The following is a 55,712-nucleotide window of genomic DNA, read 5'->3' on the forward strand; positions in this document are numbered from 1 at the left end:
GTCTTTAAAGGCTATAATCGCAATTTTTGCCCAATTGTATACCATCTTGACACCGGTAATTACTTGCATAACCGTACTTTCAACAACAACAAAGGCGTTTACAGCGATAACGGCTGCTACAATGGCTCCCGCGAATTTGACTGCTGTTGTAATAGCATCTTGATGCGCCTGGATAAAATCATGCGCAATCTTTACGACTGGCAATAATTCAGCCGTTAATGCTTTTAAAGTCGGAAGCATAGCGTCACCAATAGCTATAGATGTTGCCGTTCCAGCATTTTTAAGCAGCTCCATAGAGTTCTTGGCTGTCTTGGACCGCGCTGCATATTCCTTTAGCATAGACCCGGAATATTGACTGGAGTCGCCAACCATGCTGAAGTTTTTCTGAAGTCCTTCTAGATTTGAAAGAAGTGGAGCAATGGCCCCAATGCTCTCTTTGCCGAACAAATCAGAAAGTACATTCGCCTGCTGATCTTTATCCAGCCCCTTTAATGCCGTAAGGACTTCAATAATAGCCCCTTTGGCATCCGTCTGCATCTTTTTGGCCATATCAACAGAACTAAGTCCCAATGCTTCAAACGCCGCCGCCTGTGATTTCGTGACTCCAGCCCCGGCTGTCATGCCCAAAATCAAATTCTTAATACCAGTAGCAGCCACCTCACTTTGTACCCCAGAGCCAACCATGGACGCGCCTAATGCTGCAATCTCACCGGATGCCATACCTCCAACTTCCCCTAGCGGCCCAATACGAGTAACCACATCAGAAATCTGGGCAGCTGTCGATGCGGTATTATTGCTCAGGTGGTTAATCTTATCTGCCAACGCAACAACATCCGACTGCCCCATCTTAAATGCTGTACGCCACTTAGCCATCATGTCGCCAGCTTGTTCCGCTGTTATATCAAAGGCAACACCCATTTTGGCAGCGTCTTCAGCAAAAGTTAGTAGTTCGGGTTTTGCAATGCCCGCTTGTCCGGCAGAAGCTACGATGGACGCAATCCCTTTGGCCGACATCGGAATACGCGTAGACATTTCTACAATACTGTTCTTCATGTCAGCAAATTCATCATCTGTCATGTCTACAACCTTGGCCACATCAGACATACTGGATTCCATTTCAACCGCGTCACGAAGTGGTACACTCATGGCATAAGCAGCTGCTCCCGCCTTCATGATGTTTCCCACAGCCCGGTTCCGTTTCTGCCCATAGGCTTTAAACTTTCCTTCCAAAGTTTTTTGTTTGGCAATAGCCGCCTGCGCGGCCTTCACCTTATCCATCTGTGCAGTCAACTGTGCTAGGGCCTCTTTATGGTGTTCGATAGAGATTTGCCCCTTTTCCCAGATTCGGTTAAGGATTTTACTCTGCTCCGCCAGCTCTTTTTCTTTGGCATGGGCATTGGCTGCTACGCTTGCCAACATTTTTGTTTCAGACGCTGCCGCTTTGAACGCTCCCATAAAACTAGCAGCTAACGTAGCCCCAATAACGAATGACATGGACATATTATCAGCCATTTACTTTCCTCCTTTCTTTTCCATTTCTTTATACAATTCCAGCAGAGCTTCTGCCCATTCATCCAGTTCCCAAAGCGGCAGGAGCAAATAGAACTCAACCGGGCTCCGGGTCCCTTTCGCCAATAGGATGGTGCACTTTCGGAGGCTTTTTAACGTCAGCCCTGTTTGGTTAAAAAATTGAGTATCTTGTTTGTAATTTTGGAAAAATCAACTGCATTCATGTCCATCATTTCGTCATATGTAATACCAATCATGCGGGCTGCCAAAGATGCCTGGTATTTCAGAGAAAAGGTCAGCATGGGCGTTACTTCTCCATCTGCCCGTGCCTCTGCTTCAGCTTTAATCAGATCTCTCCCAGTAAGCTGAGAAAAGTCCAGCGTTACGCTGGTTACATCCTGCCCCTTTACAGATAATTTATTTTCCAATTTAATTGGCTTTACACTCATTTCAATTTCCTCCATTCATGATATAATTAAGAAAAAGGTACGCCAAACGAGAAAGGAAGTGCTCGATATGAAATCAACGAACCTCTCATTTGTATCCGCCATCGCATCCGCAGCCGGAAGCCTTATCATGGTTATTTCCCTGCTACCTGTTTTGCTTCTGGCAACCGCTTTTGCTGCATTCGTTACATGGTTCTGCTGCGCACTTCTACTTCCAGCAAACTACGCACTTCCCATTACTGCCCTCATAACGATGCTTGTTTTGGTTGGATCCGCCTTGTATGGTTGGTACACCACACCATAAGAAAATGAGTAATCCCCTTCTTTTTCGGAAGGGGATCTTTTTTATTGCTATGGATACGGTATTACAGACCTAATGCGCTACGTACATCCGTCAGGAAGTCCGTGCCATCAATGGCTGCAATATAATTCAACTTGTCAATTTCGGCTTTCACCTTTCCGCCAATGGTGAGCTTCAGGTACATCGTTTCCAGTGTAAGAGAACTGTCTGTCCCGGCACCCATTTCAAATTTGCCAAGCTCCGTAGATTTCGGCATCCCTTTGACCACCAATTTTACCGGGACCACTTTCATTTCACAGGCGGCTTTATCGTACACCTCCTGAGCGCCCCGGATATCCAACTGCTGGCCTTTGCTCGCACTGAGTTTCAAGGCGTTTTTATCTACCGTTCTAAAGCTCAGCTTAGTTTCCATGCTGGAGTAATGCCCGATGACCGGCATATCAATTTCACCGGCCACGCCAGCACCTTTCAGTGTTTCTGTCATAGCCTCCAGCTTCGGAAGTTCTACATCGGCCACGCCGATCATATCATTACTGCCTCCGTCATATACACGGAAATTCACAAGTAGGCTGGGTAATTCTGCCATATCTCTTTACCTCCTTTCTTATGCAGTCATAAGAGCTGCATACTGTTCAGAATCAAATTCATAAACCACATCAATCTCACGGTTCGGAACTGGAGGGATAAAAGTCTTATGAATATGGGAAATACCATCTACAATAGACGTAGCCGGATTATCTGCTTCACGATATTCACAGGATCCCGCCAGAATCACTCCGGCAGATACCAATCCGTTCATGCGGATGTTTTCAGAATCCACAATGGACTGGATATATCTTTTCATCATCGGCTGGTCTACGTCAGTCCAATACGTCCGGATAAACGTCTGCTGGTCCCAGTTAAACATAGCCCTCACGCAGAAGAATCTGTCTTTCGGATCCGTATTCGTCGGGTAGCAGGCTGTATTGTTGCCCCAGAGCTTCCAGCCACCAAACAGATTGATAGCCGTTACAATGCCATTACCGTTCAGATAGTTGGCAGAAGACAGCCCCAATTCTACCGGCGTGCCGTCTTCCAGGCAAAGGCCATCCATCTGTGCGGTCTTGTTGGATGGAGATTTGTAAGGGATGTCGTCGTTTTCATAGGTCAGGAGCGCCTGTGTCGCCATGAAAATCGTAGACAGATGCAGCTTTTTCGTTCCCATAGTTGCCATAGGCCAGCAAACTACCTGATACTTGTTGGTGATATTTGCTTTATTCTTCCAGGCATATACATCCGTATACTTCTTCGCAGCCGTGGTGCTACCGTCAATAATGGCCACCGCCTTAAACAAACCGGAAACGCTGGCAGCCTTGGAAGCCATGACAGCCGCCACCTCTGCATTATCACTATAACCAGGCGCGCCAATCATGCCGGGAACAACACCCAGCTTCGTGAAAATGGTATTGATGACTTCCATCCCTTTTTCCTTGCCGGTCTCCAGGTCAATACCACCAATGATATCCTCATTGATTACTTTGCTAGGATCTACCTTATCATAGGAGACGGTCAGCGCTGCATCATCATAATGACTGCCGGAGGCGGACAGGGAAATGACAACGGCCCCACTATCATCAAATGCAGCAGTGTAGTCAGTGTCTACCTGCAGCGTGGCTGCGCCATCTGAAGACTTAACAACCAATGTGTCCATAAGCACATCTTCCTTGATGAAACCCACGTGGTCTGCAATAGTCACCTGTTCGCTTGCTACCGCCGTTTTATGTTTTGTTTTATCCAGGACATTGATAAAAATTACTGGAGATACTCCGTATAGGGAAAAGAAAGTATAAATAGCTTCTGCAATACCATATTTCCCAAAATCTGGTTTATAGCCAAATGCGGCTACCGCATCTGACATCTGATGGCAAAGTACCGGAGTGTTGGGTTCTGCCGGATCAGTTGCCAGGTGAATGGGTGCTGCCCCCACAATAACCGGCAAGCATCCCTCTGTATTGACCGCAGGTTTAATCGCTGTGGTCTGCTCAGAAGTCTTAATACCATGATAATAGCTCATCCGTTAATCTCCTTTCTGACAGTGATACCGTCCATATAAAATTTATTGTAAGCTGTTCCCTTTGTCTCAATCTCTGCCATGGCCGTGTTCAGCTGAGAAATGGGAATAAAAAGCCTTACCAATTTAGCTTTTTGCTCCTCTGTTACTGCATCAGAGAAAGCTGGGATGCCGCCTCTGTATACCTGGTATTGGGTAAGACCCAGTTTAGGAATATTCGGCCCAATATAAGATACAAGCACTGCAAGGCTCTCTTTCTTTTCTGCTACGGCCGCTGTTTTTGTATCCGCTGCTTTTGCTGCATTTCCTGCTGCTTTTGTATCAGCCATATGTTATCCTCCTTTATTCACGCAAAAAAGGCATCCGCTGGAAATCATCCAGGTGCCCCACATAATACTCTACTTCAATATATCCACTGTAATATGGCCGGTTAGGTTCATTATCAATGCCCCATTTCAGCGGCTTTTTAAGTGGGAATTTTTTACCTACCGTTCCTGTGGTCAGCAAAATTTGCCGAATCTGTTCAATCAGATTGGCTGCGCCCAAATAGCCAGCTGCTGCTTCTTCGTCCCGGACGCAAGCTACAATCACACACTTTGCTGTACTGTTTTCCATACCATCTTCACCAGAAACCGGGCGAATCACGATATACGGAGCTGCTTCTTCGCTCCCTGGCTGCTTATCATCCAGATAATATGTATACGTAGTGATCCTCCTTGTTTTTCCAGTAGAATCCGTGTAGGTATATGCTGCCAGTTTCTCATCCAGTAAAGTTTTTAAGGCCTTAGCTAGCATAACAGCGATCATGGCATTCCCCCCTTTGCAATGCGGGCCAGTTGCCGGTTCAACTCTTTATTGAGCTTTTCTGCCGTGGTTTTCTCTAGTTCCTGCTGAATTTCTTCATTCTTTAGCATAGAAGGGACAGACGGCCCAAATAATTTGTAAACAGGATACTTCGTGTCCCAATTTCTCTCGAAAACACCCACACTGCTACCATCTTTTTTGCCGATAGCCATAATGAACGCTCGGTCCAGTGTTGCGCCGCCGCCATTACGCTTGACTTGGACGTGAACCTTTTTATTCCTACGCCCTTTATGCTGGACCATTTTTGGGGAAACCCTGAAATGCGCAAGAGAACTAGGATGTCCTCTACTGACAAGTTCTGCCTTTAAACCGTCGCCGCCGGCTTTCCTGATATAAATAGTATCTCTGGCTTCGCCAACTTTTACAAAATATCTTTTATTGACTTCTCTTGCCATTTGTGTGCGGGCGGAACGGGCAATCTTATTGACGCTCATGCTGATTGCCCATTTCGCTTTCTCCGGCGTATCTGTCAGCGTTTGGATAAGTAGGGAAGCCCCTTCACACCGCACATCAATATCAATCATGTTTCATTCACCGCCCATGTGATAGTCAGTACGCCTTCATCATCCTTACAAAGGACGACCTGCCCATATTTCCCGTCTAACCGGAAAGTATCCCCCGTTTCAGGTACATAGGGCAAGTCGGATTTCTTTACGTTGATCACGCATCCGCTTCCATACATAGCATCGGTATATTTGGCGGCAGCAGCGATTTCCGTCGTCAAATCGTCATTGATGACCACCTCTTGTACAATGGCTGTGCATTCCGTTCCATTCAAGTTATGCGTATCGGCAAACTCTTCCATGTTCAGGAACACATCAGAGATGTCATCATGAGCGATTGACTTGAAGCTAGCCAATGCGAACTACTACGGTAGCGGCATCACTGGCAGCGTCTTTCAATGCGATCCCGGCTGCCACCGTTTTCTCAGCAGATGCTGCCACAATGGCATTTTTCGTAGTGTCGTAAAAGACAGCAGCTCCAGCCTTAATAGCCCCTGTTGCTTTCGGCATTTCATAGGCTCCTGCGATCGAAACGGTACCGTAGTCCCCTTTAGGAATATCCATTTCAGCCACACCAACGCAGCTATCGAATGGAATAATATCCAGATAGGCTACGTTACTGGTAGCCTTGTAATCAATCACGTTCCCCTTGCGGGCAAATACTGCTTTAGCCATCGTTCAATTCCTCCTTTCTTTTATTTCCCAGCGTTCTTGTACAGGCCTTTGGTATCCAGGACGGTGACGCCATAATCCATGTAAATACGATAACGAATGCCCAGCGTATCAAAAGCGATCTGACTTTCAATCGTCGGTGTCTGCTGGCCATTCAGGTAAGTTACTTCAATGGTATCCATCAGCATCGGATCTGCTGCCATATACCATGCTGCATTGTCGATAGCATCCAGTTCGGCATCAGAAATAACCTGCATGGAATTCATCAGTGGGTTGACTACACCACTGTTGTTGCCATCCGGATCAGAAGTAGAAGTCAGCATCTGGCGAGCCTTGAATTCCAGTTCCGCTGGAACAATCAGAAATTTCGGTACGATGTTCAACATGGCTTTCCCACGAAGATTTTTCTGCTTACGCATCGCTACACGTCCAGCATTAATAGTATCCAGGGACAGTGCACTACCAGTGGCTGCTACGTTGCCATTTTTAGTGGAGTAGTTGCCGGAAGCGGTCAGTTGCTGATATACAAGGCGGTTAATGCCACGTTTGGCAGCGGCTGCATAGAGCGCCGGGATACGGGTCAGTGCTCCCAGGTCATCATTGATGATCATCTGGCGGGTAAAGGTAAAGGAGCGGCCAAAGGTCAGCACTTTCTTCTTTGCGCTTCCCTCCGTCAGTTCATCATGCTCAAATTCGCCATTTTCTTTAACTTCCACCAGTTCACCGGCTTCAGACAGTCTGTACTGGCTGGCTTCCTTGAAATCTACATTGGAGCCCGTAGAAGTGAAATACTGGAACGTAGTCGGGGCTTCTGCATACGCCTTTGCCATCGTTTTATTAGCTACATTGGACAGAATGCCAGGAAGTGCACCGGTCCCGGTCAGGGCGGCGCGGACCAGTTCATCATCGTCCATGCGCTGTACGTGGGCCACACCTTCGCGTTCCAGTACATCGCACATTAAAGAACGCAGACGCATAGTGCGCAGTTCATTTGCCCCTGCTGCTGGCTTATCTACCTGTACACCGGCACGCATCAAAAGCGCATCCGTTGCAGCCGCGCGGTATTTGTCGGCTTCATCTTCTTTGACCTCCAGATTTGCTGCCGGAGCACTATCTTTGGCTGCCTTCGCCAGCACCTGTGCCTGCACATCAGCCAGGCTCATTCCCTTTTCAATAAACTCATTAGGATCCACGTCAAAATGGCGGCAAAGCGCAGTAATATTTTCGCATCTTTCCCGTTCTTCCTGGATAGCTGCACGCAGTGCTTCACCCTGATCTGCCGGCGGAACCGGATTGACCGGATTCACCGGCTTTTTCTGTTCTTCACTCATGTTCTTTTCTTCCTCCTTCGGTTTTACTACTTTTACAATACGATGGAACGCCTCTTCCTGAGCGCGTCCCACTCCTACCGTGGCATCAGCAGGTACGGATACAATAGAGATTTCCATTGCTTCCCACTTAGTGGCCACATAACAAGGTCCTTGGATAGTTCCGTTCGGGGTAGCCAGAGATACGTTTTCTTTAACTTCCGTATACTCGTTTACGACATACCCAACAGATACGCCCTTCAATGTCCCGGATTTCACCTTCTGATACACCTTCTCCGATTCTTCATCCTCATCAAAGGTAATATCTGCATAGGCCCTACCATTTTCCATCCATACCCGGTTAATTTTCCCAATAACGGCATCACGGTTATGGTTGTACAGCACACAGCCAAGCCCGTTATTAAATCGAGACACATCCAAGGCGGTTTCATCTACTTGTAGGACTTCCGGGCCAAACCAGCGTTCATACGGTTCCTCGCTGGCAAAGGACACTGTCATAGTCCGTTCGTTGTCCTTGTTTTCTGTAGTTCGGATTTCCCCATCTCGCTGAAACAGACCCACGGAGTCATTTGGTAATACTGTTTTTTCTTGTTCCTGCTGTTTCATCCGCAGCGCTTCCTCCTCCCTGTAACGAAATACCATACGACGTTTCCAGCTTTTTCTTGTAAGCTTCTTCCATAGCACGTTGTTCCAACACTTCTTTCCAGTCCACGCCAGACCGCGCACAGATAGTCGCCATCGTTTCCTGATTGGTTTCTAAAGCAATCTTATTAGCTGTGACTTCCTTCACCGGATCGACCCAGTCCCACCCAGATGAATTCCAGCTATGTTTGAGATACCGTTCCTTGTGTTTCCAGAAATCCGGAATGCTTAGTGTTTTAGCGGTAACAGCTGAAATCACGACTTCTTCATACACCGTATCCAGAAAATGATCTATCAAAAAACGCTGAATGCGCTCGTATGTCCGTTTATCTTCCAGTAACCCCTGGCGAGCCGAAGAATAGGTTACCTGACTCATGTCACGACTGATTGCTTCATAGGAAAGCCCTAGCCCGGAGCCAATTAATCGAATCATAATAGACAGCATGTCCTTGGCATTAGACGCCTGACCGGCAGGAATAACGGCCTGCGCTTCATCGCCTGGCTGAAGCTCCTGAATCATTCCCGGCGTCACTGTCTTTTTGGGAATCCCTGTTTTGTGGTCAATATTATTTAACCCACGGCCAAGGCCGCCAGATGGAAGAGCCCTCTTGATAAATACACCAAAGCAGGCCAGAATCTTTTCTTTCAAGCTAATGGTATCCAGATAATCTTCTGCATCTGCAATGCGGGTAATGGCCTGAGACATGGGAGACATTTCGCGGATCTGGCTGGGGCTTTTCTTTTCCCACAAAGCAATCACCTTATCCGCTGGAATGCGCTTGGTATCAAGCGTACTCAAACCGTCCGGTGTTTCCTGTTTAATCCAGTATGCCAGCGGTTTTCCGTAGTCGTTCACTTCAATACTACCCACTACAGACTTGCCGTTATGCCTGTAGGAAACTACGCTGTCTCCGTCTAAATCACTAACTTCCCGTGCTTGGAGCTGAAATGGGCATTTTTCATTTCCGCCATACGTTTTGAGCAATAAAATACCGCCATCAATTTTTAGACGGCGGACAATCATATTACACATTTCATTAAAACTCTGTGTTCCTGAAATATCGCAATTTTGGGGTTTACTCCATTCCCGGAAAACATGCTCAATCTGGTTGTTCAATTCTTCGTCCCCGGTATCTGCCTGTGGGACAAAGCCGGATCCAACCACATTACGTTCAAATGCGGATAGCAGCGAATTCATGATGTCGCTGTTTCGTTCTAAATCTCGTGCCTTTCTGCGCACCATATCCCGGGACATTGCATTAAGGCGTTCTGTATTCCCTTCGATGGGCATCCAGCCGCCCTGTCTTCTATGAGTTTCGCCGGCGCTGTACGCCTGCCTGAAGGCTATACGCTTATATGCTTTTTCCGGACTAAAAAAGCCAATCAGCCGATCAAGCCAATTAGTCCCGGATGAAACTTCCGACATAGCAGCCACCTCCTGTTTCCAATGAGGCAATTTCCTGCCGGAGTGTTCGTCGTTCTTTATATAAAGCCGACAAGCTCCCTCTGGTCAGGCTACGATTTCCGATAGTGTAGGACTGTGCACCCGCCTCAATCTTTTCTATTGCCTGATTAAGCTGCGCCAGTTCAGCTTTTAAATCATCTATCAGCATTACTCCAGCCATCCTTCCTGTACATGAATAAATTCTTCGTCATCAGCATTTCCCTGTTGTCGCCCGCTTACCCCTGGCTGCACATCAGCTGCTTCTTTCTTTTCATCCAGATAGCGTACCTGTAACAGGTCAGCCGCACAGGCTGCATATACTTCAGCGTCCAGATAATGGTTTTGCGCGTGGGCCGTTTTGGGGACCCATGATTCCATCCTTCGGCCACCTTTTACCGTGGCGATTTTATGTTCCGATGTAATTTGTTCCGCATAATCAATATCTGAGCCGTCATACACCATCCAGCAGCCGCGACCTAATGGCCTGCGCAACCGGCTGGCTATCAAATCCTTGTAGGAATCGCCATTGACGATATATAAGGCCTGCCCATGATACTGTTTGCCTACGGCATCAATGGAAGAACGGCTGAACCGTCCGACTTTTTGCGTGGTAACGCCCTTTACAGGCACGCACCATTCTGCATTTTGCAGGCAGAAATCATATACATCTTCCGTGTCATATCCAGAATCTATGGCACAAAGATTGACCTGCCAGCGCAGCTCTCCCTCCTCATCTGGCCACACCTTATTCATGATAGCTTCAATTTCTTCAAACGATTCCGCCCAGCCATGAGCAATATTTTGGCTGGTCAGCCGATATCCCCATGCCCGGATAGTCCAATAGAAGCCATTTTTTTGAACGTCTACACCTCCAGTAATGAGCTGGGTCCAGTTGGGAACCATCCCTTCCGGGATATCCGTCTGGCGTTCCTGCACGGCATCACTTTCCATAGTCGCCGCCTTATCTTCCCAAGGTTCACCCAGCCATGAATTAACAAAGTTCATCAGCATTTCCGGATCATCTTTTGAGGTAAGGAATTCAACGGCTACTGTTCCAAAAGTCAACCAAGGGGAATAGATGGAGTTGATTTGAAAGCCAACAGAACGCGGCCGCCCTTGTACTTTATTAACGGGTACCCATTGTCCCTGCTTAAGCATCTGGAGTTTCTGCCTGTCATCAATGCGGCCGTGGCAATGCTCACATTCATAATAGGCCTGGTATTGAACTATCGTGGTATCTGCCTCTCCATATTCGTTCTTAGGCCACTTCACCTGGCTAAATTTGAAGATAAGCGGTTTCCCACAATGTGGGCAAGGCATCTCATACTGATATTTCACATCTGTGCCTTCATATGCCTTGTATATAGCTCCCGTCTTTAATGTTGGAGTAGATATCTTGACAATTTTAGCAACCGGCCAATTCTTGGTTCGTTCCTCCGCCAGTTTGATAGGACTAGCCTCATTGCCGGACCAGACCGGATATTTGTCAATTTCATCCAATAGTACAATAGGGACTGACCAGGACGCGAGTTCGGAAGGTGACCTGGCAGAAGCAACGGCAACAAAACCGCCTTTGAACTTCAAAAACTTGGCATCACTCTTCATATTCACCTTACTGGCAAATACTTCTTTATTACTGCGAAACATTCGTTTTAATCGGTTGTCAGAGAATTTAATGCACAAGTCATCATCGGGCAGCACGTAGTAGATTCGGCTAGGCTTCTGATCAATGGTGTATCCCACCATATTGATCATGCATTCTGATCCGCCAATCTGCGTACTTTTCAACAATACGATTTCCCTAATAGTCTCATTTGAGAAGCAGTCCATAATGAATTTCATGTAAGGGACAGAAGAAGTATCCCACATCCCAGGCCGGCTCGTTTCCTCCTTACTAAGCATCCTGTATTTATCCGCCCATTGAGATACGGTCAGCTTTTCAGGGGGCTCAAACACCTTTAATGAATCCTGAATAGCCGCATGGAGCGTTTCTTTAACGTTTTCTCCCGGCTGCTTTCTTTCCGTTTGCAAGTGTCTTCAACCCCCTTTCCACTTCATCTTCTACCAAATTGGCTACATCAAACGCACAATCTGGATAGGTTGTATAGAGCCGTTGCAGCACTTTTGCCTTGATATTCAGCATGGTCTGTTGCACCTGGCTAAAGACATCGGAGAGTTCTGCTTTAATATCTTCCACTGCAACGTACTCTCCAATCATGACCTTGCGCTTCATTTCTTCCATATCCGCCCGGCTTTCCCGGTAGCGAACATCGGCTTTCAACTTCTGCGCTTCCAGGCTTTCCGGTTTATTCTCTGCAGCATATCGCCATTCAATAACATCCCGCAGGTTATAAGTATCTTTCGCTACTTTGGGGCAGCCTTTGCGAGCCCAGTCGTTTATTGTCCGGACAGTAACGCCAAAAATCATGGCGCACACTTTAGCCTTTACAATAACCTGGTCGTCTTTGATTTCGACAGGGTCCCGAATCCTTGGCATCCCATTTCGCGCCTCCTTTCACCCGCTTTGCGGAATCAAAATTTGCTAAAATTTTTGAGAGAAATTCCGGGCGTCGCATGCACCCGCAATCCACGCCCCTCCCCAGAAGGACCCGCCGCCCTCATAACTCCGGACTTTTTTCAAAAAATAAAGTAACGAAGACAAAAACAGCAAAACAAAAAGCCGCGCTGGTATGCGTGGCTGTCTGCGTTCTGTTCAGTTTTCGATGGTATTAGTATAGCACACCTTTCCTGCTTTTTCTGTACACAAATCGTACATGAATCAGTCATGTTTCTGCTCAAATCTGTCACGAAAGTGTCACGGCAAAAAAGTTATCCACAATCACAGATTCTTTTTGAAGAATACCAGCGACGTTTGAAACGGGATGGCGTCAGGCCCAAACATCATGCTGGTCAGCATCTTCAGAGCTTCTCTCGCCCTCTTGCGGCAGAAGCCAACACTGCAGCAGGTATGACGTGCCGTACTTTCCCAAGACGCCCCGTCTATATATCTATCCCGCACTATCACAGCATCTGTCTCATTGATGGATGCCAGGGATGTCATGGACCGGTCCAGTCTATTTATCAGAGGTTCAATCTGTTGCAAATCTGCCTGGTACTTCCTGATTTTCTCCTTCAAGGCTTCCCGCTGCATATAGATCCGTTCTTCCTGGCTAATAGTTTCTCCGCCTCCGCAACCGCCAGTTGGGGAGAGTGATGATGCAGCCGGTGCCGCCTCCTGCTGAAGCAGCGCCTCACATTCTGTAATATCCGTTTTCACATTGATTACATATTGTGAAAATTCCCGGTACCTCCGCAGATATTCTTTTACTGCATCCACATAATCATTATGATGCATTCTTTCTCCTCCCATCTATAAAACACGGAAAACAAGGCTGGAGTTTTTACGCTCCGCCTTGCCCGTATCAAGCCTTTACTTCTCGTACGCTTATTTTCAAAAAGCCGGTACTCTGTGAATACCACTTCCGGCAGATTACCTCTACGACCTGCTTGTCATCTTCGTAGGCCACTCCATTCAGCGCATCCAGCACAGCTTTTAACGAGTTGTCTATATCAGGCTTCTTGGCCGGCCTGTTGATGTTGTGCTGACAAGCCAGGCGCTTCCCTTTGGTGTATGACTTCGGGACCCTGAAGTAAGCATCTACAGTAACACCAACATAGCAATCTGCAGGAATAACTTCCCCGCCTGCTGCTACAAAAGCTTTTCTGATCTGTTTTTCGTACTTCGCCGTTTTGGATGGTGTGTAAACCGTTCCCGTTTTATGGCTGAATCGTGGTCTTGCCTTTCCTTGTGGATCTCCCTCAACTATAAATTCCATCAACTCACCTCAAGACTTCATGAATACCAGAAAAATGCTTTTTCCTCTTCGATTTCCAAATAGCGGACGCACAGGCAATACCTGAAGCACGTCTTTCGTGCTGATCTGGTCACTGCTCCATTTCATAACCAACACGCCATCTTTCTTCAATACTCGCATGCACTCATTGAATCCCTTCCGGATTGTTTCCTTCCAGTCTCCTTCTATTACTCCGTACTTTAATGCCAGCCAGCTGTTTTTTCCTGCATGAATCAGATGTGGAGGGTCAAATACTACCAAGTTAAAACGATTTGCCTTGTAAGGGATGTCAGTGAAGTCTCCAACAACATCTGGGCACACTACCAGTTTTCTACCATCGCAAAGGGTAGTGTTGAGTTTTCGTTTATCCATGAACACAACATTTTCGTTGTGTTTATCAAACCAGAACATCCTGGACCCGCAACAAGCATCTAAAATCCGTCTCATGGGTTCATCACCTTTCCAATCTTCTACTTCTGTATCAACAGCCATTCCAGGAATGTCATGTGCTCCTTCAGCTGACCCGTATCATACACATACCATTCAATCCCTAATCCTATAGCTGCCAGAAGCAGCACCAAGGCAACGCCTATAAAAAGAAGTTCCCTTCCACAGTAAGCACAACGGTAGCAGGCGTCCCGCTTTACATTCAGCTCCTGTTCTAATTCATGCAACCACAGTTTACGTTCCGGCTGTCTCCGTTTGTTTTTTCGTCCCATGATGCAGCTACCCCACTCCTTAAAATGGTATTTCCGTCTGTTCCATCCACTGCGGGTCTTCTACGACCGTCCCCATTTGCTCAAATCCGCCCGCAGGCGCGTTTTGATTGCCTTCGTGATAGTTTCCTTGCGTAGAGCTTTCAGAACGCTTCTCGACGAACTCAGAGCGATTTACGGCAATTTCTGTGGTGTATCTTGTCTCACCGTTTTTGTCGGTATAGTGTCCCGTCTGTATCCTCCCCTCTACAAGGAGCCTCTGCCCTTTATAAACGTAGTTGCCAATGGCTTCCGCCGTTTTGCCGAATGCTACGCAGCTGATAAAGTCAGCTTCCTGCTTTTGGTCTTTCTTATACCCACGATTGACGGCCAATGTAAAACGAGCAATGGTCATACCACTTTTGGATACCTTGATGTCCGGGTCACGAGTCAGGCGCCCGAGGATGATCGCTGTATTCATATCGTTTCCCTCCGAATTTTCTAAAATTGCTTTAAATACCGTTTATAGGCGTTTTATTTTTGTCAATGATAAAAATTTCCTTGTACAGATGCTATTAAAACCGTCAGCGGTCAAATTTCGCGCTTCTGGACATGGTTTCATGTTTAAGGTTCACCGCGTAAATAGTCCACGAAGGAATTTCATGTATTCCTCTGCTTTCATCAGATCACTTACCAGTGTTTCTTTCTTCGGATACCGGTACAGATATTTGATGATGTTCCCCATGTAGTAGGCTTCTGCACCAGAAAGCCCGTGTGTCATGATTTCAATCACTTTCTTGCACTCAGTCCCCTTCCAGGTGTAATGATCCGGATGATGGATCTCATCGTTTTTCGGCGGGCTGGGTGGATTTGTATACTCTGCAGTGCGCATGTTCATTGCAATTCCTCCTCAATCAATAATCACTACATTCGCATGGCTGATATGGATAGTTCCCCCGTTGCAGTGTTCCACGGTAGTATCACAGTCTGATTCTTCGCTTAGCCAGGCCAAAATTGCCTCGGTACAAGTGTCTTGAGCATCACAAAGCTCTTCTGATACCAGACAATCACTGCAGGGCATGAAACTCGCTAGAAATTCTGCCAGTTCATGTTGGTCCATCGCTTTTATCGCTTCATAGTTTGTCATAATCCATCCTCCTTATCGGTAAATCTTGCCTGTCCTGATGTTTTTCAATACGATTCGTTCGACGACTTCAAAGCCGGCTTCTTTGAAAACAGCTTTTGCCTGGTGAATAGCCGTTTCCATTCTGGCCGCATCTGCTTCATCCTGTTTTCGTTTCTCTTCCTGCCGGATTGTTTTGTATGCTTCGCCATACGTCGGATCGGCGTATCCTTCTTCGTTTTTAATCATGGCGGCTGTCCCTCAATCGTTGATTTTTCCCCTCGACCTTGATTGCATACGGATAAACCATTTCGTAAATCCGGCTGCCCAGGGCTTCATCTATATCCGTGATATCCTTCACCAGATATTCACTGCTGAACAGCGTTGTTAGGTGATTCAAGTATCTGGCATTAATCAGGTCAAAGACTACTTTCAGCTCTTCCCGGTCGATGTCTACCAGTTTCCCTTTCAGCACCTTGCCAGACAGCTTGAACAGGTCATCGATGTACAGATTCTGGCAGGTCTTCCACTTATGCATCGCCACATCATAATCCGTGCTATAGCTTCTGGATGCTTTGACCAGCTTGGGGATTTCTGCCCGGTAAGAGAAGTAGTAGTGCGGCTCATGAAAATGCTTTGTCAGTTCCTGGCATACCGCAATGCAGATGTGTGTCTTCCCCATTCCTGACTTGCCGAAAAGTCCAAAGCCAATACCTCCAGGCTGATGCTCATTCAGATATTTTACGGCCTGGGCTTTCATTTCCCTGGCAACGGGGCTTCTATTGCCGTCAAAGGAATCCAGTGTGTATCGCTCGTAGTCTTTGGGAGATATGCCAGACTGTTTCAGCCGCCTGGCAACCTGACGCCGTTCCCAGCAATCCGGGCAATGAGCCATGGCTATCGTTCCATTCTCTCGCTCGACGGGTATCCATCCGCTGTTGTCACAGTATGTGCAGATAATGCCATCCTTCGGGGGCTTACTTGGTTCCGGTGGACAAGGTTTTGCATGTTTTGCATTCCTACGAAAATCTCCGATGACGTCCGCAATACTTTTTCTTGCTGCTTCCATGTTTGATCACCTCATTCTGTCAAAAAGGAATGTTGTTTATCTCTTCTGACGGATTCTCACTTCGCTTGACGTACCGCCCATCGTCAGAATTATCTTCCGGCTCATCATAGCCATCCTGCTGCCAGCTCTTCAGTATCCCGGAAATGTATCGGATAGACCGCTTCTTTCGGAGTACAGCCCTGTCAATCGCTTTCAGGCAAAGATCCAGACCGTAATCATCCAGGAGACTTACCAGCCTATCTCCTTCTATGCTGCCGCTAACAGGATGGATTTTTTCTTGATACGTAGTAAAGAGTTTTTTCGCGTCCGCGGTCGGTGCATTTTCTTCTCTACGCTCTTCTATTTCTCTTTCTATTTCTCTTTCTACTTCTATCTGCGTAACGTTACGTAACGCGTTACGTAACGGCTGTGACGCATTATTACGTAACGGCAATGTTGCATCCGTTTCCGATTCTTGCTTTTGCCCTGTAGATAACAACTTTTGTTTCTTTCTAGCCCTATACCGACGCATCCGTTCTGCTGTTTGTTTCTTAGTAATCTCATAGCCATCCAGCGATTGATATTTCTCCCAGTTGGCAATGGTCACTATGGTATCATTGACAATCTCAATCATCCCAAATTTTTCAAAGATATTTAACGCCAGCCGTACCGTTGGCAGATCTTCATCTATAGCCGTCGCCAGCATTTCATCTGAAATAGGCATGTCATTCGTAATAGAGAAACACCCATCAGTGAACTCTTTTCCAGCCAGTGCCAACAATTCAAACCAGATAAGGACGATTCCTCGACCATTCGGCATATGCTTTATGAGTTTGATTTTTGTATCTTCAAAAATATCTGAAGCCACTTTAAACCACTTCATCTGTCCCATACGGTTCACCTTCTTCACTCAGGAAGATATAAGGGCTATCCAGAATAGCCAAGGATTCTTTATCGTTGCCAATTCGGATGACGTTTGCCGTTGATAACGTTTTTATTAATTCATCAAATGTGAACTCTGTGTGCAGCCTCCCATATACTTCTTTCGCTTCTGATACTGTCTTACATTGTCTTGCAAAAAGATGGATGTAAAATACCGAAACTGCTGATCTGTACCGATGATCGTCTATAGCCTTGATCCATTCTTGATCAAAGAAATCATTACGCATGTTTATATATTCCATGTTTGCCGCTCCTTTCTTTCGGGAAGCGAACCGGCAGCAGATAACCACCGCCGGTTGGGTCCCTGGAATATCAGCCGTTATACGGCTTCCTGTTTAAACAAATTGCCTTGTGCTCTTTCACCGTTCAGATATTTCGTTGTTTCATCCAGTAGGAAATGGATGGCTTCCAGTGTCTGTACAGTCAGTTCTGCCGGCCGTTCCGTGGAAAGTTCTGATACAGGCCTATCTGTCTCTTTGAGGGGCGGCGTTATGATTTGTACAGAGTCATTGCACATTGGTACTAAAAGATTGAATCCCAGCTTTACGGCCACGCGGTCTAATTCGTCGTACGACACCATTATTTTTTTCGGGATGATCCGTCCTAGCACGACAGTATCCAGCGACATAATGGCCTGTATATGACTAGCCAGGTACTGGAAAGCATCGTAGAATTCCGGAGCTGCCTTATCCGCAGATTCCATACGGAAGGATTCATACATCCCGTCACGAGATTTGTCGTAATCAATCTTGATAATTCCGTGCTTTCCGAGTTCTACTTTTGTAATGATTATGGGCTTCCGTATCCTTTTTTCTGCTCGAGTTTCATTCTTATCCATAGTGGCCGCCTCCGTTATGCGTTAAAAAGTTCTTCATCCGTCGGTTCATTTGGTGGGATAACTTCCCCGGTTTCCGGGTCTACATTCTGCGGTACAGTGTCGCCGCTTGATACGGCTTCTGCATCAATAGTCAGGGTTTCATCCGGTTCGTCTTCCATATTCTCCGTGATATGAGACTTTACCGTTTCGTCCGTAGCGACAGCCTTTACGAAATCCGTAGCGATGGGTGCATATTTAAGAGCTTGTTTCAATACCGTCTTTTTGGCCATCGCATCAAAATCAGTCTGCCACGGGCCTTTGCGGAAGCTCTTTGACTTCTTCTGGGCGAATTCCAGCACATCGTCCTTGCTCATGACTTCAAAGCCATACCCGCCGGTTTTGGTGTGCCACACAGCATAGTACATAGTGACAGTGCCACGATTGTTCTTTGCCGGAATGTGTTTGAGCTTCGGTTCAAGCCCCAACTCATACTCAAATTCATCATTCTCATGAACCTCATGGGCCTGGATATCTTTAATCTCGCCAGAACGGTAAGCTAAATCAAGAAGGCCCTTGTAGCCTAACTGAAATTGGCAAACATTGCCGTACGGAATCAGGTAGGCCTGCCCGATCGGCGTATTGGGTTCAAGCCCCAATTGAGCGGCCTGCATCATCGCTCCCAGGAAAGACTGAGGCGTACACTGCTGCAATTTAGGGGTACTGGACAGCGCAGTAAAGACCATACGGGTGAACCGTTCCGGCGTAATGACGGAGGGGAGCGCCTTCTTAATTTCCGGTTCCATGGCCTTGATGAGGCCTTTCAGGGACGTATCTTTCTGCTGTATTTCCTGCACCTGACTATTTCTTTTCGTTAATCCGCCTTTAGTGTTCATGGTTATTCATCCTCCTTGTTTTCAACACGATTGAGGTCAAAGATCTTATCTGGGGTGATGCTGCCAATCTCATATCCAAGGAAAGAAGCTAAACGATTAAGTGCATCTTGAGCTTCTGCCTTGCTGTAATATCTCGCCAAAGTGAAACCATGTGGTAGCGTCAGCCCTTGCAAATCGACTTGCACAGAATAAACTGGTGGCTTAGATTGAAACGCCGTTGCCTTTACAAATGCGGATACAATCTGATTTGCATCGCAGAAGCCAGCATTTCCTTTAACGATGATCATGAATTCTCACCTTCCTTTTCTTTGACTTCTTTAATGGAAAACCGGCGGCTTGCTTTGCCAGTTGAAATAAAGCCTTTATCTTTTAATGACTGGTACATGTCCGGGGCTGCCTTCTTGAGTTTCGACAGCTGGCATGTTTCCCGGCCATGAGTGGTTTTCCAGGCAACTTTGAATGATCCGACGCGGCCCGCTTCCGCATCACCAAGCATTTCTTTCAGCCGGTTCTGGTTCAGGGAAATCTGTTCTTTGAGCTTATCCATGATTTCCGTATCGCTGTTGATGCTGGCAATTAGAGTATCTGCTTCTTCCGGAAGCATGATTTCTTCATCCCGACTGTCAGCATATCTGGCGGCCAATGCCTGGGAGCAGGAAAGGGACCCATCAACTGGCGGTGCGGTTTTCGTCTGCACTAAATCCCAGAATTCTTTTTCTGCCTCAATGAGCGTTTTGATGTCTTCTTCGTTCCGCTCAATCCGCTTCCATTTACTCTCATTCCCTCCCAGCAGAACCGCAATATACCAGTAGTCCGCTCCAGTCACTGCCATGTAGTGTAAGCATTGGCAATAATACGCATCCGGAATTTCATCATCCTTCCATTTCCGGTACTGACTGACCCCAGCAGTCTTGATTTCAAGGCCGGCATTTTCACCAACCACTGTTCTGTCTACGTTGGCCAACATGAACGGGTATTCCCGGTTTTGCAAAGTGCCAAGCCGCTTCACCTTTTTCCCTGTTTCTTCCTGGAACCATTCGGCAATAGCTGGTTCATTCTTTGTGCCCCAGTAAACAAACTGGTTTCCGGATAAATCAGGTGGTTCTGCCTGCCCGGTCTTTTCTATCCACAACTCATACGGGCTTTTGTAAGAATTGAGCCCCATGATAACCGCCGCATCACTTCCGCCAATTCCTAAATCTCTTGTTTTGAGCCATTTTTCATGGTCTTCTGCCTCTTTGACAGACAAGATTAAATCGCAATTTGTATATGCCATTTCTTTTACCTCCAGAATTTGTTAAAATAGAGGCGGAATTGTTTGGGAAACTTATTCCGCCTGCCTGCTGTTGGTTGCCGCCTTCAGCAGGCTTTTTTCTTTATCCACGCGAAGGAACAGTGCATCATACATCTCGTCTTCCGTTGCACCACAGTCCCAAAGATAGGCTTTCGCTTGCTTCACCGTATCGAACTGTATCGGTTCCCCGTCTTCGCCCGAAATATATTCCAAACCTTCCAAACCATTTAGTGTGCTCTCCCCTCTACATATGGCAATGATAATCATCATTTCACCTCCTTTACATGGATAATCAGCTTCTGTCCAGGCTGAATCTTACCTACATCCGGGATATTGTTATCCTTCACCGCCCGACGGATTACATCCCGGACGTCTTCCCGGTCAGAATTGACTTTAGAGCAGATATCCCAGAGCGTTTCGCCTTCACTGACTACGGCGTGATACTCAATATATTGTGGCTCGTTGATGATGATGTCCTTGCAGGAAGAAATGCTGATAGCACCAATTGCAAGGGCCGCTGCCGTTATCACGATCCGTCTCCATCTATAAGACGGTTGCTTATGTCTGCGCCGTATCTGTACAGCTCGTTCCATCGTTATCACCTCGCATTCAGGAATTTGTTGATGAAATATTCTTGCCCTTTCCCGGTAACAAGCGTCGTGCGGGTCAGCCTGACAGAGCCATCCGGGTTATCAATGGCCCGTTCCTTGACTTTGAACAAACCCAGTTCTCTTGCTTTCTGTGTCGGCATGTTCTTATCCGTGCCGTTCTTCATCAAATATCCCTTATCCCGCATCCACTGGAAGAGCCGTTTCTGCCCGATATCTACGCCATTCTGATGAAGCAGCTTTGCCAGCATTCCAATCAGCATTCCGTCTTTAGAGACGTTCACGGCATTAGCAAAAGTGACCTTCGGCCGGTCGGCCTCGATTTGCCGTTCCGCTGCCAGTCTCTTTTCTTTCTCTTCTTTGAGGTTCGTTGCCAGCTTAATCAGAAAATCCGGGCTGGTAATGGCTTTCTCCAGTGTTTCTTCCGTCATATACGCTCCGTGCTTACGGATAGCGGGAAGAACTTCATCGGCAAGCACTGCCTGGAATCTCTGAGCCACTTCGTTGCTGGCTTTGAAACCCAGCCGATAGACCATGTTTTCTGGGAGGTAATCCGTTTTCCCAACATGTTGGGAAAAGCCAAATCCGTGAAGATATCCATTTACGGTTTCCCATCTGACGTATTCAACGCCGTTCTTTTCTTGTGTAAATCCAAATCCTCGTGCCACGTCTTCGGCATTCAGATATGCCGTGCCGGTCTTCTCGTCCAGATATCCATGGACATTGTTGATGTTCAAAATTTCATTCATACTTATACCTTCTTTCTTTTCAAATCCTCCCCATCCGTTATAATTAGACTTGAAAGGAGGTGAGAACCTATGGAATATACACAGAACAAAGTTTTTTACCACATTCATCAAATACTGCCAAACGCAAGACCTTGGAGAAAAGGTGAAACATATTTCTTTGGCGACGCGAAGAACTACTTCATTCGTTTTTATGACAATGCATATTACAATGATGAAGTACCGTTGGAAGCGATTCTAAAGGACTACCTATTATTTGCTAGGGAGACCATTTTTGAAGAAGTACGACAAAAGCACTTTCCTCAAATGCCATCGCGACAACGTTGCATATGGCTTATTCCTGATTCCACAAATGCTGAAGAACGATTAAAATATTGGATTAAACAAAAATCTGCAAATAAAGAAACATTCCAAATTTTGAAGTTGAGCTGTTCTGGAAAAATGCACTTAGCAAATCAAAAACATTTAGATCTTGTTGTCGGAAAGTTCGATATCTATCGCGCCAACGCGTTTAGATATTGGAGCGGGTGTGATGTAACAGATAATAGCGTTGATGTTGAATGCACATTCGAAGGATTCATAAACGTACTAGATGTCATACCCTTCTCACACGAGTAAAATTATTCGATTGAGCCATTGCCTTTAATGAATCAGGATCTACTCCTTTACAGTGGTTACAAGTATTTGTAGTCAAATTTATACGCCGTTCTTCAAGTTGCCGCTTGAGTTCGGCGTTTTCTTTTTGCAATGCTTCAAGCTCTGTCATTTGCCAAGCCTCCTCTCCTGCAACCATCGGCAATACTCTGCCGGGCGTGCATCGACGTACTCTTTTAGGTACCGCATCAGCGTGTACATGCCTTATGCCTCCTTTAGTTTAACAAGTTGAACTTATTCGATAAAAAAAATAGAGCTTATTTTCTGACCAAGAGCATCCGAAAGCTTTGTTAGCGTACTAGTCCTTACTACATCTATGGTTCCATTCTCTATTCCCACCACAATTGTTCGCGCTACGTGTGCCTTCTTTGACAATGCCGTTTGTGTAAATCCTGCCTTTTCTCTAGCTTCCTTGAGCTTATTGGGAAGTCCCATTTTACCATCTCCTTTCTTTGTTGTAGTTTATCATGTTAAACAAATCTTGTCAACAGTGCTAAACTTATTTCTTGAAAAATTGTTTATCATAATGTACAATGTGATTATAAGGAAGGGGTTTTATATGGAAACAATAGGTGATTTAATAAAAAAATATCGAAAAGAACACAATTTAAGTATGGAAGAATTTGGAAAAAGATGTGGTCTTAGCAAGGCCTATATCTCTCTTATCGAGCGTGGCAAGAACACACGTTCTAATAAGCCGATTGTTCCCTCAATTGACACTGTAAAGTCCATAGCTGAAGCTTTAGGTCTTGATATTGATACTTTGTTGAAATCTACGGATCCCAACCAAGCAATTAGGATTAACAATTCCCATCGCAAAGGCGTCCGAATCCCAGTTTTAGGCAATGTTGCTGCCGGTGTCCCCATTGAAGCCATACAAGAGATTTTGGATTATGAGGAAATAACTCCTGAACTAGCAGCAACAGGCGATTTCTTTGCATTAAAAATTCATGGAGCATCAATGGAGCCGCGCATGGTGGAAGGAGATGTTGTTATTGTAAAGAAACAAGATGATGTAGAGAGTGGAGACATCGCCATTGTTCTGATAAATGGTAACGATGCCACCGTAAAACGTATACGGAAACAAGAATCTGGTATCACCCTGATTGCTACGAACGTCAATGTTTATGAACCCCATTACTATTCAAACGAGGAAATTATGAAGTTACCTGTCAAGATTTTAGGAAAAGTAGTTGAGCTAAGGGCTAAATTTTAAGGAATCCAAGAAAAGGAGAATGATTTTTATGAATAGGTGTCTTAATTGCGGTTGGACAATCAATTCGCTGTAGAATTACTACTAAACGATGACTATCTAGCAGAGCACCCAGGTGCCTCTATCTATGAGCTGGCTGGCTGCCGGGGAATACCTAATCGTTTCATACAATTAAAGAAAAATCATTGAGTTGGGAGGTAATTCTATGATTCGTAACTTAAGAAGGAAATTGTCGATTATGCTTGTGACGCTTTTGGTTGCATCTTCTATTGCCGGTTGTGGTTCTCCAAAAGACAAATTACAAGAAACAACCGGAATTTCATCAGAACAGGCTTCTACCGCAATGAATATATTAAAAGATATTGGTACAACCGAATTTGATGATACACATGTTTTAAATAAAGATAAACAAATGTATTATGTAAATGACAAAAAATATGGGGAAGTCTTTTTTCGGTTAGATGGTGGTACTATAGCCTCTGTAGAAAATAATGATGGTACAGTTATTTATTCTGACGGCCAAAAATTATTTGATCTCTCTGCTGTCACACTTACACCTAACGAACAGGCAGAATTCCAAAGTCTCGCTCGAGATGCCGTATCCGCACGATTAAAGGCTCCTGCCACTGCTGAATTTGATAACTGGAAACTAAAACGTTCTAAAGATGAAATAATGGTAGTTGGTACAGTTGATGCTCAGAACACATTTGGGGCAAAAGTCAGGCATTCTTTTATAGTTACCATTAACTTTAGTTCGAAGAAAGTTACTTCAATTAATTTTCTGTGATGTTATTTAAGCTGAATTACGAAAGGATAGTTCAAAATGCGTAATCTAAAGAAACCCTTATTGCTGGCCAGTCTATTAATGCTGCTTACATCCACTGCTTTTGCTTATGTCGGTAACACCTCCAGTCACAAATTCCATTATGAAGGATGCAGGGCAGAGCAAAGAATTCGTGCAGATCACCGTGTTCACTTTGATACCCGAGAAGAGGCCGTTGATGCCGGGTATACCCCGTGTGGGATTTGCAAGCCATAAAATCACTAGGAGATTATTATCATGGATTTCAAAGATTATAAAAACAAGCAATCTCTTGATGCTAATGTAAAAATCTTATTAAATGATTTTCAAAAATTATTTACGGAACTCTCTTCACGTGAATCCACATACAAGAAAGCAGCCTTATTGTATTATTGGTTACGTGATTATAAAAATTACATCAAAAATGAAGATACCTTCTCTCCAAAATATTATCCAGAATTTCAAAGAGGAAATATTGTAAATCTGAACTTAGGCTTTAATCTTGGCTCAGAATTGGGCGGTCTTCATTATGGAATTGTCCTTCAAAATAGCAATCGACGTAACCCAAATCTGGTAATAATCCCATTATCATCTTTGAAAAAATCTAAAGATCCATTAAGGCTACGACCGTCAGAAGTATATCTTGGAGAAGAACTATATTTTAAAGTTCAAACAAAATTTGAATCACTAAAAGTATCTATTCTATCGGAGACTAACCTTCTCAAAGAAGCTGTTGACCATATCAGCAGTGAAGAGGACAAGCAAAAATTCTTTTCTAAACTGGATGACTTAGGATTAAAAGCACAATTATTATTAAAAACCAAGAATAAGTTATCCGTCTTGAAGCATGGTAGCGTTGCAATCGTTAATCAAATAAGGACGGTAAGCAAAATGCGCATATTAGACCCCACGGACCAGTACGACATTCTGTATGGCCTAAAACTATCGAACGCCAGCTTAGACAGCATCGACAAAAAGATCATTGAATTATTCACAAACCAACCTTGACAGATCTTTCAAATTAAGATAACATGAGGGTACAAACACAGCGGACTTCCCGCACCTAAAGTTAGGACATCGTGGTGAAACTCCACACCTAAATCAGAAAGGCCTTGTATCCTTAGCGATGCAAGGCCTTTTATGTTGTCGATACGTAAAACATAAATAGAAAAATCCCCTGCCATACCGCGAAATATGACAGGGGGGATGCAGCCGGTATTACCAGTACCAGGCTACGGTTATAATCTACCATACAGGAGGCAATCCCAGAGGCCGATTACCTTTATATTATACCATGTCGGCCTCACATTGCCATAGAAGGGGGCTTTATTTTTATGCCAAAAGCAGATAAACAACCAGTAAAAGCCGTTATATATGCCCGCTATTCATCAGACCGGCAGCGGGAAGAATCCATTGAAGGACAGCTTCGTGTATGTGAAGACTACGCCCGCCGGAATAACATCACAATTCTTCATACCTATGCAGACCGCGCCATGACCGGGAGATCTGACCAGCGGCCGGAATTCCAGATGATGATTCGTGATGCGGCTACCATGGCCTTTGATATTGTCCTGGTATATAAACTAAATCGTTTCGCCCGGAACCGTTATGATAGTGCCAGGTATAAACACAAGCTCAAGCAATATGGCGTCCGTGTCGTTTCGGCTATGGAGAATATTACAGATGATCCATCAGGGATTTTGCTGGAATCTGTCATTGAAGGGTTGTCTGAGTACTACAGCGTAGAGTTGGCAGAGAACGTAACGCGCGGCATGACAGAAAATGCCCTGGAAGGGAAATGGCCCGGCGGCATTGTCCCCTTGGGTTATAAGCTGGATGAACATCACCATCTTATTATCGACAAAGCAAAGGCTGAGATTGTCCGAAAGATCTACCATCTGGCTTTGGAGGGCCATAATCAGAAATACATTATTGACGAACTGAACAGTCACCATTATACCAACTCTGCCGGCGGTCTTTTCTCCTACAATACCCTAAGGACCATTTTAAAGAATGAGCGCTATACCGGCGTTCTCGTATGGGGCAATGTGCGTAAAGAAAACGCTCTCCCTGTCATCATTGACAAAATGACCTTTGAAGCAGTCCAGAAGCATCTGCAGTTCCGGAAAAAGAATAAGATCCGGTCCTGCAATGAAGATTTCCATCTCACAGGCAAACTTTTCTGTGGGCAATGCGGCAGTAAAATGGTCGGTATTTCTGGAACATCCAAGGGCGGTTCCATCTACTACTATTACGCCTGTACCTCTCATCTGAAAAAGAAATGCCAGGCAAAAAGTATCCGCCGGGACATTCTGGAAAATCTTGTGTGTGAAGTTACCACGCGTATTCTTTCCAGTCCCGAGGCAATAAAAGCCATTGCCAAACAAGCCATAAAGATGCAGAAAGAGAAAAAGGAATCGCTGGAAATCCAATCCTTCAAAGCCCAGATAGCCGACATAAGCAAGAAACTCAAAAACTGCATCAAAGCGGTCGAGAACGGCCTTGTTTCTGATGTCATGATAAATCATATTAAGGACTACGAAAAACGGTTAGAAGGGCTAAAAGAAGAAGTTACACGGCTAAAATTGTTGGAAGGCACTACAGAGCTTACGGAGCAGCACATAGAATTCTTCTTCTGGTCCATCTCGCAAAAAATAAAAACTGCGGACCGATACAAGAGCATCTTACTCTCCTCTATCGTCCGCAGTGTAGTTATCCAGGATGGGTATATTGAAATTCAGTACAACTATAAAAACGAACTCCCCATCTTACAGAATCCTGTAAAGGTGGAGAGTTCGTACCTCAATCAAATGGTGACCCAGGAGGGATTCGAACCCACGACCCACCGCTTAGAAGGCGGTTGCTCTATCCAACTGAGCTACTGAGCCATATTGGTCGGGGCAGCCGGACTCGAACTGGCGACCCCCTGCTCCCAAAGCAGGTGCGCTACCAACTGCGCTATGCCCCGTAACACCTCAATAGTTTATTACATCTCGCGCTTTTCGTCAAGTGTTTTTCTTCTCTTTTTTACAGAAAGAAAAACAAGACTATACTTTCTTGTGACCGACGTCTTCTGCCTTCACCTTCCCAAGGTAAATGCAGCCGATGATCCAGGCCACATAATCATCGATCGGAACCGGGACTGTCCGCATGCCTTTAGGAATGAGGCGGGCAAGGCCTTTCGCAGGATGGTCTTTCCAGTACCACTGCTCTCCCATTTCCGTCGTGTACTTTTCATCGACAAGGATCGTGCGGAAAGAAAGCCCCATCTTTTCAAGGACAGCGTCCGCCCTCTTCTGGATTTCCTTATGATGCGTCCCGTTTCCCATAATGAAGGCGGAAACGGGGTGGCTTGAAAGAAGGTCTTCCGCTTCTTTCTCGAATTCCTTCGTGCGGATGACCTTCTTTTCTACAAGCGAGCCGTCTTCTTCAACGACTGCCATTCCTGTTTTTTCTGAACCGGGATCAGCGGCTAAAATCATCTTCCGTCATTCCTTTCGACGCGTACGTCAATGAGGAGCGGGCCCTGGCTGTAGATATCGCGGCGCGCCGTGACGTAAAGCGTGCAGTTTCCGTCATATTCCTTGACCTTCTGAATGACTTCCATCAGTTCCTGGCCTTCAAGAGCCCCTACATTGCCTGTAATCGGGTCAGGAAGGATACCCTGGCTCCTTGCATAGACATTGAGATCCTTCAGGAAGCGGAGAACCTGCAGTTCATAATTTCTGATGTTCTTATACTTGTCCAGATTGCCCTGATAAATCGTTTCGCCCTTATGGAAGACAATGATGCTGTCATGGATATCGAAATCAACGACAAGGCGCTCGCCTAAGATAAGGTTCTGCGCAGCGACGATGCGTACGAGTTTCTTTGTCTTGGAGCCTGCAATCTGGTCGACAGCCGCATCAAAGTCCTGACGGCTGACGCGGATGAGTTCTGCATTCTGGTCCTTCACGTTCATCTGCTGCTTGAGCATGGTATTGATATCATTCAAAACGCTGTCCAGCACCTTCTCTGTCTGTTCATGCGTCATGTTTTCATCGACAGTGACACTGGTCAGCACCTGGCCGGCGCGCAGGATGACCTGGCCCTCGCGGAGCGCATAAATATTATTGATCAGCTCCTGCTTTTCTTCAGTCAGCGTATTGATGTTTCCTGTCAGTTCATTCTTTGTCTTTTCAAGGTTCTTGATTTCAGCAGCAGACTTTTCAACGCCGGCCTGCGCCTGATCATACGCATCCTGCACGGTGGAAAGTTCATTTTCCATATAGACTCTCTGGCTTTCGACGCGGTCAAGTTCCTTGGACGTTTCTTCAGACTTTCTCGTCACGTCTTCGTACTCCTTGTTCCTTGCCTCGAGCTGGAGCTTGCCTGTTTCAAGTTCCTTGTTCTTCAGCTGGATTTCCTGATTGAGGTCCTTCATCTGCGCCTGTAGTTTGGACAGGCCGAAAAGAGCGACCCTGACATTTTCATTCACCACGGCCATGACGGCAATGGTTGAGAAGGAAATAATGGCACCGGAAATGATGGTCACGATGATCGAGGTATACTTCGGGCGCAGGCCGAAAAGAGTCATTCTCTTCTTGCCTACTTTAGAACCTATCCTGTCTCCGAGAAAAGCGATGAGCCCGCCCATGCTGATCAGGACAAGAACGATGGCGATGCCTATGAACATAGTGACCTCCTTACCTTATATAATCATCCGGTTTCCGGACACGGCGAAGTCCCGGAGGGCCGGGACTCATAACTCAAATGAAATTCAGCGGTCAACCCTCCATATGAGGTAGCACCCTGTAACGAAAGCAATCATATTCGGCAGCCAGACTGCGAGGAATGCAGGCATGAGATGGCCTTTACCGAGTGCTTCGAGGAATGTCATGATCGCATAGTAAAGGAAAATAATGACAACGGAAATACCGAATCCGACAGAAGAGGAAGATCTCTGCTTCTGTACGCCCAGCGGAGCGCCTACGATAGCGAAGACAAAGCTTGCCATCGGCAGGGAGAAGCGGCGGTAGATTTCCATCGTGATGCCTGTGGTGTCAGCATGAGCGGCAGCATAGGCTTTCTTCGTCAGAAGGAGTTCGCGGATCGTCATTTCATCAAGATCCTTGTTTTCCTTCGGAATATCTTCCGGAGACTGTGCATAAGGAATGGCCTGGCTCTGGAAGTGCATCATGCGGTCTACGCCGTCGCCGGTGAGATCATAGATGACGCCGTTCGTCATGTACCAGACACCGTCTTTCCAGACAGCGGTCGGTGCGTTTTCCACGCGGGTGACTTCTTCATTCTGGAATTCCTGGACAGTGATATTTTCCAGCTGCTTTGTCTGCGGATCATACTTTCTTGCATAAAGGAGGTGGACAATCTTTCCGCCCTGCACGTCGCGGATGACGACATGGTCAGTCACACCCGGATTGAGGTTCCTTCGGATTTCCACATTCAGTACGTACTGGTACTCACTGTTTGTCCATGGCACGACGTATTCATTGAATGCGACGGCGCAGAGGCTGATGACAAGGGCCAGAAGAAAGACCGGCGAAGCCAGGCGCAGGAAACTCTGGCCTGAAGAACGCATGACGATCAGTTCACTTGACCCGGACAGACGCGAGAAACACATAAGGGCGCCTAAAAGGACAGCCATCGGGAATGTATAGACGACAATTCTCGGGAGCGCCAGGATGAAAATCTTCAGCGCGGATTCCGAGGATGCGCCGTACTTTGTCACGTAGCTTGCAATTTTCAGAAGGGTATCTGCACCAAGGAAGATTGCTGTGAAAGCTGCTACGCCAAAGAGGAACGGAGCCAGGAATTCTTTTAATATGTATTTGTCCAATATTCTCATCGGAATTCCCCTCCTTCTATATCTTTCTTCATCATAAAGTGAAATTCTCTCCCAAATAGTTCTTCTTTGCTACCGGATCCACGGCAATTTCAGCAGCCGTTCCGTGCAGCAGAATGCGTCCTTCCGACAGGATGTAAGCATTGTCGACGATGCGCAGCATTTCGCGGACGTTATGGTCCGTGATGAGGATGCCGATTCCCTTCGTCTTCAGGTGGAGGACGACGCTCTGGATATCTTCGACAGCGAGCGGATCAACGCCTGCAAACGGTTCATCAAGAAGGATGAAGGCAGGATCCATCGTCAGGGAGCGCGCGATTTCCACGCGGCGTCTTTCGCCGCCTGAAAGTGCTCCGCCCTTTGTGTCGCGGACACGGCCGATATTGAATTCATCCAGAAGAGATTCCGCCTTGGCGGTTCTTTCTTCCGGCGTCAGGTCTTTTCTTGTTTCCAGAAGAGACATCAGGTTTTCCCAGACGGTCATCTTCGTGAAAACAGACTGTTCCTGCGGCAGGTAGCCGATGCCGAACTGGTGGCGCTTGTAAATCGGAAGGCCCACAAGCGATGTGTCCCCGACTGTCACGTCCCCTTCATCCGGCTGGATGATGCCGACGATCATGTAGAATGTCGTCGTCTTGCCGGCACCGTTAGGCCCTAAGAGCCCAACGATCGTCCCCTGTTCGACTTCCACATTGACATCATTCACGACAGTTTTTTCGCCGTAGCGTTTGATCAGATTATGTGTTTCTATCTTCATTGATTTCCCTTGGTTTCTACTTTGTTTCTATGGATGAACCTGCATACTCAGGGCGGCCTGCGATCGGTGTATTGGCAGTGACCGGACCGGATGGAGCGCTCTCCTGTCCGCTTCCGGAGCCTGCTGTATTATCGCTGCCCCCTGTATTTGTTATGACGATGGTGCTTCTGCCCTTCGATTCTACGACTTTGTCGTTATCCATGAGGATGAGTTCAGGTCCGTCGAAGCGGTTTCCGTTCTGCACGGCCCATGCATTGCCTTGGAGGACAAGTCGGCCGTCAGTGCCGTTCCTGCCGGTTCTGGTGTAGACAGCCTGGTCGCCGTAGCCTGTTGCATTATGGAGTGTGCTCGACAGATTGACGCCGCCGGTGGCAACGACTTTGATCTGCTTCAGGTTGCCTTCGATATGCGGAGCGGCAAGGCTTCCATCCGGAGATTCGAGATAGCCGTTCCCTTCGATCTTGGCAAATCCTGTATCGGAATTGTACATGACATCGTCGCCCTTGAGGGTCCTGTTTTCAGCGTCGTCATGATAATAGACGCTTCCGATGCCTCTTGCGGTCTTGTCATTATAAAGGAAGAGCTTGTCAGCCGTCAATGTTTCCTGATTTTTGGCATAATGAACGCCGCCTTCCAGGAAAGCGCTCCTGTCTTCGAAATGGTATTCGCCGTCTGCGGCTGTGATCGTTGCGCCTTCATTGGCGTGGATGACCACGCTTCCTTTGGCGGTGACGACCTTGGTCTTGCCGTCATATGTCAAGACGTCGGCTGTGATGTCATCGGCCATGGCGGTCGTGACAGATCCTAGTGCGATGGCCAGTACTGCCAGCGCTGCATAAAAAGTTTTCACTTTCACTTTGCGTCCTCCTTGTCTGCGAGCTTCGCATGTCCTTTGGCGGTTAACTGCTGCAGCACCCGGTCCCCCGTGAAGCTGTCACCTGTCAGTACGCGGTTGTCTTTTTCCGCTGTGAAGAATTGATCCGTGGAAAGGATCTGTGTTTTGCCATCATACGTCAGGTTCTTTGCGTAAAGGACGAGTCCGTCCTTTGATTTTCCCTTGACGTTTCCTTCTACGTAAACGGTCTGCGCCTTGCGGTCGATTTTGCCCGTATCCGCTGTCAGATCGATTTCATTGTCATCTTTCATGAAAGACCCGTCGACGCCTGTCATCTCGATGATGTTCTTATCCTGGCTCATCGTGACATGCTTGGCTTTGAAGCGCCATACAGGCTTGCCGTCCTTGTCTTCCTTCAGATCGATATTATCGAATTCCATGGCCGGATTACCGGAGCCGGCGGCAGCATTCATGCGTTTCGTGTCGCCGCGAAAGAGTGCATAGATGCCCACCGCAAGGAGCAGGATGACCACTATCGTGATATAGAGCTTGGCGTGTTTCTTCATTCCTTGCCTCCTTTGGTCTCGTTCCAGTTATCATAGATGCCGGATGCAAAACGCTTCTTTTCCTCTTCGCTGAGCCCCATGTACATCTTGATCTTACCCGGTCTTGTCCAGAAGAGATGCTGGAACCAGAGCCAGTCTGCCGGATGGGCTTTGATGAAATCTTCCATCATCGTGGCCATTTTCTGGGAGTTCCGGAGAAGATCTCCTTCTTCATCTCCCGTATTTTCATAATAGAATTTCTTTCCCACACAGATCGTGTGGCCCTTCCCGTTTTCATTTCTTACGATGAAAAGCGGAATGATCGGCGCCTTGAACTTTCTGGCAAAGACGGCCGGTCCCTGCGGGAAGGAAAAGACTTTGTTCATGAAAAGAACCGGTACGCCGACCTTGTTCCCGTCCTTATCGGAAAGGAAGCCAAGGATATGGTTCTTCTTCATCGAGCGCGCAGCGGCAATCATTTCGTAGCCGCCCGTGCCGGTCAGGTAAATGTGCTGACCTGCCATGGCTCGGTAATCGTTGATAATTCTCATCAGCGCATCATCAGCCTGCTTCTTGCCGATGGCCGACGTGTCATAGCCGTGAAGGGCAAGGCCTGCGCCAAGCCATTCCCAGTTTCCCATATGTGCGGTAAGGCCGACGATTCCCTTTTTCTCAGCATACGCTTCTTCCAGGTACTCGGGATGATCGATCTTCACGAAATCATCAATATGCGCTTTTTCTTTGCAGAGCCGCGGCATATACATCATTTCCATGGCGGACATACCGATATTTTCATAAACCTTCTGCAACAGCTTTTCGGCTTCAGGGCGCGAGACCTTAAGGCCGGTCATGATCTGCTCCAGACCCCGGTTTCTTTGTTTGGCTATGCGGTTCATAATGCAGGGGCCCAGAAAGCGCCCTATAGACAGGATCCGGTCATATGACATGCGGCAGAGCATATTGCTGATGCCTTTCAGGATCCTGTATCTTACATCGAATGACATGGCTTCTCTTCTTTCCGGAAATGATTCAAAATACAGCGGTCCCCTCAGTCATGTCTGAAGGAATCGACCGCTTCATCCCAGCGTCCCTGGGCTTTCAAAATATGTTCGACGAATTCGCGGGCTGCGCCTTCCTCGCCTTTGAAATGGGAAATGAAATCCGCAGCATCCCTGTTTTCGTCACAGGCATTTTCAGGACATCCCGAGACGCCGACCTTTTCAAGGAGAGGAAGATCATTCAGATCGTCTCCCATGTAAGCGGCTTCTTCCCAGGAAAGTCCGTATTCTTTCAGCAAGCCTTCCAGTGCTTCAATCTTGTTTTCAACGCCGGTCAGGACGAAGTCCGCATGGAGCTCCCTTGCGCGGGCGCCCACGATCTTCGAAGACCTTCCGGTGATGAAGCCTGTCTTGTAGCCCATCCTGTGGGCAAGGCTCAAGGCCAGACCGTCCTTGACGTTGAAGAACTTGTATGCTTCCCCGTCAGGCCCAAGGACCAGCGTCCCGTTTGTCAGCGTACCGTCGACGTCGAAAGCAAACAGTTTTATTTTATCCGCATTTTTCATCAGACGACCCCCTGTTTCATGAGGTCGGTGATATGCACCATGCCGGTCGCGCGTCCGTCCCCGTCAACGACAGGAAGAACAGTGATCGGATGGGGCTTGTGATTTTCCATGATATGAAGTGCTTCAGCAGCCAGACGTCCGGATGTGATGACAATCGGATCCTGTGTCATGACGTCCGAGAGATGGACTGTCAGGAAATCCGTGCCCCTTTCAAGGCCGCGTCTGACATCTCCGTCGGTCATAAGGCCGATCAGGCACCCTTCCGCATTGATGACGGAAACGGCGCCGAGACCCTTGGACGTCATGACGAAGAGCGCATCTTTGACCGATGCCTTTTCCTGCACGACAGGATTGTACTCTCCCTTGTGCATGACCATCTCGACTGTCATGAGAAGCTTCTTCCCAAGCGAGCCGCCCGGATGGAAAATGGCAAACTTGTCAGCCGTGAAATGGCGGTTTTCCATCAGGCATACAGCCAGCGCATCGCCAAGGGCAAGAGCAGCAGTCGTCGAGCTTGTCGGAGCAAGGCCCAGAGAGTCTGCTTCCTTTTCAACGCCTGCATCAAGGACAGCATCTGCATTCTTGGCAAGCGTGGAATTCGTCTTGCCGACGACGGCAATGAGTTTTGGCCCGATTCGTTTCAGGGACGGGAGAATATTCAATATCTCCATCGTTTCCCCGCTGTTTGAATAGGCAATGACGACATCTTCTGATGTGACCATGCCAAGGTCCCCGTGGATGCCTTCTGCCGGATGCAGGAAGAAGGCAGGCGTGCCGGTGCTTGCCATCGTGGCAGCTACCTTGCGGGCGATATGGCCCGATTTCCCCATGCCTGTCAAAACCACGCGCCCCTTGGACTCGTCGATCATACGGACTGCCTTTTCAAACTGACCGTCCAATTTATTGACTAAAGATTCTACTGCCGCCGCTTCATCCCGAAGGACCCGCGACGCCGTCTCTATTACTGACATACAGCCTCCCGTTTTCTTGATGACCCGGAACTTCTGACAGGGAATGATTCATCCACTCTGCCGAATCATATTTATTATACAATAATTTCACTTGAAATACTTAATGAATCCTATAGAAAATCATGCACAGATCCACGCTTCTTTTCTCCAAGGAACAGAAAAGCTGTGCGGGAGAATGACGCCCGCACAGAGTTTCTTTTGGGACCGTATCCCTTATTTTTCCGGAACGAGTTTCTCTTCCTTGTCATGTTTTACGATGTCATTGATCGCAATGAGGTCCTTCAGGAGGCCTTCAAGGGAGGACAGGTAAAGCATGTTGGAGGAATCAGAGAGACCTTCCGGCGGATTGTCATGGACTTCCATGAAGAAGCCGTCTACGCCGGATGCGGCAGCGGCTCTTGCCAGGTACGGAATGAATTCGCGCTGGCCGCTGGTGGATCCGCCCATGCCGCCAGGAAGCTGTACGCTGTGGGTGGCATCGAAAATGACCGGATAGCCGAAGCTTCTCATGATCGGGAAGGAACGCATGTCGACGACAAGGTTGTGGTAGCCGAAGGAGGCACCGCGTTCGGTGACAGCAAGGTTCGGGTTGCCTGCTTCTTCCATTTTTTCAATGACATTCTTCATGTCTTCCGGTGCCATGAACTGGCCCTTCTTCACGTTGACCGGCACGCCTGTCTTGGCTGCGCCGTAAACAAGGTCTGTCTGGCGGCAGAGGAATGCCGGGATCTGGATCATGTCCAGGACCTTGGACGCTTTCTCAAGCTGGGTGACGTCATGGACGTCGGAGAGAACCGGCACCTGCAGTTCCTTCTTGATAGATGCGAGGATTTCAAGTCCCTTGTCGAGACCCGGTCCGCGGAAGGAATTGAAGGAGGAACGGTTTGCCTTGTCATAAGAGGCTTTGAAAATGTACTGGACGCCGAGGCGTTCACAGATCTTCTTGATTTCACGGCCGATCATCAGTGTGCGGTCATATCCTTCAATGACGCAGGGACCTGCGATCAGGAAAAGCTTGCTTCCGTCAATGGTCAGATTTCCTACTTGAATGGTTTTCATTGGTGGCTCCTTTCGAATAAGCGGTTTGCTTTCTTTAAGTCTTCTTCTGTATCAATGCCGATGTCTTCGGAATCGATACGGATGACTCCGATTTTGTAACCCATTTCCAGCGCGCGGAGCTGTTCTAAGGATTCTGTCTTTTCCAGAGGCGTCTGCTTCATCCCTGCATAAGCAAGAAGGAAATCCCTCCGGTACGCATAAATCCCGACATGCTTCAAAGGCGGCACGGAAAATTCATTTCTCGGATACGGGATGAGGGAGCGTGAGAAATAGAGCGCTTCCCCTTTCTGATTCACGACGACCTTCACGGCGGAAGGATCATCATACTCATCTTCCTTGAGAGGAGCAGCAGCCGTCGTCATGTCAAGGTCATCTCTTTCAGCGAGCATCTTGGCAAGGCTGTCAATAACATCAGGATCGATGAAGGGTTCATCTCCCTGCACATTGACGACGATATCGTAATCAGGAAGCGAAGCAGCGACTTCTGCCAGGCGGTCAGTTCCGGTCGGATGATCCGGAGATGTCATCATGACGCGCCCGCCGAAGCCCTTCACTTCACTTTCTATTTTTTCATTATCCGTCGCAACGATAACGATGTCTGGCAGTTTTGCCAGGACGGCTCTTTCATACACACGGTGCACGAGCGTCTCTCCGGCAATCATGCGGAGCGGCTTGCCCGGAAGACGGGTAGAGGCGTACCGGGACGGAATAATGCATGCGATTTTCATAGTAGTTCCTCCCACTGTTCTTCCAATATTTCTTCTTGATGGCCTTTGATGGTCATCTCTATTTCAAGCACATAGAAAGGCATTTTCGAATTCCTGACGCTTTCAAGGTTCATGAGCTTCACGGCATCTTTTTCCGTGACAGCGATGAGATCCGCGCCGGACTTTTCTGCCTCTTTGGTGGCTTTTCTTACATCTTCATCCGTGTAGGCGTGGTGATCGGGAAATGACATGTCACCCGTTTTTACAAGGCCGGCTTCAGAGGCAGTCTCCGCAAAGGAGGCCGGGTTTCCTATGCCGGAAACAAGGAATGCTTTCTTTCCGGAAACGGCAGAGAGCTCTCCTTCATGGATGCGCTTTCTCCACGTTTCATACGGCACGATTTTGGACGGGCTGTGCGCCGCCTCAAGGATGGGAGTGGTCCTGCCGTAATGGCGGAGCACTCTTTTGATTTTCAGTTTTTCTTCATCGCCTGCCTTGTCGCTCTTCGTCAGAAGGAAAAGCGATGCCCTTCCCAGCGCTGTCAAAGGTTCCCGGAGGAGGCCTCTTGGAAGCGCATGGAAGTAGCCGAATGGATTCATGCAATCGATAAGGACGATGTCGCGGTCGCGGTCAAGGCCCCAGTACTGGAAGCCGTCGTCAAGAAGAAGGACGTCGGCGCCAAGGGCCACAGCCTTTTTCGCGGACACCTTCCTGTCTTTTCCGACAAGGACGGGAACCGTCGGAAGGCGGAGTGCCATCATGTACGGCTCATCCCCTGCTTCCTTCTGGCTGACGAGAATGGACTTTCCGTCAGATACGACGCCGCCCTTTTTCTCAAGCCCGCTCTTGTAGCCGCGGCTGATGATGGCAGGCTTCTTTCCTTCCTTGAGAAGGAGCTCGGCAATCATCAGAATGCAGGGCGTCTTTCCCGTACCGCCGGCCGTAACATTGCCGACACTGATGACGGGGATCCCTGCCTCGGCCGCATTGGCCGTTTCTCTGGCGCGCCTTTTCCTGACGCCCCTTAAGTACAGCTTTTCAAGAAGTGAAAGAAAGCCGGCAAATGCCGCATCAAATCCCTTCGGATTTCTTTCTTTCATGAGATTCGTTACATAGGTCTCAAGACTCATGCCGTCCTCCCAGCTTAACGCCGGATGATTCAATCAGTTCAGCGAAGGCTTTGATATTCCTGTCCGTCGCTCCCTGGTTTTCGCTGACGACTTCAAGAGCCGCCTCGCCCATTTTCTTGATTGTTTCAGGATGATCAAGGAGATCAAACATGATCTTCTCAAATTCAGCCTCATTATGCGCCATCAGGCACACGCCGCGGCTGGAGAGAAGCTCGAAGATTTCCTGGAAATTGAACATGTTCGGTCCGACGACGACGGGCTTGCCGTGCGCTGCCGGTTCAAGGATATTGTGGCCGCCGACCTTGACGAAGCTTCCGCCGACGAAAACGACGTCAGCCAGGCTGTAGAGGCGTCCGAGTTCCCCGATCGTATCGAGGATCACGATCTGCGGGCTTGTGCCGTCGTCCTCATCCGTTCCCATCTTGGAACGGCGAAGGACCGTATAGCCCTGATGCTTGATCATGAAACGGACGGAAGGCGCCCTTGTGATTTCACGGACAGCAAGGAGGAGCCTTGCATCCGGGTACTTCTTCAAAATCTTTCCAAAGAGCTTGACGACGATTTCTTCCTCGCCACCATGCGTGCTGCCGGCAACGATGATCGGTCCCTTTCCGTCGAAGCGGAATTCCTTGCGGAGCGCTGCTCTTTCTTCTTCGGAGACCGTCGCATACGTCTGGTCATACTTCGTATTTCCTGTAATCGTCACGCGTTCAGGAATGGCGCCCATGGAAATGATGCGCTCCCTGTCGATGGCAGACTGCATGCAGAAACGCTGGATCTGGAAAAGCATCCTTGTCGTGAAGCGTTTAATCAGTGCATATTTTCCCATCGAGCGTCCGCTGATGCGGCCGTTCATCATCATGACCGGGATTTTCTTTCTCCACGCCAGGCGGAGGAAATTCGGCCAGAGTTCTGTCTCGATGAGGATGATGGCCTTGGGATCGACGATATTGACGATGCGTTCAGTAATGACCGGAAGGTCGAAGGGGAAGAAGATATGCCCGTCCGCCTCAGGAATGATCCTGCGGGCCATACGGTGGCCTGTTGCCGTGACGACGGAGACGACGACCATCTCATCGGGATATTTCTTCTTCAGTTCCCGGACGATCGGGCTGGCTGCGACCACTTCGCCCACGGATGCGGCATGCACCCAGATGGCGTTATGGTACGCGATCCGCTGGAGGGTCGGGGTCGGCATGATGCCGGCACTCTGCTTCAGGCGGTCATAGAACCCCTCTTCAAAGACGAGGCGGTAAATCAGGATCGGAATCTGCAGAATCCAGTAAGCCACAAGGCATATGTTGTAAAACCAGTACAATTATTCTTCTCCTTCGCTTTCAGCTTCTTTTTCAATCTGCTCGGCTTCCGCCACTTTCGCAGACATGGTATACAGTTCATAATACAGCCCGCCCTTGGCCATCAGTTCATCATGCGTGCCCTTTTCGGCGATGACACCGTCATGGAGAACCAGGATCTGGTCCGCATTCTTGATGGTGGAGAGCCTGTGCGCGATAACGAAGGATGTTCTTCCTACCATCAGTTTATCGAGCGCATCCTGCACGATCTTCTCGCTTTCTGTATCGAGAGCGGATGTCGCTTCATCGAGGATGAGGATCTTCGGGTCTTTCAGGATGGCGCGCGCAATGGCGATTCGCTGGCGCTGGCCGCCGGAGAGGACGAGGCCTCTGTCGCCGACCTTCGTTTCGATGCCGCGCGGCAGTCCTTTGATGAATTTCTCAGCATTAGCAGCTCTGACCGCAGCCCATACGTCTTCATCCGATGCATCGAGGCGTCCGTAGAGGACGTTGTCCTTGATCGTCGTATTGAAAAGAAGCGTATCCTGCGGCACAAGGCCGATATTGTCGCGAAGGGAACCGACGGTCACATCACGGATATCGACGCCGTCGATCAGGATGGCGCCGCCTGTTACGTCGTAGAAACGGGGAAGAAGGTTTGCAATCGTCGTCTTGCCGGCGCCCGAGGGGCCTACGACAGCAATTGTCTGTCCTGGTTCAGCGACGAAATTAAGATCCGTCAGAACCGGATTGTCTTTCTCATAAGCAAACTGCACGTGGCGTGCTTCGACGCGGCCTTCGGTCACGACGAGCGGCTTTGCGCCAGGGCGGTCCTGCACTTCCGGCTTTTCGTCAAGGATGGCAAAGACACGGTCAGCAGCTGCCAGGGATTTCTGGATGTTGCCGAAGCTTTCTGCCAGTCTTCTTGTCGGGTTGGCCAGATTGATGGCATAAATCAGGAATGCAATCAGTTCGCCGGTGGTCATGACGCCGTCGATGACGGAGACGCCGCCGTACCAGATGATGGCGCAGACTGCAATCGCAGAAAGGAATTCAACGAGCGGTGTCATCTGGCTCTGCTGGCGGATTGCACGGACAGTCGCCTTGAAGCTGCTCTTGTTGATTTCGCGGAAACGGCCTTCTTCAAAGTCGCCGCGGTTGAAGCTTCTTACGATACGTACGCCCTGGATTGTTTCCTGCAGCATGCTCGTCACGTCAGCCAGTCTTTCCTGTACGGAACGGCCGCTCGTGTGGAGCTTGGAGCCGAAGAACTTGATGGTGAGGGATACGAGCGGAACGATGACAAGGCAGAGGATCGTCAGTTTCCACTGGAGGTAAATCATGGAGGCAAAGGACCCGATGAAGATGGCACCTTCCTGCACCATCTGGATGAAGTTATCGACGATGGCTGTCTGGAGAGCGGAAATATCATTCGTCAGATTACTCATGATATCGCCCGTCCTTCTGCGGTCGTAGTAAGCGATCGACAGCTTCTGCAGGTGATGGTACAGAGCGTTTCTGAGGTCCATGATGACGGCCTGCCCGATATACCCCATGAGGTAGCGGTGGCCGAATGTCGTCAGGGCGCGGATGAAGAATGTGCCCATGATGGCGACGATAATGATGTAAAGCATCCGGAGGTCCTTGCTTTCGAGCACCTTATCGATGACATCCTTGATGATCCACGGGACCACAAGGTTCGACAGGGATACTATGATCATGAAGACCACGGATACGAGAAGCAGCTTCCAGTAAGGCCAGAGATAAGTCAGAAGCCTCTTGTAGCTGTTCAGTTTGCTTTTCTTGGTATTATTCATGTAATTTCCTGATCTCCTGCTGTTTTTAATACGAGACTGGCCACGTTCCTGACGGCGCCGCCATTGCCGAGCGCTTTCCTTACATCGCGCAGCTCTTCTACATTCGCTTCCCTGGCCGCGGGATTCAGGAGCCACGGAAGGACCAGGGAGGAAATATGATCCGGCGTCACCTCATCCTGCAGAAGCTCGGGCGTCACTTCCCGCTGCAGGAGAAGATTCGGAAGGCCCGCATACTTCACATGGACCAGGTGCTTGGCCAGGAACCAGGTAAATGGAGCGAGGCGGTATACAAGAACCGTCGGAAGCTCCATCAGGGCTGTCTCAAGCGTTGCCGTCCCGGAGGAAGCAATGCATGCATCGCACATGCCCATGAGGTCATAGCGCGCGCCTTCAGTGATTTCAATGTCAATTCCGGGATTATGCCCGATGATCGAATGAAGAAGGCTTAAGGAAATCGTGCTTGCGCGGGGAATGAAGAACTGGCTCGGCGCCTTCTTATTGATTTCCCTTGCCGCATCAAGCATCGTGGAGAGAAGTCCCCTGACCTCGTTGCCGCGGCTTCCCGGCATAAGAAGGATGTGCTTCTTGTCAGGATCGGCGCGGAAATACTCCAGCGCTTTTTCCCTTGGCATCGTCGGCTTCACTGTATCCGCCAAAGGATGGCCTACGAAGGTGACATTCGCGCCGGCTTCCTTGTATGCTTTGGCTTCGAACGGGAAAATGGATGCGACAGCTGCCACATCGCGGACGATTTTCTTCGCCCTTCCCTTGTTCCATGCCCAGATTGTCGGAGCAATATAGTAAATGACAGGGATCCCGAGCTCCTTGGCCACATGGGCCAGGCGCATATTGAATCCCGGATAATCGATGCAGACAAGCGCATCCGGCTTCTCATCGATCATGGCCTGCTTCAATGTGTCGCGCAGGCGGAAAAAGAAGGGAATGTGCTTGATGACTTCCACCACGCCGATGATTCCCAGATTGTTAATGTCATAAATGATCCGTACGCCGCTCTTTTGCATATCGCTGCCGCCCATGCCGAAAAGTTCAATATCCGGCCTGAGTTTCTTGAGCTCGGCCGCAAGAGCGCCGCCGTGCAGATCGCCGGAAGCTTCCCCGGCTGACATCATGATTTTCATAAGCTGTCCTGTTCTGCCGCAAGAATGACGATGCCTTTGTTATTGGCTTCCTTGAGCACTTCATCCTTCTCGGCGAATAGCGTGTGATACGCTTCGATGGCTAGTACTGCGCAGCCGCTCTCCTCCATCGAACGGAGCGTCTGAAGACCGATGGCCGGCATATCGAAACGGGTATCCTGATTCGGTTTGGCCGTCTTGACGACGACAGCACCGCCCCTGGCAAGCGCCCCGCCTCTCTTGATGCAGGCATCGGTTCCCTCGATGGCCTCGACAGCCATGACGGCGCAGTTCTTGACGACGACCGTCTGTCCCAGATCCATGGCGCCGATAGCCTTGGCTGCCTTGAATCCGAAAGCGACGTCCGCCATCTGCTCTTCCGTCGGTTTCTTCTTTGTGAAAACCTGCGGGCCGGGCATTAAGGGCTTCAGATACTTTGTCTGGTCAAGAACGGAAATCCCGTCCTTGGCAAGCTCTTCCACGATGGCCAGCGTGATCGTATCGTCCTTGAAATTGGCCTTTCTTAAACGGTTCAGCACCTTGATGGCGCGAAGATCGGGAAGGACATGATCCTTGTAGAGCCATTCCTTCGTCACTTTGCCGATCATGGTGACTTCCTTGACATTTTCTTTCACAAGCGTCTTGATGATTTTATTCAGTTTGAAGGCGCTGATGTCGTAATAGACATTGGCAATTTCCTTCAGCCGCGGATCTATCCCGGGGATGACCGCGACGCAAACGACTTCATAGCCCTGCGAACGGACAGCTTCTGCGAACTCGACGGGAAGTGTTCCGACGCCGGCCAAGAGACCGATCTTTTCCATAATATCCTCCGGTAAATTACAGTTCTTTTTATTCTACCATTTTTTGCAATTTTTAGCATTAAACGCGTTGAGATTTCCGGAAAGATTCCGAAAAAGCCGTACGATAGATTATACCATTTTTAAAAAGAAAATGCCGGCATCAATTCCAACAAAAAAGACTGCGGAGAAATGATCATGCATTTCTCGCAGTCTCTTTCAAAAATCAATCTTCATCATGCTTTGGAACGAGGTCTTCCTTGCGGAGGATGCCTTCCTTCCTGCGTTCTGCAAATTCAGCCGTAGCGGTGAATAGAACGTCGGAAGAACTGTTGAGTGCTGTTTCGCAGGCATCTTCCAGTACGGAAATGATGAAGCCTACGCCGACGACCTGCATCGAGATATCATTGCCAATACCAAACGATGCACAGGCAACCGGAATCAGAAGGAGCGAGCCCCCTGCTACGCCGGATGTACCGCATGCGCCGATTGTGGAGACAATGCAGAGCAGGAACGCAGTCGGAAGGTCGATGGCAATTCCCAGTGTGTGGGCAGCTGCCAGGGACAGGACGGAAATCGTGATGGATGCGCCTGCCATGTTGATGGTAGCGCCGAGCGGAATGGAAATCGTGAAAAGATCCGGGTTGAGGCCGAGACGGCGGCACAGGGACAGGTTGACCGGAATGTTGGCCGCAGAGGATCTTGTGAAGAAGGCATACACGCCGCTTTCACGAAGTGTGGAAAGAACGAGCGGATACGGATTCATATGAATACGGGAGAAAACAATAGCCGGGTTCATGACAAGAGCAACAAGGAAGTAAGAAGCAACCAGTACGGCAAGGAGCTGTACATAGCCAAGGAGAGCTCCGATGCCGGCAGTTCCTACGGAATCAGCAACAAGGCCCATGATGCCGAAGGGAGCGCAGTGGATGACCCAGGTGACCACTTTCGTAATCGCTTCGGAAATATCATTGAGGCATGTCTTTGTCGTGCCGCTTGCGCAGCTCTTCATTGCGATGCCGAAGATGATGGCCCATGCCAGAATCCCGATGTAGTTCGCATTCATGAGGGCAGCGACCGGGTTATCGACGACAGAAAGGATCAGGTTGTGAAGGACCTGGACAATGCCGCTTGGCGGAGCCAGCTTTGTTTCAGGAGCCACCTGCAGAACCAGAGAAGTCGGGAAAAGGAAGGACATCCCGACACCAACAAGAGAAGCACAGAATGTGCTGACTGCGTAAAGAGCGATGATCGGCTTCATGCTGCCTTCTGCATTTTCCTTGCGCTGAGCCATGGCGTTCATGACAAGGAAGAAAACGAGGACAGGCGCGATGCCCTTTAACGCTTTGACGAAGAGATCGCCCAAAATGGATACGGCCGGAATGGCTCCCGGCGCAAAGATGGCGATGAGAACGCCAATGATAAGACCGACGGCGATCTGCTTGATGAGTGCCACTCTTGAAAGAGTGCTCTGAATTCTGCTAAACAATTGTAATTCCTCCCATTTGATAAAAAAGTAATAAATGATTTCCTTTTACTCATTTATTTTCATTAGTATACACTCAGTGCATGCAATGATGCAAGCTTTTTATACTAAAATGCAAATTCGGAAACACTTAAACACCTTTCTATCTGTTTCAGGCTCTCTCATCTTCTCAGTTGACAAATAATCCCAGTATCTGCCGTCAGCATCCCCTTCCTTTCCCATGCTCCCTTTTGTATCAAGAAGCGTACATTTATTGCTAAAACAAGGAGTCATTTTTGCAATAAAAAAGACTGTGGCAAAATGCTTGTACATTTTGTCACAGCCTTCTCTTTTAAATTTTATTCAGCAGCATCGTGCGGAACCATGTCTTCCTTGTGGAAGGTTCCTTCTTTCCTGCGTTCTGCAAATTCAGCCGTAGCTGTGAAGAGAACGTCGGAGGAGCTGTTGAGAGCTGTTTCGCAGGCATCTTCCAGTACGGAAATGATGAAGCCTACGCCTACGACCTGCATGGAAATATCGTTGCCGATACCAAAGGATGCGCAGGCAACCGGAATCAGAAGGAGCGAGCCCCCTGCTACGCCGGAAGCGCCGCATGCGCCGACGGTTGCGACAAGGCACAGAAGAAGTGCTGTCGGCAGATCCACGTTAATGCCCAGCGTATTGGCAGCTGCCAGGGCCAGGACGGAAATGGTGATGGATGCGCCTGCCATGTTGATGGTAGCGCCAAGCGGGATGGAAATGGTGAAAAGGTCAGGATTGAGACCAAGACGGCGGCAAAGTGTCAGATTGACAGGAATGTTTGCTGCGGAAGATCTCGTGAAGAATGCGTATACGCCGCTTTCACGAAGGGTCGTAAGAACGAGCGGATACGGGTTGACATGAAGGCGGGAAAAAACGATAGCCGGATTCATGACGAGTGCTACGATGAAGTAGGAGCCGATGAGTACGCCCAGAAGCTGTACATAACCGATGAGTGCTCCAAGGCCTGCAGTGCCGACAGATTCAGCGACGAGACCCAGAATGCCGAGCGGTGCGAAGTGGATGACCCAGGTGACCACTTTCGTAATAGCTGCTGCAATATCATTGAGGCAGGTCTTTGTTGTTCCGCTTCCCATATTCTTCAGTGCGATGCCGAAAATGATGGCCCATGCAAGAATACCGATGTAGTTTGCATTCATGAGCGCTGAAACCGGGTTATCGACGACGGACAGGATCAGGTTGTGAAGGACCTGGATGATGCCGCTTGGCGGAGCCAGCTGCGTGTCCGGTGCGACCTGGAGAGTCAGCGTGGTCGGGAAGAGGAAGGACATAGTAACGCCTACGAGAGACGCACAGAATGTACCGGCGATGTACAACATAACGACTGGCTTCATGCTTCCTTCTGCATTTTCCTTACGCTGTGCCATGGCGTTCATGACAAGGAAGAAAACGAGAACAGGAGCGACGCCCTTTAATGCCTTGACGAACAGGTCGCCGAGGATGGATACGGCCGGAATAGCTCCCGGCGCGAAGACTGCAATCAGGATGCCGATGACAAGACCGACTGCAATCTGCTTGATGAGTGCGACTCTTGAAAGAGTGCTCTGGAGTCTGCTAAACAATATGATTCCTCCTCTGTGAATTAAAAAAAGTTCCCATTTCTCCCATTTATTTCTACTAGTATATATGCACCCTTGTTATATTGCAAGTTATAAATGCGTATATGCAAAAACGGTCATAGTTGGATAGTTATCTATGCAATTTCAGGAAAAGCAAGCCTTTATCGGTCAAAAAAAGGCCGTCTCCCAAGGAAACAGCCTTTCATCAGACTCAGATAAAGTTGTCAGAATTTCGTATTTTTATCCGAAAAAGCCCCTGCGGTATGAAGAGTCAGTCCGCAGTATTCCGTGATGAAACGATCGAGGTATTCAGCCGCTTCATTGAAAAGGGACGCGGAAATCGTTCCTTCAAAAGGTTTCTCCCACCTGTAATCGCGAAAAGCAGCAAGAAGCGAAAGCGCGCCGCTGGAAAGATGGTGCTCGCCAGCCGGTTCTTCCTGCGCAGGATCAAAGCCTGCAATGGCAAGAAGCTTGACGGCCGTCACGAAAGCCGTCACTCTCCTGTTCCTTGTCTTTGCCGCGCGTCCTCCCAAAAGGAGCGTATCAAAAGCCTCTTCATCCGCCTCTTCTTCTGGAAAAAGAAGCGAGGCAAGCTCGATGACATAGTACCATTCGCTCATTTCTTCATAGGGAATCGCCATCATATCGAAAAGAAGTCCGCCTTCATACTGCGTCATGATGCTGTAATCCGGATAGAAAGCGCCGGTGAACCGGATGTGAGCAAACGGAAGCATGAGCCCCGTGCCGTAGCGGGAAAGCGCCTGCCTGGAAATACCCAGGCGGAGAAATCCCATTTCCCTTGTAAAGACAGAAACAAGCCTTCCCCCTTCGCGGCCCTTCCCCGCGCGGAGGACGATGCCTTCCATCGATCGGATCTCAGGCCTCATGTTTTTCCTCCGGAGCTTCTTCTGCTTCCCCTTCAGGCGGCGCAATCTTCTCTGCCTTCAGACGGACGATGCGGAAGCCGGCCACGCGCAGCACCGTGAAGCGCCAGCCGCCAAACTCGATCGAGTCCCCGACTTTCGGAATGCGTTCGAGTCTTGAGAATACGAAGCCGCCGATCGTTGCATTCTTGTCTTCTTCCGCCAGATCGATTTCCAGCCTGTCGGAAACATCTTCCAGAATGACCGTGCCGTCAAATTCGTAGACACCCTCGCCCTTCCTGATGATTTCATAGGGAGCCTGGTCAGCGCCCTGCGGGATTTCTCCCACGAGCTCCTCGATCAGGTCCTCAAGCGTCGCAAGGCCTGACGTGCTGCCGTACTCATCGACGACGACAGCGAGGTACGTCCTTGTATTCTTCATGAGCTGGAGAAGCGTCGGTGCCGGCATGGTTTCGGGAACCGTCAGGATATCCCTCATGATCCGCTTCACATTAAATTCGCCGTGAAGAAGGCTTTCCAGGAAATCCTTCACATGGATGAATCCCAGGATGTGATCCTTGTCGTCCATGCAGACCGGATAGCAGGTATGGTGCGCCTTGGAAATCGTGCGGCGCATTTCGTCGATTTCATCTTCATAATTCAAAACGACCATGTCGCTTCTCGGCACCATGACGTCGCGGACCATGAGATCGAAGAAATCGAAGGAATTCTTGATGAGCGTATTCTCGAGGGCATTCAGCCTGCCGCTCCTGTGGCTTTCCTCGACGATACAGCGGATTTCATCTTCTGTATACGTGAAATTGACTTCGTTCCGAAGCGGTATGTTCCTCCACTTGAAGAACTTCTTGATCAGGTAAAGACCCGGCATGACGATCGGGCGGAAAAGGTGGCGGTTCATGCTGATCACCCATGTCTGCCCCGCCAGAATCGGAAGCGGTTCGACAAGTGCATGGGAGCCCGGGATCAGGATCGTCCCGATCCAGTAGGCAGCCAGTGCGAGCGCTGAGAAAATGATGGCCGTCAGAACCCCCGCCCAGGCCATATCTTCGCCAAGGACCGCAATGAATTCCTCATAGATGGCTGCGTCGATGCCGAAAATGGACACACCGAAAACAGCCCCGCACACAACAAAGGAAAGCTGCGTGCCGCCCAGCACCTGCGAAGTATGCTGGTAGTACGGTGCTACCTTTTCGATGAGCGCGGGATCCTGCTCGTCATTGTCCTCGATGTACTTCTTGCGCATACGCGCAAAGGAAAAATTAACCAGCGTGCTTTTGTAATTGAAAAACGACGCTGCCAGTGCAATAAGCAGGAATATGCCTATCCACTGCACATTGGTACTAATAAGTCATTCCCCCTTGATGACAAAAGGTTTCCTACCTTATATATTACTATTACTTATGTTCCTTGTAGCCGAGTTCGCGAAGGATGTAATCCTTGTTCTTCCAGTCCTTGCTGACCTTGACCCAGAGGTCGAGATCGACCGGAGCGCCCAGGATCTTCTTCAGTTCCCTTGTCGCATCCTTCTTGGCCGCCTTCAGGAGGCTTCCGTTCTTTCCGATGATGATGCCCTTCTGTGTCGGGCGTTCTACGTAAATCGTGCAGCGGATGTAAATGCGTCCGTCTTCCTCTTCGCGGAATTCTTCAGAATAAACGCCGATTGCATGCGGCACTTCATCCCTGGTGCGGATGAGGAGCTTTTCGCGGACGACTTCCTGTGCGATATTTCTTTCCGGCTGGTCGGTGACCATATCATCAGGGAAGTACTTCGGCCCTTCCGGCAGGTACTTTTTGATCGTGTTCATCAGCTCGTCAAGGTTGTCGCCTGTCTTTGCGGAAATCGGGACAATGTCAGCGAAATCGTAAAGACGGCTGTACTGCGCGATCTTCAGGAGAAGCTGTTCCTTCGGGATGAGGTCGATCTTGGAAAGGACGAGAATGACCGGCACCTTCCTGTTCTCCAGAAGGGAGAGGATATATCTGTCGTCGGCGCCCACAGGATCGTCGATGGCGCAGAGGAAGACGATGAGATCGACTTCTTCCAAAGCATCGATCGTGCTCTGGCGGATGGCTTCTCCTAATTTGCTCTGCGGCTTGTGCATGCCCGGGGTATCCAGGAATACGACCTGCGCATTGTCTCCGTTCCAGACGCCTGTGATCTTATTTCGTGTCGTCTGCGCGTGGGAGGAAACAATGGACACCTTCTCGCCGAGAAGCGCGTTCAAAAGCGTGGACTTTCCTACGTTCGGGCGGCCTACGAGGGCTGCAAATCCCGAACGGAAACCTGTATTTTCTGTCATGGGTTCTCCTGTTCTTTCTTCAATGAATCTTCTTCAAACGCATAGGGAAGGATTCCCTCAAGCGTAAATGTCCGGTAATCCTTTTCAGACCGGCCGGCTATAATGAGCGGTATCTTGAATTCCGCAATCACCTGGCGGCAGACGCCGCAGGGCATCGTATAACTGTCATGGCTTCCGATGACGGCAATGGCAAGGAATTTCCTTTCGCCGGCTGCCACTGCGCTTCCGATTGCATTTCTTTCAGCGCAGAGAGATGCCGGATACGATACGTTTTCCATATTGCATCCTGCATAGACCTTGCCGCTTTCTGCCAGGACGGCAGCGCCCACCGGATAGAGGGAGTAAGGCGAGTAGCTGTTCTTCCTTGCTTCCATAGCGCCAAGGAGAAGCCTTTCGGCCGTCTTTTCGTTAATCTCTTCCTTCGGCATGTTCTGCTTCCAGCTTTCCTTCTGTCATGATGCGGGAAAGGCCGCAGGCGGAGAGGATATCTTCCTCTGCCTTTCTCATGGCCTTCTTTTCCTCGGGATCATAATGATCGTAGCCTAAGATATGGAGGAAACCGTGCACGGAAAGGTATGCCACTTCCCTGTCGCGGCTGTGGCCGTATTCCTCAGCCTGGCTGACGGCGCGGTCAAGATTGATGACGATGTCGCCCAGTTCCGTTTCTTCTTCCGGCACATCGTCTTCGCCTTCATTCAGTGCGAAGGAAAGGACGTCCGTCGGCGCATCCACATCCCTGTAATCGCGGTTCAGCTCATGGATCGTGTCTGCATCGCAGATGAGCACGCTGATTTCAGCATCTTCTGCCACCTTCTGCTGCCTGGCGCCTTCCGTCAGTACCATGCGGATCAGTTTCTCCAGATCTTCGCTGTAAAATTTCATATCGCTGTAATTAATGGTGATTTCCATCTCCGGTTCCTCCGTTCAGCCTTCCTTGTTTTCTTTCCGTTCCCCTTTATGGGATCCGTTCTTGTTCCTGTGTTTGGCATCCTCTTCATAGGCATGGATGATCGCTGCGACCAGGTCATGGCGCACGACATCATCTTCGCTGAAATGGACATGACCTATATCCTTCACGTCCTTCAGCACGCGCTCTGCATCGATGAGACCGCTTTTGACATTCGGCGGCAGGTCGATCTGCGTCACGTCGCCGTTCACGATCATCTTCGAGCGGAAGCCCAGGCGCGTCAGGAACATCTTGATCTGCTCGACCGTCGTATTCTGTGCTTCATCGAGGATGACGAAGGACTTCTCGAGCGTGCGTCCGCGCATGTAGGCAAGCGGCGCCACTTCGATTTGTCCCTTCTGCTGCAGGCGGGTGAATTCCTCCGGTCCGAACATATCCATCAGACCGTCAAAGAGCGGACGCAGGTAGGGATTGACCTTTTCCTGCATATCGCCCGGAAGGAAGCCGAGTTTCTCCCCTGCTTCGACTGCCGGACGCACGAGGATGATCCTCTGCACGTCATGATTCCGAAGAGCAAAAGCAGCCAGCGCCACGGCGAGGTACGTTTTGCCTGTACCTGCAGGCCCGATGCCGAACGTGATGGAGTTCCTGCGGATCGTGTCCACATAGAGCTTCTGCCCCAGCGTCCTTGGGCGGATCGGCGCGCCGTTCTTCGTGAAATTGATGATATCGTCTTCCATTTCCTGCAGGAGATTTTCCTTCCCCTGATCGATGAGCGACATCACAAGGCGTACCTGACGCTCCGAAAGGCGGATGCGGCTTGCAATCATGTGGCGGATGCGCGCGATGACGTGAAGACTGTTCTCCACAGCCTCCTCTTCGCCCTTGATGCGGATCATATTGCCGCGTCCGGAAATGTCTGCGCCGTAATGCTCCCCTATGATCTTGAGGTACGAGCTGTCTCTTTCAAAAAGGTGCTGTGCTTCCTGCAGATCTCCTATAACGATCTCTTCTGTTCTTTCCTTCGTAATGGCCATTCAACCTCCCTGGCTATAAGCCATAATGCCAAATTATAAAAAATGCCGGACAGCTTTGCCGTCTATATAATCGCAAAGACAGCCCTGCGTGATATTTCTTTCTTCCAAAAGCTCGTCGATCCGGCTCTTGACCTCCCACCAGGGAGAGCCGCCGTTGACCGTAAGCGTATTGCCGCCGGACGCCCTTCCGACGATCCGCTGGATGACGATGTCTTTCCGAAGGTAGGCAAGGAAAAGGGCGACCCTTTCCATGTACTCTTCCATCGAGGAAAGCGTGACTTCCCCCTTCTCATACATCCTTGCAAGCTCAATTCCCTTCACGATGTAAAGGGAGTGGATCTTCACCTCCGTCACAGGAAGGACGGAAATGAGCTTCGCCGTCTCGATGACATCCACCCGGTCGTCCCAGGGAAGATCAGCAATGACATGCGTGCACTGATCGAAGCCGTAGCGCCCGATGCGGAGCGCGGCATCGACATACTCAGCCGCCGTGTGGCAGCGGCCAAGCTTGAGGAGCGTGTGCGCATTCGAGCTCTGGAGCCCCAGCTCCACCGTCACGTCCTTGCCGTACTTCTCTGATGATTCCTTTAAAATCTCAAGGTACCTTTCATTGACGCAGTCCGGCCTTGTCGATACGTCGACACCTACCACGTCAGGATGCGCCATCGCCTCTTCCACCCAGGAGCGGAAATCTTCCGGCGGCGCATACGTATTCGTGTAATTCAGGAAATAGGCGATGAACTTCTTCGCCTTGTACTTGGGCCCTACATGGGCAATGCTCCTGTCGAGCTGGCGCGTGATCGGAAGGCCGACAGCCTTCGTCTCATAATCCGCACCGATGGAACCGCAGAATATGCACGGCTCGCTTGACAGGCTGCCGTCCCTGTTCGGACAGGTAACCGGCAGCGAGATCGGGATCTTGTAGACCTTCTCTCCATACTTCTTTTTCAAATAATCTGAATACGTATTGTATCTTTCCATGCATTCTCCGTAAATAAAAATAATGAATCAATTTAATTATATAACAAACCTGTACATTATGCATTTACATCGAGGTAAGCCTTTTGTAAAATGGAGTAGAAGATTACGCCGGATACCCATCCGGCTTTTTATGCAAAGGAAGCCAACATGATCAAAATACGCACCGCGCAGCTGGCCGCCGTCCCGGGCCACATCCGCGAAAACCTGAAACAGATCGAAAAAGAGGCTGCACTTGCCAGATCCGAGGGTGCTCATATCCTCGTCCTTCCGGAAATGTGCCTCACGGGCTACCTCATCGGTGACCTCTGGGACCAGAATGCTTTTCTGAAAGAATGCGAACGCGCCAACGAAAAAGTTGCTGCCCTTTCCAAGGGCCTCACGATCGTCTGGGGAAGCCTTGCCGTCGACTGGGACCTCATCAATGACGACGGCCGCCCGAGAAAGTACAATGCCGCTTTTGCCGCATCAAACGGCCATTTCATTTATCCCGAAGGAAGCCCTCTTCCCTTCACTGTGAAGACGCTCCTTCCCGACTACCGCTGCTTTGACGACCGCCGCTACTTCACGTCCCTGGAATCCCTGGCGCTCGAAGAAGGGAAACGTCCGGAAGATATCCTTTCCCCCTTCGTCCTTCCTGCAGGAAAAGAAGAACTCCGCTGCGGCATCGTCCTCTGTGAAGACAGCTGGGATGAAAACTACCGCATTTCCCCGATGTCCATCCTCGCAGAAAAAGGCATTTCCCTTTTCCTGAACCTTTCCGCCTCCCCCTTCACGATGGGAAAAGACGGCAAGCGCCACAGGATGTTCTCCGAATCCCTCTCCCGCCTTTCCATCCCGATGCTCTATGTGAACAGGCGCGGTCTTGAGAACAACGGCAAAGACTGCTACACCTACGACGGCATGACTGCTGCTTACGACAAGGACGGCCAGCTCATTGCTGAAGCAAACCCTTTCACAGACGAGCGCTCGACCTTCTACTTCAATCAGGAAAACCTGACGCTGGCAACCGAAACGGAAATGGAACCGACAGATGAAAATCTCCTCCTTCCTGCCTTCCGCTACGGCACGTCTGAATTCCTGAAAGCCATCGGCGTAAACAAAGTCGTCATCGGCGTATCCGGCGGTATCGATTCTGCCGTGAATGCAGCGCTTTACCGCTCGATCCTTCCTGCTGAAAATATCCTTCTCGTCAATACGCCCACGCGCTACAACTCCGAGCTCACAAAAGGTCTTGCTGCCGAGCTTGCCGAAAACCTTGGCTGCCAGCTCCTGACCGTACCGATCGGTGACTTCATCGATGAAACGGCCGATGCGCTCGAAGGCCTTCCCCTTCCTGACGGCACCGTCCATCTGACCGGCTTCATGAAGGAAAACATGCAGGCGCGCGACCGCAGCAGCCGCATCCTTGCCGCACTCTCTGCTGCCTTTGGCGGCATATTCACCTGCAACGCCAACAAGACGGAAACGACCGTCGGATACGGCACCCTTTACGGCGATCTTGCCGGCGCCTTTGCCGCAACGGCCGACCTCTGGAAGTACCAAATTTACGATCTGGGAAGAAAGCTCAACGCATGGTATGGAAGAGCCGTCATCCCCGAAGGCATCTTCACTGTCATGCCAAGCGCCGAACTCTCCGAGAATCAGGACGTCACGCAGGGAAAAGGCGATCCCCTGATTTACGAATACCATGACCACCTTTTCAGAAGCTTCATCGAGCCATGGCAGAGGCAGACACCCGAAGATATCCTCAAAGCTTACTCCAAAGGAAATCTTGAAGATCTCATCGGCTGCTCCATCATCGTCTCCAACATTTTCCCGACGGCCAAAGATTTCATTGAAGACCTTGAGAAATGGTGGAACCTCTTCTCCGGCTTTGCCGTCGCCAAACGTATCCAGACGCCGCCGCTCCTTGCCGTCAGCCGCCGTCCGTACGGCTATGACCTCAGGGAATCCCAGCTCCGCCCCTACTACACCGACGCCTACCTTTCCCTCAAGGAAAAACTTCTGGCAGATTAATTACAAACAAAAAAGGCTGTAGAAATTCGGTAAAATGCGAACTCGCCTTCCCAGACGGGGAAGAAGGGCCGCAGGCCGGTCTTAACCTTGCCCTGGAAGGGAAGGTGTAAACGGATACAGCATTTCCTCAGCCGAAGATATATAAGTTCAAAACAAATTAGAACTGATTTCTTATATTTCACATCGCCGAACTGTCCCCGGAGGGGAAAGTGCCCAGCCTATCACTTTTCTGATGCTGGGCGAAAGAGTTGCATTTTCTAAGAAGGCGAAGCATCCTTTATGGTTTCCAACGAACACATAAATATATACCTGTGTCAAACAATCCTATAATTGAATATAAAAGAAGCTGTGATGGAATGTCCGCACATTTCATCACAGCTTCTTTTTACCTTATTTCCTTATTTCTTTTCCCTTATTTCAGATATTCCTGGAAGAATTCATCAATGGCCTTGAACGGGATGATATCCATCTGGCCGTAGAGGTCCGTGTGGACGGCGCCCGGAATGGAGAGGAATTTCTTATTGTCACCCTTCAGCTTCTTGAATGCATCCTGACTGAAGTAGTAAGAATGCGCCTTGTCGCCATGGACGATGAGGACAGCGCTTCTGATTTCTCCTGCGTAGGAAAGAAGCGGCATGTTCATGAAAGAGAGCGCAGAGGTCTTGTTCCATCCTGCATTCGAATTGACGGAACGCGGATGATAGCCACGCTTTGTCTTGTAGTAAGCGTGGTAATCCTTCACGAAGAACGGCGCATCATCCGGAAGCGGATCGACGACACCACCGGCCTTGGCATACGTATCATTCTTGTAATCTTCTGTTCTCTGTTCGTTCAGGGCCTTCCTCATTTCATATCTGTCATCCGGTGTCATCTTGTCGAAGTATCCGTTGGCCGTGACGCGGGACATATCATACATAGTAGAGGTGACTGTCGCCTTGATTCTTGTATCCATGGCAGCTGCATTGAGTGCCATGCCGCCCCATCCGCAGATGCCGAGGATGCCGATGCGGTTCGGATCGACATTGTCCCTTGTGGAGAGGAAATCTACAGCAGCAGAGAAATCTTCCGTATTGATATCCGGGGATGCCACGTCTCTTGGCGTGCCGCCGCTTTCACCGGTAAACGACGGATCGAAGGCAATCGTCAGATAACCCATTTCGGCGAGCTTCTGTGCATAAAGTCCGGAAGACTGTTCCTTCACAGCGCCGAACGGCCCTGCAACAGCAATGGCAGGAAGCTTTCCTTTCGCATTCTTTGGTGTGTACATATCTGCGGCAAGCGTAATGCCGTAACGGTTATGGAATGTCACCTTCTGGTGATCGACTAAATCGCTCTTCGGGAACACTTTGTCCCATTCATTTGTCAGTTTCAATGGCTGATCTCCTTTCGATGTCTGTACAGTAATCGTATTTGCCTGACCTGCCGGAACATCCGCAGCAAGTGCAGTCGTTCCGCCCAAAGCAAGGAGCAGGCTCAATGCGGCAATGGCCGCCCATTTCTTCTTCATTTCCATCCTTCCTTTCTGCATCACTCAATCTATGTATAGTATAATTTCAATCTAAATAAATTACTAATATTAATATATAATCGTTATCTA

At 48.9% G+C, this 55,712-nt stretch carries 67 protein-coding genes and 2 tRNA genes (1 of these 69 only partly in view); 7 read left to right on the top strand and 62 right to left on the bottom strand.

Translation table 11 applies throughout. The features are described from left to right. Together OIM03_09050 and OIM03_09055 are read right to left on the bottom strand one after the other, a co-directional pair. Positions 1-1,512 carry the 5' portion of a phage tail tape measure protein gene (locus OIM03_09050; GenBank protein HJI74396.1) on the bottom strand. 900 nt of this gene lie to the left of the window's left edge, so the window shows 1,512 of its 2,412 coding nt (coding positions 1-1,512); its start codon is at positions 1,510-1,512; the stop codon falls past the left edge of the window. 155 nt (positions 1,513-1,667) lie between these two features. Next, positions 1,668-1,973 (bottom strand): phage tail assembly protein, encoded by a 306-nt coding sequence (locus tag OIM03_09055; protein ID HJI74397.1) that lies wholly within the window; start codon positions 1,971-1,973, stop codon positions 1,668-1,670. Between the two features lie 52 nt (positions 1,974-2,025). On the opposite strand from OIM03_09055, the gene OIM03_09060 reads away from it, so the two are divergent. Continuing rightward, positions 2,026-2,259, top strand: coding sequence for a hypothetical protein (locus OIM03_09060; GenBank protein HJI74398.1), 234 nt, complete (start codon positions 2,026-2,028; stop codon positions 2,257-2,259). Positions 2,260-2,320: 61 nt separating this feature from the next. On the opposite strand, the gene OIM03_09065 is transcribed toward OIM03_09060, so the two are convergent. From OIM03_09065 to OIM03_09205, 29 genes are all read right to left on the bottom strand, one after another. After that, positions 2,321-2,842 (bottom strand): phage major tail tube protein, encoded by a 522-nt coding sequence (locus OIM03_09065; protein HJI74399.1) that lies wholly within the window; start codon positions 2,840-2,842, stop codon positions 2,321-2,323. 18 nt (positions 2,843-2,860) lie between these two features. After that, positions 2,861-3,991 (bottom strand): phage tail sheath family protein, encoded by a 1,131-nt coding sequence (locus OIM03_09070; GenBank protein HJI74400.1) that lies wholly within the window; start codon positions 3,989-3,991, stop codon positions 2,861-2,863. A gap of 314 nt (positions 3,992-4,305) precedes the next feature. Beyond that, the gene (locus tag OIM03_09075; GenBank protein ID HJI74401.1) at positions 4,306-4,635 is read right to left on the bottom strand and encodes a hypothetical protein; all 330 of its coding nucleotides are present in this window, start codon (positions 4,633-4,635) and stop codon (positions 4,306-4,308) included. A 13-nt stretch (positions 4,636-4,648) separates the two neighbouring features. Further along, positions 4,649-5,113 (bottom strand): hypothetical protein, encoded by a 465-nt coding sequence (locus OIM03_09080; GenBank protein HJI74402.1) that lies wholly within the window; start codon positions 5,111-5,113, stop codon positions 4,649-4,651. After that, entirely contained in the window at positions 5,110-5,694 is a 585-nt protein-coding gene (locus tag OIM03_09085) for a phage tail protein (protein ID HJI74403.1), read from the bottom strand. The genes OIM03_09080 and OIM03_09085 overlap by 4 nt, the downstream gene beginning before the upstream one ends. Further along, positions 5,691-6,029, bottom strand: coding sequence for a hypothetical protein (locus tag OIM03_09090; protein ID HJI74404.1), 339 nt, complete (start codon positions 6,027-6,029; stop codon positions 5,691-5,693). Before OIM03_09090 ends, OIM03_09085 begins: the two co-directional genes overlap by 4 nt. Next, positions 6,022-6,348, bottom strand: coding sequence for a DUF2190 family protein (locus OIM03_09095; protein HJI74405.1), 327 nt, complete (start codon positions 6,346-6,348; stop codon positions 6,022-6,024). The genes OIM03_09090 and OIM03_09095 overlap by 8 nt, the downstream gene beginning before the upstream one ends. A 20-nt stretch (positions 6,349-6,368) precedes the next feature. After that, positions 6,369-8,234, bottom strand: a complete 1,866-nt coding sequence (locus tag OIM03_09100) for an HK97 family phage prohead protease (GenBank protein HJI74406.1) — start codon at positions 8,232-8,234, stop codon at positions 6,369-6,371. Between the two features lie 4 nt (positions 8,235-8,238). Then, complete coding sequence (locus OIM03_09105; protein ID HJI74407.1) at positions 8,239-9,741, bottom strand: phage portal protein; 1,503 nt, start codon at positions 9,739-9,741, stop codon at positions 8,239-8,241. After that, positions 9,716-9,940: a hypothetical protein gene (locus tag OIM03_09110; GenBank protein HJI74408.1), complete on the bottom strand. Its 225-nt coding sequence runs from the start codon at positions 9,938-9,940 to the stop codon at positions 9,716-9,718. The genes OIM03_09105 and OIM03_09110 overlap by 26 nt, the downstream gene beginning before the upstream one ends. Further along, positions 9,928-11,790 carry a phage terminase large subunit family protein gene (locus OIM03_09115; GenBank protein HJI74409.1) on the bottom strand — a complete coding sequence of 621 codons (1,863 nt, stop codon included), beginning with the start codon at positions 11,788-11,790 and terminating at the stop codon, positions 9,928-9,930. The genes OIM03_09110 and OIM03_09115 overlap by 13 nt, the downstream gene beginning before the upstream one ends. Continuing rightward, complete coding sequence (locus OIM03_09120) at positions 11,753-12,256, bottom strand: terminase small subunit (GenBank protein ID HJI74410.1); 504 nt, start codon at positions 12,254-12,256, stop codon at positions 11,753-11,755. Before OIM03_09120 ends, OIM03_09115 begins: the two co-directional genes overlap by 38 nt. A 342-nt stretch (positions 12,257-12,598) precedes the next feature. Beyond that, a complete protein-coding gene (locus OIM03_09125) occupies positions 12,599-13,114 on the bottom strand; it encodes a hypothetical protein (protein ID HJI74411.1) in 516 nt (171 codons plus the stop codon). Between the two features lie 67 nt (positions 13,115-13,181). Continuing rightward, positions 13,182-13,595 (bottom strand): RusA family crossover junction endodeoxyribonuclease, encoded by a 414-nt coding sequence (locus tag OIM03_09130; protein ID HJI74412.1) that lies wholly within the window; start codon positions 13,593-13,595, stop codon positions 13,182-13,184. Between the two features lie 9 nt (positions 13,596-13,604). After that, positions 13,605-14,105, bottom strand: a complete 501-nt coding sequence (locus tag OIM03_09135; protein HJI74413.1) for a class I SAM-dependent methyltransferase — start codon at positions 14,103-14,105, stop codon at positions 13,605-13,607. 246 nt (positions 14,106-14,351) lie between these two features. Continuing rightward, positions 14,352-14,789: a single-stranded DNA-binding protein gene (locus tag OIM03_09140; protein ID HJI74414.1), complete on the bottom strand. Its 438-nt coding sequence runs from the start codon at positions 14,787-14,789 to the stop codon at positions 14,352-14,354. A 150-nt stretch (positions 14,790-14,939) separates the two neighbouring features. Next, positions 14,940-15,206: a DUF3310 domain-containing protein gene (locus OIM03_09145; protein ID HJI74415.1), complete on the bottom strand. Its 267-nt coding sequence runs from the start codon at positions 15,204-15,206 to the stop codon at positions 14,940-14,942. A 12-nt stretch (positions 15,207-15,218) separates the two neighbouring features. Next, entirely contained in the window at positions 15,219-15,455 is a 237-nt protein-coding gene (locus tag OIM03_09150) for a hypothetical protein (protein ID HJI74416.1), read from the bottom strand. Between the two features lie 12 nt (positions 15,456-15,467). Beyond that, positions 15,468-15,680, bottom strand: coding sequence for a hypothetical protein (locus OIM03_09155; GenBank protein HJI74417.1), 213 nt, complete (start codon positions 15,678-15,680; stop codon positions 15,468-15,470). Then, the gene (locus OIM03_09160) at positions 15,673-16,500 is read right to left on the bottom strand and encodes a DnaA/Hda family protein (GenBank protein HJI74418.1); all 828 of its coding nucleotides are present in this window, start codon (positions 16,498-16,500) and stop codon (positions 15,673-15,675) included. Before OIM03_09160 ends, OIM03_09155 begins: the two co-directional genes overlap by 8 nt. 19 nt (positions 16,501-16,519) lie before the next feature. Continuing rightward, a complete protein-coding gene (locus tag OIM03_09165) occupies positions 16,520-17,371 on the bottom strand; it encodes a phage replisome organizer N-terminal domain-containing protein (GenBank protein HJI74419.1) in 852 nt (283 codons plus the stop codon). Beyond that, complete coding sequence (locus tag OIM03_09170) at positions 17,349-17,663, bottom strand: hypothetical protein (protein ID HJI74420.1); 315 nt, start codon at positions 17,661-17,663, stop codon at positions 17,349-17,351. The genes OIM03_09165 and OIM03_09170 overlap by 23 nt, the downstream gene beginning before the upstream one ends. 77 nt (positions 17,664-17,740) lie before the next feature. Continuing rightward, positions 17,741-18,259 (bottom strand): hypothetical protein, encoded by a 519-nt coding sequence (locus OIM03_09175; protein HJI74421.1) that lies wholly within the window; start codon positions 18,257-18,259, stop codon positions 17,741-17,743. A gap of 14 nt (positions 18,260-18,273) precedes the next feature. Next, positions 18,274-19,131: a recombinase RecT gene (locus tag OIM03_09180; protein HJI74422.1), complete on the bottom strand. Its 858-nt coding sequence runs from the start codon at positions 19,129-19,131 to the stop codon at positions 18,274-18,276. 2 nt (positions 19,132-19,133) lie between these two features. Then, complete coding sequence (locus OIM03_09185) at positions 19,134-19,418, bottom strand: hypothetical protein (protein HJI74423.1); 285 nt, start codon at positions 19,416-19,418, stop codon at positions 19,134-19,136. Beyond that, a complete protein-coding gene (locus OIM03_09190; GenBank protein ID HJI74424.1) occupies positions 19,415-20,407 on the bottom strand; it encodes a YqaJ viral recombinase family protein in 993 nt (330 codons plus the stop codon). The genes OIM03_09185 and OIM03_09190 overlap by 4 nt, the downstream gene beginning before the upstream one ends. Positions 20,408-20,458: 51 nt before the next feature. Beyond that, entirely contained in the window at positions 20,459-20,695 is a 237-nt protein-coding gene (locus tag OIM03_09195) for a hypothetical protein (protein ID HJI74425.1), read from the bottom strand. After that, the gene (locus OIM03_09200; protein ID HJI74426.1) at positions 20,692-20,955 is read right to left on the bottom strand and encodes a LysM peptidoglycan-binding domain-containing protein; all 264 of its coding nucleotides are present in this window, start codon (positions 20,953-20,955) and stop codon (positions 20,692-20,694) included. Before OIM03_09200 ends, OIM03_09195 begins: the two co-directional genes overlap by 4 nt. A 68-nt stretch (positions 20,956-21,023) precedes the next feature. Then, positions 21,024-21,782: a phage antirepressor KilAC domain-containing protein gene (locus tag OIM03_09205; protein HJI74427.1), complete on the bottom strand. Its 759-nt coding sequence runs from the start codon at positions 21,780-21,782 to the stop codon at positions 21,024-21,026. Between the two features lie 69 nt (positions 21,783-21,851). On the opposite strand from OIM03_09205, the gene OIM03_09210 reads away from it, so the two are divergent. Further along, positions 21,852-22,397, top strand: coding sequence for a DUF2441 domain-containing protein (locus OIM03_09210; GenBank protein HJI74428.1), 546 nt, complete (start codon positions 21,852-21,854; stop codon positions 22,395-22,397). Here the strand turns inward: OIM03_09210 and OIM03_09215 are convergent. Together OIM03_09215 and OIM03_09220 are read right to left on the bottom strand one after the other, a co-directional pair. Further along, positions 22,375-22,545 carry a hypothetical protein gene (locus OIM03_09215; GenBank protein HJI74429.1) on the bottom strand — a complete coding sequence of 57 codons (171 nt, stop codon included), beginning with the start codon at positions 22,543-22,545 and terminating at the stop codon, positions 22,375-22,377. The two genes, OIM03_09210 and OIM03_09215, sit on opposite strands and share 23 nt — an antisense overlap. 122 nt (positions 22,546-22,667) lie before the next feature. Next, positions 22,668-22,868 carry a helix-turn-helix domain-containing protein gene (locus tag OIM03_09220; protein HJI74430.1) on the bottom strand — a complete coding sequence of 67 codons (201 nt, stop codon included), beginning with the start codon at positions 22,866-22,868 and terminating at the stop codon, positions 22,668-22,670. A 124-nt stretch (positions 22,869-22,992) separates the two neighbouring features. Between OIM03_09220 and OIM03_09225 the strand changes: the two genes are divergently transcribed. From OIM03_09225 to OIM03_09240, 4 genes are all read left to right on the top strand, one after another. Further along, positions 22,993-23,649 carry a helix-turn-helix domain-containing protein gene (locus OIM03_09225; GenBank protein ID HJI74431.1) on the top strand — a complete coding sequence of 219 codons (657 nt, stop codon included), beginning with the start codon at positions 22,993-22,995 and terminating at the stop codon, positions 23,647-23,649. A gap of 202 nt (positions 23,650-23,851) precedes the next feature. Further along, positions 23,852-24,433, top strand: coding sequence for a hypothetical protein (locus OIM03_09230; GenBank protein ID HJI74432.1), 582 nt, complete (start codon positions 23,852-23,854; stop codon positions 24,431-24,433). A gap of 78 nt (positions 24,434-24,511) precedes the next feature. Beyond that, the gene (locus tag OIM03_09235) at positions 24,512-24,685 is read left to right on the top strand and encodes a nuclease (protein ID HJI74433.1); all 174 of its coding nucleotides are present in this window, start codon (positions 24,512-24,514) and stop codon (positions 24,683-24,685) included. Positions 24,686-24,706: 21 nt separating this feature from the next. Then, positions 24,707-25,456: a type II toxin-antitoxin system PemK/MazF family toxin gene (locus OIM03_09240; protein ID HJI74434.1), complete on the top strand. Its 750-nt coding sequence runs from the start codon at positions 24,707-24,709 to the stop codon at positions 25,454-25,456. 998 nt (positions 25,457-26,454) lie between these two features. Here the strand turns inward: OIM03_09240 and OIM03_09245 are convergent. The 28 genes from OIM03_09245 to OIM03_09380 all read right to left on the bottom strand — a co-directional run bounded on the left by OIM03_09245 (position 26,455) and on the right by OIM03_09380 (position 52,099). Continuing rightward, positions 26,455-26,976, bottom strand: coding sequence for a hypothetical protein (locus OIM03_09245; protein HJI74435.1), 522 nt, complete (start codon positions 26,974-26,976; stop codon positions 26,455-26,457). Positions 26,977-27,259: 283 nt separating this feature from the next. Next, positions 27,260-27,336 (bottom strand) — tRNA-Arg (locus OIM03_09250). A 4-nt stretch (positions 27,337-27,340) separates the two neighbouring features. After that, positions 27,341-27,416 (bottom strand) — tRNA-Pro (locus OIM03_09255). A gap of 79 nt (positions 27,417-27,495) precedes the next feature. Next, the gene (locus OIM03_09260) at positions 27,496-27,891 is read right to left on the bottom strand and encodes a ribonuclease H (protein ID HJI74436.1); all 396 of its coding nucleotides are present in this window, start codon (positions 27,889-27,891) and stop codon (positions 27,496-27,498) included. A 35-nt stretch (positions 27,892-27,926) separates the two neighbouring features. Continuing rightward, a complete protein-coding gene (locus OIM03_09265; protein ID HJI74437.1) occupies positions 27,927-29,123 on the bottom strand; it encodes a DUF3084 domain-containing protein in 1,197 nt (398 codons plus the stop codon). Between the two features lie 84 nt (positions 29,124-29,207). Further along, a complete protein-coding gene (locus OIM03_09270; GenBank protein HJI74438.1) occupies positions 29,208-30,293 on the bottom strand; it encodes an LptF/LptG family permease in 1,086 nt (361 codons plus the stop codon). 31 nt (positions 30,294-30,324) lie between these two features. Further along, a complete protein-coding gene (gene lptB / locus OIM03_09275; protein ID HJI74439.1) occupies positions 30,325-31,047 on the bottom strand; it encodes an LPS export ABC transporter ATP-binding protein in 723 nt (240 codons plus the stop codon). 16 nt (positions 31,048-31,063) lie between these two features. Continuing rightward, on the bottom strand, positions 31,064-31,903 hold the full coding sequence (locus OIM03_09280; protein HJI74440.1) for an organic solvent tolerance protein OstA: 840 nt from the start codon (positions 31,901-31,903) through the stop codon (positions 31,064-31,066). Beyond that, a complete protein-coding gene (lptC, locus tag OIM03_09285) occupies positions 31,900-32,448 on the bottom strand; it encodes an LPS export ABC transporter periplasmic protein LptC (GenBank protein ID HJI74441.1) in 549 nt (182 codons plus the stop codon). The genes OIM03_09280 and lptC overlap by 4 nt, the downstream gene beginning before the upstream one ends. Next, positions 32,445-33,431, bottom strand: coding sequence for a lysophospholipid acyltransferase family protein (locus tag OIM03_09290; GenBank protein ID HJI74442.1), 987 nt, complete (start codon positions 33,429-33,431; stop codon positions 32,445-32,447). Before OIM03_09290 ends, lptC begins: the two co-directional genes overlap by 4 nt. Positions 33,432-33,475: 44 nt before the next feature. Continuing rightward, a complete protein-coding gene (locus OIM03_09295; protein ID HJI74443.1) occupies positions 33,476-33,991 on the bottom strand; it encodes an HAD-IIIA family hydrolase in 516 nt (171 codons plus the stop codon). Beyond that, complete coding sequence (locus OIM03_09300; GenBank protein ID HJI74444.1) at positions 33,991-34,962, bottom strand: KpsF/GutQ family sugar-phosphate isomerase; 972 nt, start codon at positions 34,960-34,962, stop codon at positions 33,991-33,993. The genes OIM03_09295 and OIM03_09300 overlap by 1 nt, the downstream gene beginning before the upstream one ends. Positions 34,963-35,175: 213 nt before the next feature. Then, positions 35,176-36,021, bottom strand: coding sequence for a 3-deoxy-8-phosphooctulonate synthase (kdsA, locus tag OIM03_09305; GenBank protein HJI74445.1), 846 nt, complete (start codon positions 36,019-36,021; stop codon positions 35,176-35,178). After that, complete coding sequence (gene kdsB / locus OIM03_09310) at positions 36,018-36,749, bottom strand: 3-deoxy-manno-octulosonate cytidylyltransferase (protein HJI74446.1); 732 nt, start codon at positions 36,747-36,749, stop codon at positions 36,018-36,020. Before kdsB ends, kdsA begins: the two co-directional genes overlap by 4 nt. Further along, positions 36,746-37,858: a tetraacyldisaccharide 4'-kinase gene (gene lpxK / locus OIM03_09315; protein ID HJI74447.1), complete on the bottom strand. Its 1,113-nt coding sequence runs from the start codon at positions 37,856-37,858 to the stop codon at positions 36,746-36,748. Before lpxK ends, kdsB begins: the two co-directional genes overlap by 4 nt. Continuing rightward, on the bottom strand, positions 37,848-39,176 hold the full coding sequence (locus tag OIM03_09320; GenBank protein HJI74448.1) for a 3-deoxy-D-manno-octulosonic acid transferase: 1,329 nt from the start codon (positions 39,174-39,176) through the stop codon (positions 37,848-37,850). Before OIM03_09320 ends, lpxK begins: the two co-directional genes overlap by 11 nt. Next, complete coding sequence (locus OIM03_09325; GenBank protein ID HJI74449.1) at positions 39,177-40,970, bottom strand: ABC transporter ATP-binding protein/permease; 1,794 nt, start codon at positions 40,968-40,970, stop codon at positions 39,177-39,179. Further along, positions 40,967-42,109 carry a lipid-A-disaccharide synthase gene (gene lpxB, locus OIM03_09330; protein HJI74450.1) on the bottom strand — a complete coding sequence of 381 codons (1,143 nt, stop codon included), beginning with the start codon at positions 42,107-42,109 and terminating at the stop codon, positions 40,967-40,969. Before lpxB ends, OIM03_09325 begins: the two co-directional genes overlap by 4 nt. Next, the gene (gene lpxI, locus OIM03_09335; GenBank protein HJI74451.1) at positions 42,106-42,930 is read right to left on the bottom strand and encodes a UDP-2,3-diacylglucosamine diphosphatase LpxI; all 825 of its coding nucleotides are present in this window, start codon (positions 42,928-42,930) and stop codon (positions 42,106-42,108) included. The genes lpxB and lpxI overlap by 4 nt, the downstream gene beginning before the upstream one ends. Before the next feature lie 202 nt (positions 42,931-43,132). Beyond that, entirely contained in the window at positions 43,133-44,395 is a 1,263-nt protein-coding gene (gene sstT / locus OIM03_09340) for a serine/threonine transporter SstT (protein ID HJI74452.1), read from the bottom strand. 335 nt (positions 44,396-44,730) lie between these two features. Continuing rightward, entirely contained in the window at positions 44,731-45,993 is a 1,263-nt protein-coding gene (gene sstT / locus OIM03_09345) for a serine/threonine transporter SstT (protein HJI74453.1), read from the bottom strand. 221 nt (positions 45,994-46,214) lie between these two features. Continuing rightward, positions 46,215-46,877 (bottom strand): recombination protein O N-terminal domain-containing protein, encoded by a 663-nt coding sequence (locus OIM03_09350; protein ID HJI74454.1) that lies wholly within the window; start codon positions 46,875-46,877, stop codon positions 46,215-46,217. Beyond that, positions 46,867-48,207, bottom strand: coding sequence for a hemolysin family protein (locus OIM03_09355; GenBank protein HJI74455.1), 1,341 nt, complete (start codon positions 48,205-48,207; stop codon positions 46,867-46,869). Before OIM03_09355 ends, OIM03_09350 begins: the two co-directional genes overlap by 11 nt. Positions 48,208-48,268: 61 nt before the next feature. After that, the gene (gene era, locus OIM03_09360; protein ID HJI74456.1) at positions 48,269-49,174 is read right to left on the bottom strand and encodes a GTPase Era; all 906 of its coding nucleotides are present in this window, start codon (positions 49,172-49,174) and stop codon (positions 48,269-48,271) included. After that, positions 49,171-49,602 carry a cytidine deaminase gene (locus OIM03_09365; GenBank protein HJI74457.1) on the bottom strand — a complete coding sequence of 144 codons (432 nt, stop codon included), beginning with the start codon at positions 49,600-49,602 and terminating at the stop codon, positions 49,171-49,173. The genes era and OIM03_09365 overlap by 4 nt, the downstream gene beginning before the upstream one ends. Next, complete coding sequence (gene ybeY, locus OIM03_09370) at positions 49,583-50,083, bottom strand: rRNA maturation RNase YbeY (GenBank protein HJI74458.1); 501 nt, start codon at positions 50,081-50,083, stop codon at positions 49,583-49,585. The genes OIM03_09365 and ybeY overlap by 20 nt, the downstream gene beginning before the upstream one ends. Positions 50,084-50,098: 15 nt before the next feature. Then, the gene (locus tag OIM03_09375) at positions 50,099-51,118 is read right to left on the bottom strand and encodes a PhoH family protein (GenBank protein ID HJI74459.1); all 1,020 of its coding nucleotides are present in this window, start codon (positions 51,116-51,118) and stop codon (positions 50,099-50,101) included. Positions 51,119-51,151: 33 nt separating this feature from the next. Next, on the bottom strand, positions 51,152-52,099 hold the full coding sequence (locus OIM03_09380; protein ID HJI74460.1) for a TIGR01212 family radical SAM protein: 948 nt from the start codon (positions 52,097-52,099) through the stop codon (positions 51,152-51,154). Positions 52,100-52,246: 147 nt separating this feature from the next. Here OIM03_09380 and nadE point away from each other — a divergent pair, with 147 nt between their 5' ends. Next, a complete protein-coding gene (gene nadE, locus OIM03_09385; GenBank protein ID HJI74461.1) occupies positions 52,247-54,115 on the top strand; it encodes an NAD(+) synthase in 1,869 nt (622 codons plus the stop codon). A 412-nt stretch (positions 54,116-54,527) separates the two neighbouring features. On the opposite strand, the gene OIM03_09390 is transcribed toward nadE, so the two are convergent. After that, the gene (locus OIM03_09390; GenBank protein HJI74462.1) at positions 54,528-55,622 is read right to left on the bottom strand and encodes an alpha/beta hydrolase; all 1,095 of its coding nucleotides are present in this window, start codon (positions 55,620-55,622) and stop codon (positions 54,528-54,530) included. Positions 55,623-55,712: the final 90 nt, after the last annotated feature.

The sequence above is a fragment of the Veillonellaceae bacterium genome, from assembly GCA_025992895.1.
GTDB lineage: Bacteria > Bacillota > Negativicutes > Veillonellales > Dialisteraceae > Dialister.

Bases quoted from the DNA above. Each gene is read 5' to 3' on its own strand.
- OIM03_09055 (HJI74397.1), bottom strand. From the start codon at position 1,973: ATGGAGGAAATTGAAATGAGTGTAAAGCCAATTAAATTGGAAAATAAA.
- OIM03_09060 (HJI74398.1), top strand. From the start codon at position 2,026: ATGAAATCAACGAACCTCTCATTTGTATCCGCCATCGCATCCGCAGCC.
- OIM03_09065 (HJI74399.1), bottom strand. From the start codon at position 2,842: ATGGCAGAATTACCCAGCCTACTTGTGAATTTCCGTGTATATGACGGA.
- OIM03_09075 (HJI74401.1), bottom strand. From the start codon at position 4,635: ATGGCTGATACAAAAGCAGCAGGAAATGCAGCAAAAGCAGCGGATACA.
- OIM03_09080 (HJI74402.1), bottom strand. From the start codon at position 5,113: ATGATCGCTGTTATGCTAGCTAAGGCCTTAAAAACTTTACTGGATGAG.
- OIM03_09085 (HJI74403.1), bottom strand. From the start codon at position 5,694: ATGATTGATATTGATGTGCGGTGTGAAGGGGCTTCCCTACTTATCCAA.
- OIM03_09095 (HJI74405.1), bottom strand. From the start codon at position 6,348: ATGGCTAAAGCAGTATTTGCCCGCAAGGGGAACGTGATTGATTACAAG.
- OIM03_09105 (HJI74407.1), bottom strand. From the start codon at position 9,741: ATGTCGGAAGTTTCATCCGGGACTAATTGGCTTGATCGGCTGATTGGC.
- OIM03_09110 (HJI74408.1), bottom strand. From the start codon at position 9,940: ATGGCTGGAGTAATGCTGATAGATGATTTAAAAGCTGAACTGGCGCAG.
- OIM03_09120 (HJI74410.1), bottom strand. From the start codon at position 12,256: ATGCCAAGGATTCGGGACCCTGTCGAAATCAAAGACGACCAGGTTATT.
- OIM03_09125 (HJI74411.1), bottom strand. From the start codon at position 13,114: ATGCATCATAATGATTATGTGGATGCAGTAAAAGAATATCTGCGGAGG.
- OIM03_09130 (HJI74412.1), bottom strand. From the start codon at position 13,595: ATGGAATTTATAGTTGAGGGAGATCCACAAGGAAAGGCAAGACCACGA.
- OIM03_09135 (HJI74413.1), bottom strand. From the start codon at position 14,105: ATGGCTGTTGATACAGAAGTAGAAGATTGGAAAGGTGATGAACCCATG.
- OIM03_09140 (HJI74414.1), bottom strand. From the start codon at position 14,789: ATGAATACAGCGATCATCCTCGGGCGCCTGACTCGTGACCCGGACATC.
- OIM03_09145 (HJI74415.1), bottom strand. From the start codon at position 15,206: ATGAACATGCGCACTGCAGAGTATACAAATCCACCCAGCCCGCCGAAA.
- OIM03_09150 (HJI74416.1), bottom strand. From the start codon at position 15,455: ATGACAAACTATGAAGCGATAAAAGCGATGGACCAACATGAACTGGCA.
- OIM03_09155 (HJI74417.1), bottom strand. From the start codon at position 15,680: ATGATTAAAAACGAAGAAGGATACGCCGATCCGACGTATGGCGAAGCA.
- OIM03_09160 (HJI74418.1), bottom strand. From the start codon at position 16,500: ATGGAAGCAGCAAGAAAAAGTATTGCGGACGTCATCGGAGATTTTCGT.
- OIM03_09165 (HJI74419.1), bottom strand. From the start codon at position 17,371: ATGGGACAGATGAAGTGGTTTAAAGTGGCTTCAGATATTTTTGAAGAT.
- OIM03_09170 (HJI74420.1), bottom strand. From the start codon at position 17,663: ATGGAATATATAAACATGCGTAATGATTTCTTTGATCAAGAATGGATC.
- OIM03_09175 (HJI74421.1), bottom strand. From the start codon at position 18,259: ATGGATAAGAATGAAACTCGAGCAGAAAAAAGGATACGGAAGCCCATA.
- OIM03_09180 (HJI74422.1), bottom strand. From the start codon at position 19,131: ATGAACACTAAAGGCGGATTAACGAAAAGAAATAGTCAGGTGCAGGAA.
- OIM03_09185 (HJI74423.1), bottom strand. From the start codon at position 19,418: ATGATCATCGTTAAAGGAAATGCTGGCTTCTGCGATGCAAATCAGATT.
- OIM03_09190 (HJI74424.1), bottom strand. From the start codon at position 20,407: ATGGCATATACAAATTGCGATTTAATCTTGTCTGTCAAAGAGGCAGAA.
- OIM03_09195 (HJI74425.1), bottom strand. From the start codon at position 20,695: ATGATGATTATCATTGCCATATGTAGAGGGGAGAGCACACTAAATGGT.
- OIM03_09205 (HJI74427.1), bottom strand. From the start codon at position 21,782: ATGAATGAAATTTTGAACATCAACAATGTCCATGGATATCTGGACGAG.
- OIM03_09210 (HJI74428.1), top strand. From the start codon at position 21,852: ATGGAATATACACAGAACAAAGTTTTTTACCACATTCATCAAATACTG.
- OIM03_09215 (HJI74429.1), bottom strand. From the start codon at position 22,545: ATGACAGAGCTTGAAGCATTGCAAAAAGAAAACGCCGAACTCAAGCGG.
- OIM03_09220 (HJI74430.1), bottom strand. From the start codon at position 22,868: ATGGGACTTCCCAATAAGCTCAAGGAAGCTAGAGAAAAGGCAGGATTT.
- OIM03_09225 (HJI74431.1), top strand. From the start codon at position 22,993: ATGGAAACAATAGGTGATTTAATAAAAAAATATCGAAAAGAACACAAT.
- OIM03_09230 (HJI74432.1), top strand. From the start codon at position 23,852: ATGATTCGTAACTTAAGAAGGAAATTGTCGATTATGCTTGTGACGCTT.
- OIM03_09235 (HJI74433.1), top strand. From the start codon at position 24,512: ATGCTGCTTACATCCACTGCTTTTGCTTATGTCGGTAACACCTCCAGT.
- OIM03_09240 (HJI74434.1), top strand. From the start codon at position 24,707: ATGGATTTCAAAGATTATAAAAACAAGCAATCTCTTGATGCTAATGTA.
- OIM03_09245 (HJI74435.1), bottom strand. From the start codon at position 26,976: ATGATTTATCATGACATCAGAAACAAGGCCGTTCTCGACCGCTTTGAT.
- OIM03_09260 (HJI74436.1), bottom strand. From the start codon at position 27,891: ATGGCAGTCGTTGAAGAAGACGGCTCGCTTGTAGAAAAGAAGGTCATC.
- OIM03_09265 (HJI74437.1), bottom strand. From the start codon at position 29,123: ATGTTCATAGGCATCGCCATCGTTCTTGTCCTGATCAGCATGGGCGGG.
- OIM03_09270 (HJI74438.1), bottom strand. From the start codon at position 30,293: ATGAGAATATTGGACAAATACATATTAAAAGAATTCCTGGCTCCGTTC.
- lptB (HJI74439.1), bottom strand. From the start codon at position 31,047: ATGAAGATAGAAACACATAATCTGATCAAACGCTACGGCGAAAAAACT.
- lptC (HJI74441.1), bottom strand. From the start codon at position 32,448: ATGAAGAAACACGCCAAGCTCTATATCACGATAGTGGTCATCCTGCTC.
- OIM03_09290 (HJI74442.1), bottom strand. From the start codon at position 33,431: ATGTCATTCGATGTAAGATACAGGATCCTGAAAGGCATCAGCAATATG.
- OIM03_09295 (HJI74443.1), bottom strand. From the start codon at position 33,991: ATGAAAAATGCGGATAAAATAAAACTGTTTGCTTTCGACGTCGACGGT.
- OIM03_09300 (HJI74444.1), bottom strand. From the start codon at position 34,962: ATGTCAGTAATAGAGACGGCGTCGCGGGTCCTTCGGGATGAAGCGGCG.
- kdsA (HJI74445.1), bottom strand. From the start codon at position 36,021: ATGAAAACCATTCAAGTAGGAAATCTGACCATTGACGGAAGCAAGCTT.
- kdsB (HJI74446.1), bottom strand. From the start codon at position 36,749: ATGAAAATCGCATGCATTATTCCGTCCCGGTACGCCTCTACCCGTCTT.
- lpxK (HJI74447.1), bottom strand. From the start codon at position 37,858: ATGAGTCTTGAGACCTATGTAACGAATCTCATGAAAGAAAGAAATCCG.
- OIM03_09325 (HJI74449.1), bottom strand. From the start codon at position 40,970: ATGAATAATACCAAGAAAAGCAAACTGAACAGCTACAAGAGGCTTCTG.
- lpxB (HJI74450.1), bottom strand. From the start codon at position 42,109: ATGAAAATCATGATGTCAGCCGGGGAAGCTTCCGGCGATCTGCACGGC.
- lpxI (HJI74451.1), bottom strand. From the start codon at position 42,930: ATGGAAAAGATCGGTCTCTTGGCCGGCGTCGGAACACTTCCCGTCGAG.
- OIM03_09350 (HJI74454.1), bottom strand. From the start codon at position 46,877: ATGAGGCCTGAGATCCGATCGATGGAAGGCATCGTCCTCCGCGCGGGG.
- era (HJI74456.1), bottom strand. From the start codon at position 49,174: ATGACAGAAAATACAGGTTTCCGTTCGGGATTTGCAGCCCTCGTAGGC.
- OIM03_09365 (HJI74457.1), bottom strand. From the start codon at position 49,602: ATGCCGAAGGAAGAGATTAACGAAAAGACGGCCGAAAGGCTTCTCCTT.
- ybeY (HJI74458.1), bottom strand. From the start codon at position 50,083: ATGGAAATCACCATTAATTACAGCGATATGAAATTTTACAGCGAAGAT.
- OIM03_09375 (HJI74459.1), bottom strand. From the start codon at position 51,118: ATGGCCATTACGAAGGAAAGAACAGAAGAGATCGTTATAGGAGATCTG.
- OIM03_09380 (HJI74460.1), bottom strand. From the start codon at position 52,099: ATGGAAAGATACAATACGTATTCAGATTATTTGAAAAAGAAGTATGGA.
- nadE (HJI74461.1), top strand. From the start codon at position 52,247: ATGATCAAAATACGCACCGCGCAGCTGGCCGCCGTCCCGGGCCACATC.
- OIM03_09390 (HJI74462.1), bottom strand. From the start codon at position 55,622: ATGAAGAAGAAATGGGCGGCCATTGCCGCATTGAGCCTGCTCCTTGCT.